We start from the raw sequence: 56,475 nt of genomic DNA on the forward strand, positions 1-56,475 counted from the left end.
TCACGGCGAGGGCGAGCAGGACGTCGAGCCGGGAGGGCCGCCAGCGGTGGGCAGGCTCCCTCAGCACGGCCGGGGCCGCTGTCCCGGCCGCACGACGCCGGTCTGGTATGCGAACGCGACCGCGTGGACGCGGTCGCGCAGGCCGAGCTTGTGCAGGATGCGTGCGACGTCAGTGATGACCGTCGCCTCGCCGATGCGCAGTTCCCGCGCGATCTCGACGTTCGACAGCCCGTAGGCCAGCATCCGCAGCACCTGGAGCTCACGCTCGGTAAGCGTGGCCAGTTCGCCGGACGGCGCGGACTCGGGCAGGTCGGCGAACGCGGTGATCAATCGGGGGGCGGCGGGGTCGATCAGCGCCTCTCCGGCCGCCGCCGCCCGCGCCGCCTTGACCAGATGCTCCGGAGGAGAGGTCTTGAGCAGGAAGCCGTGCACCCGGGTCCGCAGCGAGGCGTGCAGGTCCTCGTCGGTGTTGAAGGTCGTCATCATGATGATCTTCGGTGGCTGCGGATCGTCGAGAAGCAGCCTGGCCGCGCCGATCCCGTCGAGACCGGGCATCGCGATGTCCATCAGCAGGACGTCCGGCCGCAGCCGCCGGGCCGCCGCCACTGCATCGGAACCGTCCGCCGCCTCCGCGACGACCTCGATCCCCGGCTCGGACTCGGCGACCAGCCGCAGCCCGGCCCTGATCATGGCCTGGTCGTCGGCGACCAGGGTGATGGTCACCGGGGGCTCCCGTCGTCGGTGGTAGGGCCGCAGCGTAGCCATACCGCGAGCGGGCGGGCGTCCCCCGGCGACGCGACACGGCGCCCAGGGCGGTCCCCCACGTGGCGGATCGGCCATCCCCCCGCCGGATGACCCGCCCCCCGGACCTCGGTCGCGCGGGCAGGTCAGGCCCGCGACTCGTGGGCGACCAGCCACTCCTTGACCGGCGTGCCGTAGTAGTAGCTGCCGTAGCCGCCGGTCGACGGCAGCACGCGGTGGCACGGCACGAACGGCGCGATCAGGTTCTGCGCGCAGGCCGACCCGGCGGCCCGTGCGGCCGTCCTGGGCAGCCCCGCCTTCTCCGCGAGCTGCGCGTACGACACGGTGGTCCCGGCGGGCACGGAGCGCAGTGCCTCGTACAGGCGCTGCCTCGTGGGGGTGCCGGGCTGCTCGACCGGGATCCGGTCGAGCGCGTCGATCTTCCCGTCGAGGTACTCCCGCACGGCCTCGGCCGCGTCGCCGAGGTCGCCCTCCCGCAGGGGAAGCGCCCGCAGGGACGGCGCGAGCCGGGCGAACATCTCGCGGGGGTCGGCGGTGAAACCGGCCGCGACGAGCACGCCGTCGCGGGCGAGCAGAGCGAGGGGGCCCACCGGGGTGGGCACGGTCTGCGTGATGATCATCTGTCGCGTCCTTGTGATGTGGTGTCTGACGTGTCGGAGGCGTGGCTCCACAGGTGGAGCGCGGCGTACGCGCGCCAGGGCCGCCACCGCTCGGCCTCGCCCGCGGCGATGCCGAGCCGTTCCATCGTCCTGCGCAGCACGAGGTCTCCCTCGGGCCACGCGTCCGGGTCGCGCAGCGCGCGCAGCGCGATGTAGCCGGCTGTCCACGGGCCGATGCCGGGGATCTCCAGCAGCCTGGCGGTGGTGTCGGCGGGGTCGCCCGCGCCGTCGAGGTCGATCGCGCCGGAGGCCACCGCCTCGGCCAGCGCCCTGATCGTGGCGACCCTGCGGGTGGTGAGCCCGAGGCCGTCCAGGTCGGCCGCGGCGAGCCGGTCGGCCGTGGGGAACAGCAACGGCACCTGGCCGGTCGGGGCCGCGTCGGGGTCCCCGCTCCCGTCGGAATGGTCGGGGACGGCGGGCAGGCCGGCCCGGGCGGCGATGCGGCCGAGCAGGGTGCGGGCCCCGGCCACCGAGATCTGCTGCCCGACGACCGCCCGGACCGCCAGTTCGAACCCGTCGTACGCTCCCGGCACGCGCAGCCCGGGACGGGCCGCGACCAGCGGCGCGAGCGACGTCCCCCCGAGGATCTCCCGCACCGCCCCGGGGTCGGCGTCGAGGTCGAGCAGGCGGCGGCAGCGTGCCACCAACCGGGAGAGCCGGTGCGTCTCGGTGGTCCGCACCGTGAGCCGGACGTGGCCCGCGGCGGGCCGCAACGTGATCGAGCCGCCCGGCACGGCCCGCGTGTAGGCCGTCACGTCGTCCCCCGACCGGCAGACCGCCTCCACCGAGGGGATCGCCCGGGCGGCGAGGAAACGCAGCACCGACTGCGCGTCGTACGGTTCCCGGTGGCCGAGCCGCAGGGTCAGCCCGGTCGTGAGGGCGACCGGAGCCCCCTTCTCGTGCATCGGCCCGTTGGTCTTGCGCAGCTCACCCGGCGCGAAGCCGTACGACTCCTTCATGGCCGCGTTGAACTGCCGCACGCTGCCGAACCCGGAGGCGAACGCGACATCGATGATCGGCAGGGTGGTCTCGGTGAGCAGTTGCTTGGCGAGCAGCAGCCGCCGGGTGCGGGCGACGGCGAGCGGCCCGGTGCCGAGTTCGGTGGCGAACAGGCGGTGCAGGTGCCGCTCGGTCACGTGCAGGCGGCGGGCCAGCCCGGCGACGCCGGACTCGTCGGCCACCCCGTCGTCGATCAGCCGCAGCGCGCGTCCGACCAGGTCGGCGCGGACGTCCCAGCCGGGGTCGCCGGGGCTGAGCTCCGGACGGCAGCGCCGGCAGGGCCGGAACCCGGCGGCCTCGGCCGCGGCGGCGTGCCGGTAGAAGCGGACGTTGGACCGGGCGGGGGTGCGGGCGGGGCAGATCGGGCGGCAGTAGATGCCGGTGCTGGTGACAGCCGTGTAGAAACGCCCGTCGAAGCGGGAATCCCGCGCGGAGACGGCGAGGTAGCACGCGTCGAAGTCGAGCTGTCGTGTGGTCACGTAGACGACGTTATGCGCTGGCCATCGATGCGGGCTGGCGGAAATCGGACGCGGCCGTCAGGATGGCCTCGACAGGGCGGAGGGGTCTCGCGCGAGACCGGGCACTGTGTCGACGGTGCTTCCGCTGCGCCTGGAGTGCTCCCGCGCGAGCTGGGACGCTGGATCAGAACGCCGGCGTCACTTGCTGGAGATGCCGACCCCGAGGTCGAACTCGCGATAGACCCGGGCCCAGAAACCGTCGCGCAGCCACACGCGCGCCTCCGGGTAGGGCCGAAGGGAGTGGCCGAGCTCCTTCTCGGCCTCGATGAGCAGTTCGGTGTCGATCACCGTGGGCAGCAGCGGGCCCGGCAGCAGGTCGCGGATGTTGTCGCGGCCTCGGGTCAGTATCCATTTCTGCGCCACGTGCTCGCCGACCTCCTCCACGCGGGGCCGGCCCGGGCCCAGCTTGCCGACCTGGCCGACGGGCGCCTTCGGCGGCATCGGCTTGACCGTACGGCCCGCGAAGACCTGGGCGGGCGACGGCGTGGGCGGCACGGGTACGGGCACCGGGGCGCGGGTGAAGAACGGACGCAGGAAGTCGGCGCTCAGGATCTCGACGGTGTCCGACTCCCAGACGAGCCGCTCGGCCTGGTTGGTGCCGAACGGCGGCTCGACCCCCCACAGGTGGATGCGCACGCCGTACGCCTGCGCGGCCTCCACGGCGGGCACCATGTCCTCGTCGCCGGCGATCAGCACGGTGTCGCTCACGGCGTGGTGGCGGGCGAGAGCCTCGAGGTCGCTGCGGATCTGCGCGTCCACCCCTTTCTGCTGGCCACGGGCGTTCAGGTTGCCCAGCCTGACCTTGACCCAGGGCAGCTGGGCGATCACACGCTGGTCCACCGTGGGCACGCGGTCGCGGGCGGCGTCGTACCAGTAGACGCGCAGCAGCTCACCCGGGATGCGTTCGAGCGCGTGCTTCTGGAGCGCCTGGATCAGCTCGTCCGCGGCGACGCGGTACTCCTTACGCTCCTTCGCGCCTAAGAGAACTTCACCGGCGGCCGCGTAAAGGTAACCGACGTCCACGAGAACGGCATACTTTGCGGCAATGCCATGTGCGCTGAAGTCCGGGATGGCCATGGTGTCCTCCTGGACTCGTCACTAGTTGATCGGCTGACTATATTCCCCCGCTTTCTAGATAGTCCCAACTCTTGAGCCAGTTGACACCCTGTTCCGGCGATGTAATCGGTCCGTAGTCGTCGCGGATGGCGTCGGAAGACGTCGCGTCATCCGCCGGGGAAGAAGGCCCCGCGCCAGGCTCCCGGGCCGTGCGGGAGTCCCACGCGCAGCCGATGTGCCGGGTTCCTCCAGTTTCCCCGCTTCGTCTTCGGTGCCGCCGGACGGTCGGCGCGCGCCGCCGCCCGCGCCGCCAGCGCGGCGACGAGGGCGGCGGTCTCCTCGGGGGTGGCGTCCCCCCGGACGATGCTGAGGTACGGCTCGCGGCTGCTCATAGAGGGATGTTCCCGTGCTTCTTCGGGGGCAGGGTGGCCCGCTTGTTGCGGAGGGCGCGCAGTGCGCGGACGATCTGGACCCGGGTGTCCGAGGGCCGGATGACCGCGTCCACGTAGCCGCGCTCGGCCGCGAGATACGGGTTGGCCAGCGTGTCCTCGTACTCGCTGATGAAACGGGCCCGCGCCGCGTCCGGGTCGTCGGCGGCGGCCAGTTCGCGCCGGTAGAGGATGTTGACCGCGCCCTGCGCGCCCATCACGGCGATCTGGGCGGTGGGCCAGGCCAGGTTGACGTCCGCGCCGAGGTGCTTGGACCCCATGACGTCGTACGCCCCGCCGTACGCCTTGCGGGTGATGACGGTGACCAGCGGCACGGTCGCCTCGGCGTAGGCGTAGAGCAGCTTGGCGCCGCGCCGGATGATGCCGTTCCACTCCTGGTCGGTGCCCGGGAGGAAACCCGGCACGTCGACGAAGGTCAGCACCGGGATGTTGAAGGCGTCGCAGGTGCGCACGAACCGGGCGGCCTTCTCGGAGGCGGCGATGTCGAGCGTCCCGGCGAAGCTCATCGGCTGGTTGGCGACGACGCCCACCGAACGCCCCTCGACCCGGCCGAAGCCGACGACGATGTTCGGCGCGAAGCCCGCGTGGATCTCCAGGAACTCGCCGTCGTCGAGGACGTGCTCGATGACCGTGTGCATGTCGTACGGCTGGTTGGCCGAGTCGGGGATCAGCGTGTCGAGCTCGCGGTCCTCGTCGGTCGTCTCCAGGTCCGCCTCGACGTCGAAGGCGGGCGGATCGTCCATGTTGTTGGACGGCAGATACGACAGCAGCGCCCTGGCGAAGTCGAGGCAGTCCTGCTCGTCGGACGCCTCGTAGTGGGCGACGCCGGAGCGCGAGTTGTGCGTGTGCGCGCCGCCCAGCTCCTCGAACGTCACCTCCTCGCCGGTCACGGTCTTGATGACGTCCGGCCCGGTGATGAACATGTGCGACTTCTCCTGCACCATCAGGACGAAGTCGGTCAGCGCGGGGGAGTACACGGCGCCGCCCGCGCACGGGCCCATGATCAGCGAGATCTGCGGGACCACGCCGGAGGCGTGCACGTTGCGCTTGAAGATCTCGGCGTACAGGCCGAGGGAGACGACGCCCTCCTGGATGCGCGCGCCGCCAGAGTCGTTGATGCCGATCACCGGGCAGCCGGTCTTCAGCGCGTGGTCCATCACCTTGACGATCTTCTCGCCGAAGACCTCGCCCAGCGAGCCGCCGAACACCGTGAAGTCCTGCGCGAACACCGCGACCGGCCGGCCGTCCACCGTGCCGTATCCGGTCACGACACCGTCGCCGTACGGGCGCTCGCGGTCGAGGCCGAAGGCGGTCGCCCGGTGCCTGGCCAGCTCGTCGAACTCCACGAAGGAGCCCTCGTCCAGGAAGGCGGCCAGCCGCTCGCGGGCCGTCATCTTGCCCTTGGCGTGCTGTTTCTCCACCGCTCGCGCGGAGCCGGCGTGGGCCGCCTCGCTCCGGCGGCGCTCCAGGTCGGCGATCTTGCCGGCGGTGGTGTGGATGTCGATCTCGGGGGCGCGTTCGGCGCTCATCGCCCGCTCACCGTTCCTCGTATGCTCAGCGGCCCTCGGGTCCCGAACGCCGCTCCGGGTCGCGTCGAATCCATGGCGGACAGGTTAACCAGGCCGGCGCCGTTCGGTCGCGCCGGGTCGCGCTCACCGGGATCGCGGTTGCCCGGCCGGGTACTCCCCACAGGAACGCGGTCCCTGTGCCGTTCGTTCGGCTTTACGACGGCTTTATACAAATGGGGGCTCCATGGTGGACGCCGTACGCACGCAGGGGTTGTACAAGCGCTTCGGGCAGCAGGTGGCGGTCGGCGGCGTCGACCTGGTCGTGCCGAGAGGGAGCTTCGCCGGACTGGTCGGTCCCAACGGCGCGGGCAAGACGACGACGCTGAGCATGATCACCGGCCTGCTGCGCCCGGACGGCGGGCGCATCGAGATCGACGGCCACGACGTGTGGGCCGATCCCGTCGGCGTCAAGGCGCACATCGGCGTGCTGCCCGAGGGCCTGCGGCTGTTCGAACGGCTGTCCGGCCGCGAACTGCTCATGTACGGCGGCCAGTTGCGCGGCATCCCCCTGGACGAGGTCGGCAGGCGCGCCGACGAACTGCTCAAGGTCATGGACCTGGTCGAGGCGCAGGACAAGCTGGTGGTCGACTACTCCACCGGCATGCGCAAGAAGATCGGTCTCGCGGCGGCGCTGCTGCACAACCCGCGCGTGCTGTTCCTCGACGAGCCGTTCGAGGGCGTCGATCCCGTCTCCGCCAACACGTTGATCGAGGTGCTGCGCAGATACACCGCCTCGGGCTCCACCGTCGTCTTCTCCAGCCATGTGATGGACCTGGTCGAGCGGCTGTGCGACTGGGTGTCGGTGATGAACCGGGGCCTCGTCGTCGCCCAGGGCCCGCTCGACGACGTACGGCGGGGCCGCACGCTCAACGAGGCGTTCCTCGACCTCGTCGGCGTGCGGGGCAACGGGGAGGAGGGCCTGTCGTGGCTCGGGTCGCCGGCATGACCTGGCTGTTCGTCCGGCTGAAGCTCAGCCTGGTGCGCGGGGGCCTGCGCGGCGAGGTCGGCAAGCAGATCGGTTTCGCCTTCTCGCTGGGCGCCGCGCTCCTCGCCGCCGTCGCGGGGTTCGGGCTGCTGTCCCTCATCCGGTTCGCGCCGTCCGACGTCGCCCTCGACCTCGTGTCGGCGGCGTTCGCGATGTTCGCCGTCGGGTGGATCGTCGTGCCGCTGATGGCCTTCGGCCTGGACGAGACGCTCGACCCGGCCCGGCTGGCCCTGTTCCCGCTGACCACCCGGCAGCTCGCGACCGGCATGCTGGCCGCGTCGGCGACCGGGCCGTGGCCGATCGCCTCGCTGGTCGCGTTGTTCGGCGGCGTGGTCGCGCTCGCCCACGGGCCGGGCGGGGTGCTGCTCGGGGTGCCCGCGGTGGTCCTCCAGTTCGCCTTCTGCCTCACGGCCTCCCGCCTCGTGACCACCGCGCTGTCCGGCGTGCTGCGCACCCGCAGGGGACGCGACCTGCTCGCGGTCGCCGCCGTCTTCGGCGTGCTGCTCTTCCAGCTGCCCAACCTGCTGATCAACCGGGGGTTTTCCGGCGACCCCACGCGGATCCTGGCGTCGGCGGGGGACGTCCTGCGGTGGACGCCGCCGGGGCTGGCCGCGCACGCGATCGCCGACGGCGGGCTCATCGGCGTCGCCGAGCTGATCGTCGTCGCGATGGCGGTCGTCGTGCTGGGGTGGCTGTGGATCGCCGCGCTGCGGCACGCGCTGGTGCGTCCCGGCGCCTCCAGCCAGGGCGGCGGCTCCGTCCGGCGGTCCGGTCGGGTCCCGTTCGGCCGGTTCCTGCCTGACGGCATGCTCGGCGCGGTCGTCGCCAAGGAGCTGAAGTACGCCGCAAGGGAGCCTCGGGGCCGGGTGAACTGGATCGTCGCGCTCTTCGTGAGCGTGGTCATCATGTTCTCCATGCGGGGACCGGACGGCTTGGCCGGGCCGGGGTTCGTGGTCGGGCCGGCCTGCCTGGCGGCCGTCGTGATCGGGCTGCAGGCGGCCAACTCCTTCGGCATCGACGGCAGGTCGCTGTGGATGAACGCGGTGGTGTTCTCCACCCCGCGCGACCTGCGTACCGACCTGGCCGGCCGGCACCTGGCCATGGCGGTCATCGGGGTGCCGCTGCTGACCCTGGTTTCGGTGATCGCCGCCCTGGTGGCGGGCGACGCCGCCTGGGCCCTCGCCGCGGCGCCGGTCGCCTGGGGCGTGCTCGGCGTCGCCATGGGCGTCGGGGCGCTCACCAGCGTGACCGCGCCGTACACCTACCCCGACCGCCTGAACGCCTTCAGCGGCGCCGCTCCAGGGCAGGGCGGACAGGCGTTCGCGGCCTCCTTCGCCACGATGATCGTCACCGGCGTGCTCGCGCTGCCGGTCGTGCTGCCGGTCCTGCTCGGCCTGACCTGGTGGGCCGTGTTCGCCGTGCCGTACGGCGTGGCCGTCGCCTGGGCGGGCCGCCGGATCGCCGCCGGCATCGGCTTCGCCCGCCTCCCCGAACTCCTCACCGCCGTCTCCCGCCCCACCTGACCGGTCGTGTGCCGTTCAGAGGTCCGATCGCCGCCGGTGGAGACCTCTCCCTGCCGGAGATGCTGGCGCCATGAGCACAACGAATGCGGCAAGGGCCGGCGGACCGCGAGGGGATGAGGAGCCGCCCGTCGACGCCTGGACGGTGATGGAGAGGTTCTACGCGGCCGAGGCCGCGTACGTGGCCGCGGGCGGGTTCGGCAAGGCGAGCTATGACCGGGTCGCCGCCTACCTCGATCCGGAGGTGACCTTGCATCAGGCTCCCGGGCTGCCCTTCACCGGCACGGGAACCTGGCGCGGTCACGACGGCATGGAGCGGTTCCTGGTTCGCTTCAGCGAGGTCTGGGAGTCGATGGAGTTCCTGGAGCAGGAGCACTGGGGAGACGAGGACACCGTGGTCGTGCGCAACCGGGTGCGCTTTCGCGCCCGTGCCACCGGCCGGGAGGTCGACACCCTGATCGTGCAGCTGATCACCGTCAGGAACGGGCGCATGCTCGAATGCCGCCCGTTCTATTGGGACCCCGAAGCCGTCGCCGACGCCTGCCGGCCGCGTGAGGCTGCTCACTGACCCTCGCCCGGTAACAGAGCGGTCGCGAAGTCCTTGCGGTGATTGCGGGGGATTCGGCCCGCCCCTATAACCGTTTGGACCGTTCTAGGGGAGAAGTGATGCGCGGAAACAGGCCGCTGGGCCGTGTGATCTGGGCGCCGGTGGGCGCGGCGGTGCTGAGCGGACTGGTGATCGGAGTGCTGGCGCGCCTCCTGATGCGGGGCATCGCGCTGGCCGTCGGCGGATCGACCGGCCTGTCCCTGGTGGGCACGGTCGCGATCCTCGTCGCCTTCGTCGTGCTGGCCCTGCCGGCCGCGGTGACCGCGACCGCTCGTCCGGCGATCATGCACGCCGGTCGCTGGGCGACCGCCGCGCTCACGGGGCTGATGGCCGCGAGGACGGGGCTCGGCGACGCGAAGACCATCGTCCTGGCCGACGACGGCCAGTTGACGCCGATCACCGTGCTGATCGTCGCCTTCGCCGCGATCGTGGTGGCGCACGGGCAGCTCGCCCAGCGCCTCACCCGCCGCCTCAGGGCGCTCCAGGAAGCCCCGGCCGAGGCACTCCGCACCCCGGACGCGCGACCGGTCTGACCTGCCCGTTTCAATGGTCTAGTCCAATTGGTGAGACCGCCCTCGGGCTCCCGAGCGCGATTCGCTAGCCTTCCAAACATGGCCGCCATCGCTCCTGCCGAACGACACAACGCCGTAGCGGAGATGCCGGACGAACTCCGCGCTGACGTGCGCCTATTGGGTGGACTACTGGGTCAGGTGATCGCCGAACACGGCGGCCCCGACCTCCTCGCCGACGTGGAACGGCTCCGGAAGGCGGTGATCGCCGCCCGGCGTCGGGAGACGACGGCCGACGAGGTCGCGGCCCTGGTGGCCGAATGGCCCGTGGACCGCGCCGTGCAGATCGCCCGGGCCTTCACCTGCTACTTCCATCTCGCCAACCTCGCCGAGGAGCACTACCGCATCCGCACCCTGCGGCAGCGCGACAAGGACGACGTGCCGCTGCGCGAGTCCCTCGCGGAGGCCGTGCAGCGGCTGCGCGGGGACGACCGGCTCCAGGACCTGATCGACGAGCTGGAGTTCCGGCCCGTGCTGACCGCTCACCCCACGGAGGCGCGGCGGCGGGCGATCGTCACCGCGATCCAGCGGATCAGCGCCCAGCTCGACGCCTACAACACCCCGGGACGGGGCGCCGCCGAGCGGGAGGAGGCCCACCGGCGGCTGCTCGAGGAGATCGACATCCTGTGGCGGAGCGCCCAGCTCCGCCACACCAAGCTCGACCCGCTGGACGAGGTCCGTACGGCGATGGCGGCGTTCGACGAGACGCTGTTCCGGACGGTTCCGCTGATCTACCGCTCGCTCGACGCGGCGCTCGGGCCGGGCACCGGGACGCGGGAGCCGCTGGCCAAGGCGTACATCCGCTACGGAAGCTGGATCGGCGGCGACCGCGACGGCAACCCCAACGTCACCGCCAAGGTGACCAGGGAGGCCATCCAGATCCAGGCCGAGCACGTGCTGATCGCGCTGGAGAACGCCACCACCCGGATCGGCAGGTCCCTCACCCTCGCCAGTGTCTTCACGCCGCCGTCCGCCGAGCTGCGGGCCGCGCTGGCGCAGGCCGAGGACGACCACCCCGACCTGGTGTCGGAGATGGCCACCCGGTCGCCGCGGGAGCCGCACCGCCAGTGGCTGATGTTCGTCGCGGCCAGGATCGCCGCGACCCGCCGCCGCGACCTCGACCTCGCCTACCGCGCGCCCGCGGAGCTGCTGGCCGACCTGCGGCTCACGCAGGACTCCCTGCGCGGCGCCGGCGCCGTACGGCAGGCGTACGGCGAGCTGCAGCACCTGATCTGGCAGGTCGAGACGTTCGGCTTCCACCTGGCGGAGCTGGAGGTGCGCCAGCATTCTGCGGTGCACGCGGCGGCGCTCAAGGAGATCGCCTCCGGCACGCCGTCGGAGCGCACCGAGGAGGTCCTGGCCACGATCCGGGTGATCGGGTGGATCCAGGAGCGCTTCGGCGTGACCGCCTGCTCCCGCTACGTCGTCTCGTTCACCCGCTCCGCCGACGACATCGCGGCGGTGTACGAGCTGGCCAGGCACGCCCTGGGCGACCGCGCCCCGGTGCTCGACGTGGTCCCGCTGTTCGAGTCGGGCGAGGACCTGGACAACTCCACCGCCGTGCTGGAGGGCATGGTCGCGCTGGAGCCCATGCGCCGGCGGCTCGCCGAGAACGGGCGGCGCATGGAGGTCATGCTCGGCTACTCCGACTCGGCCAAGGAACTCGGCCCGGCGGCGGCCACCCTGCGCCTGTACGACGCGCAGGCGGCGCTGACCGCCTGGGCCGCGGCCAACGACATCAAGCTCAGGCTCTTCCACGGCCGCGGCGGCGCGCTCGGCCGGGGCGGCGGCCCCGCCAACCGCGCGGTGCTCGCCCAGGCCCCCGGCTCGGTCGCCGGACGATTCAAGGTCACCGAGCAGGGCGAGGTCATCTTCGCGCGGTACGGCCACTCGGCGATCGCCAAGCGGCACATCGAGCAGGTCACCAACGCCGTGCTGCTCGCGTCCACCTCCGCGGTGGAGTCGAGCACGGCCGCCGCGGCGGCGAAGTTCCGCCGGCTGGCCGACACCGTGGCCGCGGCCTCCGAGCGCGCCTACCGGGCGCTGACCGAGGCCCCGGGCTTCCCCGAGTGGTTCGCGCTGGTCAGCCCGCTCGAGGAGATCGGCTCGCTGCGGCTCGGCTCCCGGCCCGCGCGGCGCGGCCTCGGCGCGCCCCGCTCGCTCGACGACCTGCGGGCCATCCCGTGGGTGTTCGCGTGGGCCCAGACGCGGGTCAACCTCCCCGGCTGGTACGGACTGGGCAGCGGCCTGGCCGCCGTGGTCACCGACGGCGGCATGGCCGAACTGCGCTCGGCCTACCAGGAGTGGCCGCTGTTCGCCGCGATGCTGGACAACGCGGAGATGTCGCTGGCCAAGACCGACCGCTCGATCGCGTCCCGCTACCTGGCCCTGGGCGGCCGGAGCGACTTCGCCGAGCAGGTCCTGGAGGAGTACGACCTGACGAGGCGGCTGGTGCTGGAGGTGACCGGCCACGCCCGTCTGCTGGAGAACCGGCGGGTGCTGTCGCGGGCCGTGCAGCTGCGCGACCCCTACGTGGACGCGCTCAGCCACCTCCAGTTGCGGGCGCTGTCGGCGCTGCGGGCGGCGGGCGACCTGTCGGAGGAGGAGCGCGAGCGCCTGTCCACGCTGCTGCTGCTCAGCGTGAACGGCGTCGCGGCCGGCCTGCAGAACACCGGCTGACGTACGGACCGGCCGGGCGCCCGGAATCCGGGCGCCCGGCCGGATCACGGCGTCTCGGCCGCCTGCTCGACCTCGATCCGCTCCGGGCAGGCGTAGATGTTGAAGCGCTCCTCGCGCAGGAACCCCACGAGCGTGATGCCGAACTCGCGCGCCAGGTCGACGGCGAGCGAGGAGGGCGCGGACACGGCGCACACGATCTGGATCCCGGCGCTCGCGGCCTTCTGCATGATCTCGTAGCCGACCCGGCCGCTGACCATCAGCACGTGCCGGTCGAGGGGGATCCGGCCGCCGAGCAGCGCCCAGCCGACCAGCTTGTCCACGGCGTTGTGCCGCCCCACGTCCTCCCGCACCGCGATCGGCGTGCCTTCGGGCGTGAACAGCCCGGCGGCGTGCAGCCCGCCCGTCCTGCCGAACACCCCCTGGGCCTCCCGCAGCCGGTCCGGCAGGCCGTACAGGGTCGTGGCGGACACGGCGACCGGCGGGCGCGTGGCCGGCACGGCGCAGCGGTCGCGCAGGGCGTCGAGGCTCGCCGTGCCGCAGACGCCGCACGCGCTCGACGTCAGGAAGTTCCGCGCCGCGGCGCCGAGGTCGGGCAGCCGGGAGGCGGTGAGCCGCACGGTCACGGTGTTGTAGCGCGCCTCGGGGTCCAGGTCCTCGTCGGTGCAGTAGCCGATGGCGGCGATGTCGCCGGGGCCGGCGATCCCCTCACCGTGCAGGAACCCCGCCGCGAGTTCGAAGTCCGCGCCCGGCGTCCGCATCGTGATCGCCACCGTACGGCTCTCGCCCCCGGCCAGGAGCCGGATCTCCAGCGGCTCCTCGGTGGCGAGGTCGTCACGCCGGTCGCGTACGGCCGATCCTGACACCCTCCGGACGCGTGACCGCGTGACGGGCCCCGGACGGGCAGTGGGCCGCGCCGCGCCGTCCCGTTCCATCTGTTGGTTCCTCCTTGGCGGCATGGCTGCCGTTCTATCCCGTACGCAGCCTGCCACGCCACGGTCCACGGGTCAGCACGGGTCAGCACGGGTCAGCGGTCGTCCGCCGGGTGGCGTGCGGGGGAAGCGGCCTACAGGCGGGTCACGGCGCGCACGACGGACGCCACGGGGATGTCGGCCATGCAGGCGGGGCCCGCAGGGGACAGCGGGCATTCGGCCGTCCACCAGCACGGCTGCTCGGTGATGGCCGTGGCCCTGCGGTGCGGGCAGCCCGGCAGTCCCTGCAGGTCGGCGCAGCCCACCCCATCGCGGGAGCCGAGGCCGTACCGGCCGGCCCAGGTGGGCCCGAACAGCCCGACGGTGGCCGCTCCGGCCGCGGCGGCCAGCCGCAGCGGCCCGGTGTCGCCGCCCACGACCACCCCGCCGCGACGCGCCACCGCGGCGAAGCACGCGGCGAGCCCCCGCAGGCCGCACCGGGGCAGCGCGGCCACCTCCGGGCCGAACACCGCGTCCACCGCGCCGCCGCGCTTGGGCGGCGCGTCGGGCGTGAGCAGGGGATGTCCACGCCGGGCCAGCGACGTGGCGAGTTCCCGCCAGCGCCCGGCCGGCCACCGCTTCACGTCCATGCCCGCGTCCGTGATCAGCACGACCGGAGGCCCCGTCCCGGAGGCAGGGAGGCGGCGCGCGAGCGTGCTCTCGCCGTACGCGATCTCGGCCGGCGTCAGGCGCACGGCCGGACGGGCGAGGGCGTCCTCGGGCCGCAGCAGCCCCTCGGCGAGCAGGATGCGCAGGTAGCGCTCGCCGACCGGCTCGTCCGGAGGCGGGCGGCGCCACAGGTCGGTGACACAGCGGGCGCCCGAGGCGGCGAGGAGATCCGGAATGCCGTCGTAGCGGGTGGTGGTGACCGCGAGATCCGGACGCCGCACGGCCAGCGCCTCGGCCACCGCCTCCCGCTCCGCGCCCGCGCCGCCGTGGCGGGGGGTGAGCACCCGCGTGACGGCGGGGTCACCGCGCAGGAGGGCGGCGCCCGGCTCGTGGGTGAGCACGCGCAGCGAACCGCCGGGGTTGCGGCGGGCCAGGCCGTGCACGACGGGCAGGAGCATGATCAGGTCGCCGATCCCGCCGAGCAGGTCGACGACCAGGATCTCCCGGTACGGCTCACGCATCCGGGCGGCCGAGCGGGCGGCGCGGGCCGGCCAGGGTCTCGTACAGCGCGCGGTGGGCGGCGGCGACTCGGGACCAGGAATGGCGGGCGGCGAGCCGCCGGGCCGCCCTGCCCATGTGCCGCCGCGCTCCGGGGTCGCCGAGCAGCGGCGCGACGGCCGCCGCGATGGCGGCGGCGTCGCGGCGAGCCCTGATCACGGCGACGGCCTCCCCGAGAGGGAGGGTGGGATCGGGCTCGTCCGGCACGGTGACCGCGGTCGGCAGCCCGTGCGCCAGCATCGTGAGCAGCGCGCCGCTCTTGGTCGTCACCCCGGCGGTGAAGGGCAGGACACCGGCGTCCGCCGCGTGCAGGAGTTCCGACACCCGGGCGGCGGGCAGATGCCCGGTGAACGTCACCGCGTCAGCCACGCCGTGCCGCGCGGCCAGCGCCTCCAGTTCCGCGCGGAAGGCCCGGGCCTCGGCCTCCGGCAGCGCCTGGGAGGTGAAGCCGCCCACGACCAGCAGGCGCAGGCGGGGGCGGGCCGCGCGCAGCGCGGGCAGGGCCTCGACGAGCTGCCGCACGCCCTTCACGGGGTGCACGAACCCGAAGAAGGCGAGCAGCGGATCGTCCCGCCCCATGCCGAGCCGGTCCCTCACCCGCACGCGCGCCTGCCGTCCGCCGCCGTGATCCACGACGTTCGGCGCCAGCGGCACCTCCACGGCGGCCGTTCCGGCGCGCCGCCTGACCTGGCCGGCATGGGAGGCGTTCGTCACCACCACGAGGGCGCTGGCGGGCACCAGCCGCCCGGTCTCCCGGTCCCACAGGCGGGCGCGTTCCAGGGGCCGCCAAACGGGGCCCGGCACCCATCCGGGGGTCGCCCACCAGCCGTACTCGTGCAGGGTGGTCACCAGCGGCGCGCCGGGCGGCAGCAGGGGCGGCAGCAGTCCGGGCAGCCCGGAGAACCGGTAGGCCGAAGGGGCGAACTGCACGTGGACCACGTCCGGGCGCAGCCGCCGCACCCGCCGGGCGGCGTCGAGCGTGGCCGGCAGCCAGTGCCAGGGGGAGCGGGCACCCGGCGATCCCACGGGCACCCCCACCGCCTCGACTCCGGCGTCGCCGAGCGCGCCGACGAGCCGTTCGACGTAGTCGCCGACGCCGTCGCGGTCGGCGGGCCCGGGACCATGGACCATGGCCACGCGGATCCGGCCATCCCCCGTCACGGTCACCGTCCCCTCCTCGGCGTCGCTGCCGGGGAGGTGCCCGAGGGACTTACGGGGCAAACCATGCGTTTATGAGGCTTTATGTCCGATTTTTGAGGGGTAGGCGCAAGGGATGGAGCATCCCGCGGCGCTCGCCGGCCCGCCGGTCCCGTGGCGGAGGCTCGCCCGCGTGCTCGTGATCCGCCCCGACAACCTCGGCGACGTCGTGATGGCGGGCCCGGCGCTGCGGGCGCTGCGGCGGGCCGCCCCCCGCGCCCGGCTCGATCTGCTGGCCGCCCCCGCGGGCGCCGCCGCGGCCGGGCTGCTCCCCGAGGTGGACGGTGTGCTCACGGCCTCGGTCTCGTGGCAGAAGACGGGCGGGGAGGACGTCCCGGTCACCGACGACCTGGATCTCGTCGAGCGGATCGGGTGGGGCGGCTACGAGGCGGCGGTGATCCTGACCTCGTTCTCCCAGGCCCCCTGGCCGGCCGCGTACCTCTGCCGGCTCGCCGGGGTGCCCGTACGGGTCGGCATGTCCAAGGAGTTTGGCGGGGTGGGGCTGACCCACTGGGTGCCCTCGCCGCCCGACGAGACCCACCAGGTGGACCGCGCGCTGCGCATGCTCGAACGGGTGGGCGTCCCTCCGGTCGAGGGCAGGCTGCGCGTGCGCGTGCCCGCCGAGGCGGCCCGTACGGCCCGCCGCCTGCTCGACGCCAGGTCCGGAGGAGACGGCCACGGGGACGGTCGCGGGAGGCGGCCGTGCGCGCTCATCCTCCCCGGGGCCTCCTGCTCCGCGCGGCGCTACCCCGTCGACCGGTTCGCCCGGGTGGCCGGGCTGCTCACGGCCGCCGGGCTGCGGGTCCTCGTGGCGGGCACGGCCAGGGAGGCGCCGCTCGTCGAGGCGACCGGCGCCGGCGTGCCCGGTGCGGTCCTGCTGCCGGGCCGGTTCGACGTACCGGTCCTGGCGGCGCTCGTCGGCGCCGTCGACGTGGTCGTGTGCAACAACAGCGGCGGGGCGCACCTGGCCAGCGCGCTCGGCACGCCCGTGGTCGTGCTGTTCGCCGGCACCGAGCAGGTGGAGCAGTATCGGCCGCGGTTCGGACCGGCGTCGATCCTCACGGTGCCCACCGCGTGCTCGCCCTGCCGCCAGTTCGCCTGCCCCTTCGCCCTCGACTGCCTCGACATCCCGCCCGAGCAGGTCGCCGCCGAGGCCCTGCGCCTGGCCGACGAGCGCGGCGGCCCCTGGTGGCGGACCCCGGCGGGCACGCGGGACGCCCGATGACGACAGCCCCCGGCAGCGGTGCGCTGATCGCGGCGCCGGACAGCGTGCGAACCAGGACGCCGCGTCTGTCGTTCCTCGTGGTCGGCACACCGAGGTCGGGCACCACCGTGACCCAGCGGCTGTGCTGCGAGCTGCCGGACGTGGTGATGCCGCCCGAGACCCACTTCCTGCACCTGTTCGCACCCGGCCTGCTCGCCAGGCGGCGCTTCCCCCTCACCTGGCCGGAGGTGTGCGACGAACTGAGCCGGTTCGAGGCGCTGCCCACCTCGGCGGGCCTGCGCCTCGATCGCGCCCGGGTGTTCGAGCTGCTGGGCCCGCGCTGCGACCGTCTGATCGACCTGTTCTCCGCGCTGGTTGTCGCGCTGTGTTCACCGCCGTGTTCGCTCACCGCGCGGTACGGCGAGAAGACGCCGGAACACCTGCTGTGGTGGCGGGCGATGACGTCGGCCGACCCCGCTCTGAGGATCGTCGGGGTGGTGCGGGATCCGCGTGCCGTGGCCGCCTCGCACCGGGCCGTTCCCTGGGGGATCCGCGATCCGGGCGAGCTCGCCGAGGAATGGGCCTTCGACCAGCGGTCGCTGCGCGCCGCCCGCCACCTGCTCGGGCCGCGGCGGTGCCTGGTGGTGCGCTACGAGGATCTGGTCGCCGGCCCGGCCGCCTGCCGGGCCCGGCTCGCGGACTTCCTCGGCGTGCCTCCGGCGTCCGCGTCCGCACCGGCGGGGAAACGGCCGCTGCCGCCCATCGTGCACTCCTGGGAGTGGTGGAAGGCCCGCGCGCTCGAACCGGTGACGACGGAGCGGCGCGACCTGTGGCGCACGGTGCTCACCCCGGCCGAGGCGGCCCTCGTCACCCAGGTCGCCGCCCCGGAGATGGCCGCCTTCGGCTACCTGTCGCCGGACGACGCCGGCCGGTGCCACCCCGGCGGGCGGCCGGAGCGCTGCGGGCCCCGGCTCGCCGCCCGGCTCCGGCGGATGCGCGCCCTGGAGTCCGTGATCGCGAACCGGCCCGGCCGATGAGAGCGGTGCCGCGGCGCCGGTAGGCGGACGGCGCGGCGGCGCGGGCGGCCCCGGGGCCGATAGCCTGGGTGCGTGCCCGACTCGCCGTACACCGATCTCGACCGGCCCCCGCTTTCCGAGACCGCGCTGACCAGGGCGCTGGTGCGCCCCGGCTCGCTGTGGTCGTCCGTACGCGTCGTCGAGCGGACCGGGTCCACCAACGCCGACCTGGCCAGGACCGTGCGCGAGAGCCCGGCAGAAGGCGCCGTGCTGGTGGCGGAGTCGCAGTTCGCCGGCCGGGGCAGGCTCGGGCGCCCGTGGACCGCGCCGCCGCGCTCAGGGCTGACGTTCTCGATGCTGCTGCGGCCCGAGGTGCCGCTCGCCCGGCAGGGCTGGCTGGCGCTGCTGGTCGGCCTCGCCGCCGCCTCGGCCGTACGGCGGATCGCGGAGGTCGACGTGCGGCTCAAGTGGCCCAACGACCTCATGGTGGGGGAGCGAAAGCTCGCCGGGATCCTGGCCGAGCGGGTGGACCGCATGGTGGTCGTCGGCATGGGGCTCAACGTCTCGCTGCGGCCGGAGGAACTGCCCGTGGACCGGGCAACGTCCCTCGCCGTCGAGAACGCCGCCTGCACCGACCGCGACCCGCTGCTGCGCGCGATCCTGCGGGAGGTCGAGTCGCACTATCGCGACTGGACGGCAGCCGGCGGCGACGCGGACGCCTCGGGCCTGCGTGCCGCCTACCTCGCGTGGTCGTCCACGGTGGGCCAGGAGGTCAGGGTCGAACTGCCCGGCGAGCGGGTGCTGACGGGCCTGGCGACCGGCGTGGACGCGTCCGGCCACCTGCTCGTACGCGCCGAGGACGGAGAGCACACGCTCAGCGCGGGCGACGTCGTCCACGTCCGCCGTGACACGTCCCGGGAGAACGGCGCCGCAGGCTGACCTAGGTCGTGCCTGACAAATCAAGCCCTGCTACGCGTGGCCCAGGCGGCGCCTCGCTGCGTTCTCGCCCCACCCACGAAAATCCCTCGCAGGCTCGGGCGCTATGGGCTCCTCCTCGGCCTTGCGATGCATCCACCCGGATCCACGCTCGCGACGGGCAGCATTTGTCAGACACTCCCAACGCATGCAATCCACCGGCGATCGTGTCACGATTTGCGCCATGGGTCTCCCCGATCAATACCTGGCCGACGGCGAGCGGGTCGTTCTATCGTTCCATCCGCACTGGAAGCGGCTGATCCTGCCGATCCTCGCCCTCATCGTCGTGCTGGCCGCCGCCGTCGCGGCCTTCGTCCTCATCCCCGGCGACTACGAGTACGCGGGATACGCCCGCGGCGCGGTGGCCGTGGTCGCCTTCGTCGCGCTGGTCCTGTGGACGATCGTCCCCTATCTGCGCTGGGTGACGACGTCCTACACGCTGACCTCGCACCGCTTCGCGATCAGCACCGGGGTGCTGAACAAGTCGGAGGACGACATCCCGCTGGCCAAGGTGAGCAGCGTGAGCTCCGACCAGCGGCTCGTGGAGCGCATCCTGGGATGCGGCACGCTCCGGGTCGAGTCGGCCTCGGAGAAGGGCGACATCGACTACCGCGACATCCCCCAGATCCAGCGCGTACGGCACGAGCTGTTCCGGCTGGTGGAGGACGCCGCGGACGGGAACATCGACGGGGAGTGAACGCGGCGCGGCCTGCGCGCCGCGCGGGGGAGGGGGACGTGGACACAAGCGGGCGGCCCGGTGCCGACGACATGCGGCGGCTGTTCCTGGGACCGGCGCCGGCCTACACCCGGAGGCAGGTCGCCGAGGCGGCCGGCATCCCGCAGGACCTGGCGGCGCGGATCTGGCGGGCCCTCGGTTTCGCCACGTTCGCCGACGACGCCGTGGCGTTCACCGAGGCCGACCTGGAGGCCCTGCACCGCATCCGCGACCTGCTCGACGCGGAGATGCTCGACGAGCGGACCGTCATCCGCATGGCCAGGGCCCTCGGCCGTACGACCGCGCGGCTCGCCCAGTGGCAGGCCGAGATCATGGTCGACGCGCTGATCGAGCCCGGCGCGCGGGCGGGGGAGGACGCGCTGCGGCAGGTGATGGACACGGTCAGCCGCCTGCTGCCGGACTTCGAGCAGACGCTGGTGCACGTCTGGCGCTCCCAGCTCGCCGCGACCGCGAGCCGGCTGGTCTCCCTCGCCGAGCCCGGCGAGGACGTCTCGCCGACCCGGCCGAGGCTCGCGGTCGGGTTCGCCGACCTCGTCGCCTTCACCCGGGTGTCCCGGGAGCTGGACGAGCTGGCGCTGGCCGACCTGGTCGAGGGGTTCGAGTCGCGGGCCTCCGACGTGATCGCCGCGCACGACGGGCGGCTGGTCAAGACGCTCGGCGACGAGGTGCTCTTCACCGCGGCCGGCCCGAGGACCGCGGCCCTCATCGCGCTCGACCTGCTCGACGAGCTCAAGCGGGACGCCGAAGGACCCGACGTGCGGGTCGGGCTGGCGTACGGCCCGGTGCTCCCGGCGATGGGCGACGTCTTCGGCACGACCGTCAACCTGGCGGCCCGGCTGACGGCGATCGCCAGGCCCGGCACGATCCTGGCCGACAGCGAACTGGCCGCGGGCCTCGCCGGAGCGTCCGGCGTCGACCTGGTCAAACTCCGCCGCCGTCCCGCGCGCGGGCTCGGCGTGGTGGAGCCGTATGTTCTGAGGAGATCCAGCCGAGAAAGTTGAGGTGCAGGACATGCCGTACGAAGTCCAGGGCGTGGTGGCGCGCGGCAAGGGAGAGGCGGTGACGCTGGAGACCGTCGTCGTGCCGGACCCCGGGCCGGGCGAGGCGGTCGTGAACGTGCAGGCCTGCGGGGTCTGCCACACCGACCTCCACTATCGCGAGGGCGGCATCAACGACGAGTTCCCGTTCCTGCTGGGACACGAGGCCGCGGGCGTCGTCGAGGCGGTCGGCGAGGGCGTGACCGAGGTCGAGCCCGGCGACTACGTGATCCTCAACTGGCGGGCGGTGTGCGGGCAGTGCCGCGCGTGCCTGCGGGGCCGCCCGTGGTACTGCTTCAACACCCACAACGCGACTCAGAAGATGACCCTGGCCGACGGCACCGTGCTCAGCCCGGCGCTCGGCATCGGGGCCTTCCTGGAGAAGACCCTGGTGGCGGCCGGGCAGTGCACGAAGGTCAACCCGGCGGCCCAGCCGGCCGTCGCCGGGCTGCTCGGCTGCGGCGTGATGGCCGGCCTCGGGGCCGCGATCAACACCGGCGGCGTGACCAGGGGCGACACGGTCGCGGTGATCGGCTGCGGCGGCGTGGGCGACGCGGCCATCGCGGGCGCGCACCTCGCCGGAGCCCGGACGATCATCGCGGTGGACGTGGACGACCGCAAGCTCGACTGGGCCCGCGGCTTCGGTGCCACGCACACCGTCAACTCCCGCGAGACCGACGCGGTGGAGGCGATCCGCGAGCTGACCGGCGGGTTCGGCGCCGACGTCGTGATCGAGGCGGTGGGCCGTCCCGAGACGTACAAGCAGGCGTTCTACGCCCGCGACCTGGCCGGGACCGTCGTGCTCGTCGGCGTGCCGACGCCGGAGATGCAGCTCGAACTGCCGCTGCTCGACGTCTTCGGCCGCGGCGGCGCGCTCAAGTCCTCCTGGTACGGCGACTGCCTGCCCAGCCGTGACTTCCCCATGCTGATCGACCTCTACCTGCAGGGACGGCTCGATCTCGACGGGTTCGTCTCGGAGACCATCGGCCTCGACCAGGTCGAGGAGGCGTTCGGCAAGATGCACCGCGGGGAGGTGCTGCGGTCGGTCGTGGTGCTCTGACGCTCCCGGGAGGGGCGGCGCTTCCATTGCGGAGTGCCGCCCTTTTCTGTGCCCTGGATCACGTAGGCAAGCCTTACCAAAGTGAGTTACCTTAGGTATGCCTAACCTTCCTGATGATCCCTGAGAGGCGACCCATGTACGTCTGCATCTGCCGCGCCGTCACCGAGAGCGAGGTGCACGACTGCATCGTCGAGGGGGCGAGGACGGCTCGCCAGGTGCGGGACGCCACCGGTGCAGGGGGGGACTGCGCGTCTTGTGTCCGGAAGATCTGTGCGATCCTGAAACGGTCAGAGGACCTGGTCACCAGCGCATAGATCGAGGAAGCTTATGCAGGGCGACAAAGAGATCATCGCGCTGCTCAACGAGCAGCTCACCTCCGAGCTGACCGCCATCAACCAGTACTTCCTGCACGCCAAGCTGCAGGAGAACTGGGGATATACGAAGCTCGCCGCGATCACGCGGGCGGAGTCGATCGACGAGATGCGGCACGCGGAGGAACTCACCGACCGGATCCTGTTCCTTGAGGGTCTGCCGAACTATCAGAAGCTGAACACCCTGCACATCGGCCAGACCGTCAGGGAGCAGCTTCAGGCCGACCTGGAGCTGGAGCTGGGCGTGGTCAAGCGGCTGCGGCCCGGGATCGCCCTCATGCGGGAGCGGGGGGACATCACCTCGGCCACGCTCTTCGAGCGCATCCTGGCCGACGAGGAGCACCACATCGACTACCTGGAGACCGAGCTGGGCCTCCTGGAGAGCCTGGGCGAGCAACTGTACCTCCAGCGGTACGCGGAGCCGCCGTCGTCCTCCTGAGCCGCGCTCTCCTGATCCGGCGCTCTCCCGTCCGTCGCTTCCGGACGCGCGGGAAATCAGATGGACAACGCCCGTCGTCATCGTTTCGGCGGGCGTTTTTCATGCCATTATCCGCTTTCCAGCGACGAAGTTCGGAATGGCGGAGAATGGGGCAGAAGATCGCGTCGGTTGCGTGCTGACTATCCCGGATTTATCAGTGTTTGCCCAGGTCAATTGATGGGTCAACGACAAGTCAAAAGGCGCGCTGTAGCCGGGAAACGATCGCACAAGGTCCTACGATCGCACCATGACCTGCGTACTTCTCGCCGAGGATGACACCTCGATATCCGAGCCGCTGGCGCGCGCCCTGCGCCGGGAGGGCTATCAGGTGGAGGTGAGCCCCGATGGCCCGCAGGCCCTGGAGAGGGCCTTGTCGGGGGGCGTCGACCTGATTGTTCTCGACCTCGGCCTTCCAGAGATGGACGGGCTGGAGGTCGCGCGCCGCATTCGCGCGGAGGGGCACGGGACTCCGGTCCTGATCCTCACCGCCCGCGTCGACGAAGTCGACACCGTCGTCGGTCTCGACGCCGGAGCCGACGACTATGTGACCAAGCCGTTCCGCCTGGCAGAACTGCTCGCCCGCGTGCGGGCCCTGCTCCGGCGCGGAACATCGGAGACCCCGGTGGTGCAAGGCGTCCGCATCGACGCCGACTCCCGCCGGGCCTGGATGGGAGACAAGGAACTGCACCTGACCACCAAGGAGTTCGATTTGCTGCGCGTGCTCGTACGGGACGCGGGCAAGGTCGTCACCCGCGAGCAGATCATGCGCGAGGTGTGGGACACGAACTGGTGGGGGTCGACGAAGACACTGGACATGCACATCTCGTGGCTGCGCCGGAAGCTGGGCGACGACGCGGCCAAGCCGCGCTACATCACGACCGTCCGAGGGGTCGGCTTCCGTTTCGAGCGCGAGTAGCCGCCGTGGGGCGGTTCAGGGGGAGGGGCTAGCACGTGCGCCGGCGCCTGCTTTCCTCCATGCTGCTCGTCGCGGTCATCGCGGTACTGCTGTTAGGCGTGCCCCTGGGTGTGGTCGTCGTGCGCTTGATCAGCGACGAGGTCGCCCAGGAGCTCAGAACGGACGCGAGCCGACTGCTGCTCGGAGTGGAGTACTCCCTCAGCCAGGGGCAGGGGATCAGTCCGGACCAGCTCGCCCGGAACTACCCGGACCGATACCTCCAGGTGTTCGTCCGCGGGAAACCGCCGATCGTCGTGGGCTCGCCTCCACCGGCGGGCCGTGATCTGACCGAGGAGGCGCGCTCCGAGAACGGTTACGTACGCGTCAGCCGCGACGCGGCCCAGATCCAACAGGACACCCAGGCGCGGCTGGTGCTCATCATCGCGCTCGCGGTCGTGGCCCTCGGGGCCGCGATCGGGCTGGCCACCGTCACCTCGCGTCGCCTGAGCCTGCCGCTCCAAGATCTCACCAGGATCGCGGAGCGGCTGGGCTCGGGCGACGCGAGGCCGAGCAGGCACCGCTACGGGATCCCCGAGCTGGATCTCGTGGCCGAGGTGCTGGACCGCAGCGCGCTGCGGATCTCCGACCTGCTCGCGCGGGAACGCGAGTTCGCGACCGACGCCTCCCACCAGCTGCGCACGCCGCTCACCGGGCTGAGCATGCGCCTGGAGGAGATCGTCGCGGCGGCCGACCAGCCCGAGGTTGTCCGCGAGGAGGGTGAGGCCGCGGTGGTGCAGGTCGAGCGGCTGACCGCCGTGATCGACGAACTGCTGGCCGCCGCCCGCCGCCAGCGTCACGCCCAGGCGGAGCCGATCGACGTGGACGACGTGGTGGGGCAGCAGATCACCGAATGGGAGCCGGCGTTCCGCCGTGCCCACCGGTCGCTGGTGCTCGCGGGCGACCGGGGCCTCAGCGCCCTCGGCACGACCGGTGGGCTCAGCCAGGTGCTGTCCACCTTGCTGGAGAACTCCCTCAAGCACGGCGACGGCGTGCTGACGATCAACACATCGAGTACGGGCAGGTCTGTGGTGATCGAGGTGGCCGACGAGGGCCCGGGCATTCCGGAGGCCCTCGGCCACCGGGTGTTCGAGCGGAGCGTGAGCGGGGGAGGCGGCACGGGCCTGGGGCTCACCCTCGCCCGTGCCCTGGTCGCGGCCGACGGCGGGCGGCTGGAGCTGGTCAAGCGCCGCCCGGCGACCTTCGCCATCTTCTTACGCCACACCCGCGACAGCGGCCGTCACCGCGTGGTGAGCGGCCCCGCCTGACGGACGGGTTCAGCTGAGGGTTCAGCGGGTGGTGAGGGGGTCGGCCTGTGCCTTCACGTCGGGGTGGGGCCGCACGTCGGCCCTCTCGACGGCCCCCTCGGCAGTCTCCCCGGCAGGCTCCTCGGCCAGGCTCGGGGCCGCCAGGAACACCCACTTCTTGTACGACCAGAGGCGGAACAGCGTGCCCAGCCCGACGCCGACGAACTGGGCGATGTTGTAGCTCAGTCCGTCCTGCAGGCCGAGCGTGTAGTGCGTGAACCCGATGGTGATCATCGGAGGGATCAGGCCGATGCCGTTCAGCAGGAAGAACAGGACGTACTCCCGCGCCAGGCCGCTCTGCTTGCGGTGCCGATACGTCCAGAAACGGTTCCCCACGTACGCGAACGTCGCGGCGACGATCGTGGACAGGACCTTCGACTTGATCGGACCCAGGCCGACGCCGAACGCCAGAAGGTAAGCACCGCCGAAGTCGATGACGAACGCGATCGCGCCCACGGCGCCGAACTTGAGCAACTCGTGGATGAGCGCGGCGAACCGCTCGTAGGCACGCTGTAGAAACTGCACGTCCCGCACGGTCCTTCCTGATCGGCGGCCATGGTCGGCGGCGAGGTCTACTCAGGCTACCGGTAGCAAGCACAAATCGGGGTCTTGCCGCAACCTTCGCCCGTTTCCTCCCAGGTCATCAAAGAACATTTCAAGAAAAATCCTGCTATGTGGGATGAGCGGGCGCTCTTCGCACTACGCTCTCGCCCGACCAGGATCACTTCCGTTCGGGGGCGCACGCGTTCTGGAGGGGTGGCCTTTCTCGTGTTGCGCAGACTCACGGCCCTCGGTCTCGGCCTCGTCCTGCTCGCGGGGTGTGGGACCGAGGGCGTACGCGAGACCCCGGCCGAGCCGGGCGCCACGTCCCCGGCGACGGTCCGGATCACCACGGCCGACGCCCGGGCGGCGTTCGACGGCCTCGGCGACCTGTCCGGCGCCTGGAAGGACGAGGACTGCGCCGCGATCAAACAGCTCACGACCGGTGTGGAGAGCACCGTCGGGAGCCGCCTCTGCGCGGCCGCCCGCGAGGGCCTCGCCGCGCCCGCCTTCCGGGTCTACCGGGATCCGGAGTTCCTGCTGCCCGACCGGCAGGACGGTGAGGATGGCGCCTGGTTCGCCGTGCTGGCCCGCAAGCCCGAGCCGGCCTACTTCGTCTTCGTACGAGCGGACGGCCGATGGCGGCTCGGCGCCGGGCCGATCCCGCTCCTCGGCAAGGCGCCCGAGGTGGAGGGCGGCGTGGACGGCGAGGTGACCGACGCCGCGGCCGACCCGGCCGCGGCCGTCGGGGCGCGGCTCGCGCCCACCCGGCACGTCGCGTTCCTGACCGATCCCACCGGAGTGGACGGGAAGGGGGTCAGCGGGGTGCGCTTCGCCTCCGGCGACCCCATGCGCCGCCTTCTCACGGAACTGGTCCGCGCCCCCGGCAGGGTCCGTCCCGATCGCCTGTCCACCGACGTGCGCATCGAGGGACCGGCCCGCGCGCTCGCGCTGCCCGGCGGGGGGTCGCTGGTGTTCCACGCGCTGCGCGTCGTCTTCACCCAGAAGCCGGGCTCGGGCCGTCACTCCCTCGCCCACCCCCGCTACCGGGCCGCCGACGTACGCGCCTTCACGGGCGGCGCGCCCACGACCGTCACCGGCGGCGAGATTTTGGTGCTGGCCACCAGGGTGGCGAAGGACAACACGATGACGACGATCGGCGTGCGCCGGGTCCTCGCCGACATCTCCGAGGGCTCCGAGCAGGGATCCGGCTGACGGGGTTTTGCCGCGTAATAGGTAGGCTAACGTGTCGTGAACAGCCCGAACGTTCCCCCTTCCGCACCCGTGACCGCGCCCGTGGTGGGCATGGTCGGCGCGGGCCAGCTGGCGAGGATGACGCAGCAGGCCGCGATCGCGCTCGGCATCGACCTGCGCGTGCTCGCGAACACCCGTGACGAGAGCGCCGCCAAGGTGATCGTGGACACCCGGCTGGGCGACTACCGCGACCTCGCCGATCTGCGGGAGTTCGCGAAGGGATGCGACGCCGTCACCTTCGACCACGAGCACGTGCCGACCGAGCACATCCGGGCCCTGGCCGCCGACGGCCACGCCGTACACCCCGGGGCGGACGCCCTGGTCCACGCGCAGGACAAGGCGGTCATGCGGGAGCGGCTCACCGCGATCGGCGCGCCCTGCCCGGCCTGGGCCCGCGTCGAGGACCTGACCGGTGTGGAGGCGTTCGCCGAGGAACACGGCTGGCCGGTCGTGCTGAAGGCGGTGCGCGGCGGCTACGACGGCCGGGGCGTGTGGGTCTGCGAGACCCCCGACGAGGCGCGCGAGGTGCTCGGCACCGGTGTGGCCCTGCTGGCCGAGGCGTTCGTCCCGTTCGAGCGGGAGGTCGCCGTGCTGGTCGCCCGGTCCCCGCACGGCCAGGGCGTCAGCTATCCCGTGGTCGAGACCGTGCAGCAGGACGGCATCTGCGTCGAGGTCATCGCGCCCGCGCCCGGCCTGGGCGAGGAGGAGGCGGCGGACGCCCAGCGTGTCGCGCTCACGATCGCCCGCGACCTCGGCGTGACCGGGCTCCTCGCGGTCGAGATGTTCGTCACGAAGTCCGGGCTCGTGGTCAACGAGCTGGCCATGCGCCCGCACAACAGCGGCCACTGGACGATCGAGGGCGCCCGCACCTCGCAGTTCGAGCAGCACCTGCGGGCCGTGCTGAACCTGCCGCTCGGGTCGCCGTCGATGACCGCGCCGGTCGTCGTCATGGCCAACCTGCTCGGCGGGCCCGACCCGGACGTGTACTCCCGGTATGAGCACGTGATGGCCAACGACCCGGGCATCAAGATCCACTTCTACGGCAAGGACGTCCGGCCCGGCCGCAAGATCGGGCACGTCACCGCCCTCGGGACCGACCTCGACGAGGTGCGGGCCCGCGCTCACCACGCCGTCACCTGTCTGAGAGGACCTGTGGATGCCTGACGTCGGGATCGTCATGGGGAGCGACTCGGACTGGCCGGTGATGCGGCAGGCCGCCGAGGCGGTCGCGGAGTTCGGCGTGTCCTTCGAGGCCGACGTGGTGTCGGCGCACCGCATGCCCGCGGAGATGATCGAGTACGGCTCCCGCGCCGCTGGGCGCGGGCTCAAAGTGATCATCGCGGGTGCGGGCGGCGCCGCCCACCTGCCGGGCATGCTGGCCTCGGTCACCCCGCTGCCCGTGATCGGCGTCCCGGTGCCGCTCAAGTATCTGGACGGCATGGACTCGCTGCTGTCGATCGTCCAGATGCCGGCCGGGGTGCCCGTGGCGACCGTGGCCGTCGGCGGGGCCCGCAACGCGGGGCTGCTCGCCGTACGGATCCTGGCGGCGTCGGACGAGGGGCTGCGGCGGCGGATGGAGGAGTTCCAGGTCACGCTGCGGGACCAGGCGCACGCCAAGGGCGAGCGGCTGCGCGCCGAGGCGGCCCAGCTCGGTCAGTAGGCCCAGCCCGGAAAGTAGGCCCGGCGCGGTCAGCGACCCGTCGCGCGGCGGGCGAGCCGTGAGGGCAGCCACGCCGCCACGGCAAGCGCGAGCACGGTGAAGCCGATGGACCACCAGAACGTGTGGCCGAAGGCCGCCGCGGCGTCCGACGGCCCGCCGGGATGACGGGCGAGTTCGCTGTCGAGGACCACGGCCGGCACGGCGGTGCCGAACGAGCCGCCGAGCTGCTGGAGGGTCCTCGTGATCACGCTGGCATGCGGCACCCGGTCGCGAGCGAGTCCCTCGTACGCGCTGGTCATGACGGGAATCGTCACGGCCCCGAGGCCGATGCCGCGCACGACCAGCGCGGCGATGAGCCACCACGTCTCGGTGCCCGGTCCGGCCCAGGCGAACGGCAGCGTCCCCAGCGCCGTGACCGCCAGGCCAACCGCGGTGACCGGGCGCGCGCCCAGGCGGTCGGTGAGCGTGCCGGCCGGTCCCCTGCTCAGCAGCACGCCGATGCCCTGCGGGGCGAGCAGGAGGCCGGCCGTGAGCGCGTCCCGGCCGCCCACCTGCTGGAAGTAGAGCGGGATCAGCAGCATCGCGCCGTACAGGACGAAGCCCGACAGGAACATCAGCGCGCTCGCCGCACCGAACGAGGAGTTCCGCAGCAGTCGCACGTCGACGAGCGGTGTGCCGTCCGTCCTGAGCGCTCGTACGGCGAAGCAGGCGACGAGCGTGGCGCCCGCGACGAGCGGCAGGAGCACCTCGGCGTGGCCGAAGCCGCCGTCCGCGCCGACCCGGGAGAGCCCGAAGACGATCGCGGCGATGCCGGGGCACAGCAGGGCCAGACCGGTCCAGTCGAGCGCGGCGTCGCGGTCGCGTTCCCCAGGGGGCATGAAGCGCCAGGCCAGCGCGAGCCCGGCCAGGCAGAACGGCACGTTGACCCAGAAGATCCAGCGCCAGCTGAGGTGCTGGACGATCAGGCCGCCGACGACCGGGCCGAGCACCGGGCCCAACAGGGCGGGCAGTGCGATGACCGCCGTGGCGCGGCCGAGTGAACGCCCGTTCGCGGCCTGGACCAGGAGCGTCTGCATGACGGGCAGCATGAGACCGCCGCCCGCGCCCTGCACCACCCGGCAGACGATCAGCGCCGGCGCGTCCGGGGCGAGGCTCGCACCCACGGATCCGGCCAGGAAGAGCGCCAGCGCGGCCAGCCAGACGTTCTTGCCGCCGAAACGGCCGGTCAGCCAGTTCGTCGTCGGCACCGCCATGCCGAGAGCGAGCAGGTAGCCCGTGGTGATCCACTGGACGGTCGAGACCGGCACGCGCAGTTGCCGTCCCAAGGTCTCCAGTGCGATGTTGACGATCGTCGTGTCGAAGACGACGGCGAGGGCGCCGGTCAGCATGACGAGCGAAAGCCGGACGAATCCCGGATCGAGTCGTTCCGGGGCGGCGGATGGCCGCACGGTGCTCACGGTGACCTCCGGAGAGAGATTAGATACACTCGCGTATCTAATCTCCCGGACGTCGCGTCGTCAATAAGATGCACTTGTGTATCTTGAGGGGGAGTCGTGCCAGAGAAGACCGCAAGCCGGCGGCGCGGGGCCGAGCTGGAGGAGGCGTTGCTGGACGCCGCCTGGGACGAACTGGTCAGCGTCGGCTACGGCGGCTTCACGTTCGAGGGGGTGGCCGCACGGGCCCAGACCAGCCGGCCGGTCGTCCATCGCCGTTGGACGAGCCGGGCAGACCTGGCGATAGCCGCGATCACTCACTACGGCCGGAAGAACCAGTTCGTGGTGCCCGACACCGGATCTCTCCGCGACGACCTCATGACCCTGCTGCGGTGGTTGTCGGAGCGGCGCAGCGAGTTGGCGGTGGTGATGAGCATGCAGATGAGCGAGTATTTCGCGGAGACCGACTCCACGATGGCCGACCTGAGGGAGCGGCTCCTGGCGGAACGCGGGGGACCCCGACTGATGGAGCAGGTCCTCGACCGCGCCGCCGCGCGCGGAGAGATCGACCCTCGGCGCATCACTGCGCGGCTGGCGGACCTCCCGGTCGACCTGATCCGTCACGAACTCCTGATGACCGGACGGCCGGTCTCCGAGGATGCCATCGCCGAGATCGTCGACGACGTCTTCCTGCCCCTCGTCCGCCTCAGCGCGGGGTGACGGCGCTCCGCACCTGGGCGAGAACGGCCGGCGGGATCGGCGGGATCGGCGGGGAGATCAGGGGCGGCCGAGGGCGCGGTAGTCCCAACCGGCGTCGCGCCAGGTGTCCGCGTCGAGCGCGTTGCGGCCGTCGACGATCCTGCGGGCGGCGACGGCCGTGCCCAGCTCCTCGGGGTCGAGGGCGACGAACTCCTGCCACTCGGTGAGCAGCAGCACGACCTCGGCCCCCTGGGCGGCCTCCAGGGCCGACCCGGCGTATCCGAGGTGGGGGTGGGCCGCCCGCGCGTTGGACAGGGCGACCGGGTCGTAGACCGTGACCTGCCCGCCCTGCTCGGCGATCTTCACAGCGACGTCGAGCGCCGGCGAGTCGCGGATGTCGTCGGAGTTGGGTTTGAACGCCGCTCCCAGCACCGCCACCCTGCGGCCGTCGAACGCCCCGCCCAGGATGTCGCGGGCGAGGTCGACCGTCCGGGTGCGGCGGCGCATGTTGATCTCGTCGACCTCGCGGAGGAAGGCGAGCGCCTGGGGGGCGCCGAGCTCGTCGGCCCTGGCCGTGAACGCCCTGATGTCCTTCGGCAGGCAGCCGCCGCCGAAGCCGAGGCCGGGGTTGAGGTATCTGCCCCCGATCCGCTCGTCGTACGACAGGGCCTGCGACAGCTGGGTGACGTCGCCGCCGGCGGCCTCGCAGACCTCGGCCATGGCGTTGATGAACGAGATCTTCGTGGCCAGGAACGCGTTCGCGGCCGACTTCACCAGCTCGGCTGTGGGGAAGTCGGTCACCACGATGGGGACCTCGCCCAGGGGCGCGTAGACGTCCCGCAGCACCTTCTCGGCCCGCTCGGAGGCGACCCCGAGCACGATGCGGTCGGGGCGGAGCGTGTCCTGCACGGCGAAGCCCTCACGCAGGAACTCGGGGTTCCAGGCCAGCTCGACCTGCATCCCGGCGGGCGAGAGCCGTACGAGCTTGTCCGCGAGGCGCTCGGCGGTGCCGACCGGCACCGTGGACTTGCCCACGACCAGGCACTCGCGGTCGAGGTGGGGAGCCAGCGACTCGACGACCGCGTCGAGATAGGAGACGTCGGCGGCGTACTCGCCCTTCTTCTGGGGTGTGCCGACGCAGATGAAGTGGACGTCGCCGAACTTCGCCACCTCCTCGTAGGAGGTGGTGAAGCGCAGCCTGCCCGAGTCGAGGTTGCGGCGGAGGAGTTCCTGCAGACCGGGCTCGTGAATCGGCAGTTCTCCGCGCTGCAGCCGTTCGATCTTGCTCTGGTCCACGTCCAGACCGAGCACTTCGAAGCCCAGTTCGGCCATGCACGCCGCGTGCGTAGCACCCAGGTATCCGGTCCCCAGCACAGTGAGGCGGTACGGCACGGCATGCTCCCCTCTTACCGACTCTTTGTGATCTGGCATGGTACCGGCCCAGTCAACTGCCCTGTGAGCCACCTGGGCAAACCAGGGCCTTGGCCCCCACGGTACGGCTCCGGACGTGCCCGGTCGACGCCAGGTCAGCACTTCCTCGCCCCTGTCAGGGCGTTCTGTCAAGGAGGAGGCCGTACTGACTGGTAACTTTCTAGTCGGACGTCCTAGTATCGGCGCTATGAGCTTCCCTCTCTACGCCCCCGCTGAGGAGCACGAGATGCTCCGCGAGACGGTCCGGGCCCTCGCCGACGAGAAGATCGCCCCGCGTGCCGCGGCGGCCGACGAGAACGAGGAGTTCCCCTGGGAGGTCTACAAGGACCTCGTCGCGGCCGACCTGCACGCCGTCCACATCCCCGAGGCGTACGGCGGGGCGGGCGCCGACGCGCTCGCGACCGTGATCGTCATCGAGGAGGTCGCCCGCGCGTGCGCCTCGTCCTCGCTGATCCCCGCCGTCAACAAGCTGGGCACCGTGCCGCTGCTGCTGTCGGCGTCCGAGGAGCTCAAGCAGCGCTACCTGACGCCGGTCGCGCGCGGGGAGGCCATGTTCTCCTACGCCCTGAGCGAGCCGGAGGCCGGCTCCGACGCCGCCTCGATGAAGACCAGGGCCGAGCGCGACGGCGACCACTACGTGCTCAACGGCACCAAGATGTGGATCACCAACGCGGGCGTGTCGGAGTACTACACAGTCATGGCCGTGACCGACCCGTCGGCAGGCGCCCGGGGCATCTCGGCGTTCGTGGTGGAGAAGGACGACGAGGGCGTCTCGTTCGGGCCCAAGGAGAAGAAGCTCGGCATCAAGGGCTCCCCGACCCGCCAGGTCATCCTGGAGAACGTCCGCATCCCGGCCTCGCGGATGATCGGCGAGCCGGGCACCGGGTTCAAGACCGCCCTGGCCACGCTCGACCACACCCGCATCACGATCGCCGCACAGGCGCTCGGCATCGCCCAGGGCGCGCTCGACTACGCGCTCGGATACGTCAAGGAGCGCAAGCAGTTCGGCAAGCCGATCGCCGACTTCCAGGGCCTGCAGTTCATGCTCGCCGACATGGCGATGAAGCTGGAGGCCGCCCGCCAGCTCACCTACGCCGCCGCCGCCAAGTCGGAGCTGGCGATGCACGGCACCCCGGTCAAGGACCTCACGTTCTTCTCCAGCGCCGCCAAGTGCGCCGCCTCGGACGCCGCCATGGAGATCACCGTCGACGCGGTCCAGTTGCTGGGCGGGTACGGCTACACGCGCGAGTTCCCGGTCGAGCGCATGATGCGCGACGCCAAGATCACCCAGATCTACGAGGGCACCAACCAGATCCAGCGCATGGTCATGGCCCGCCAGCTCCTCAAGTAGCCGCTGAGCGGCGAAAACCCCGCCTCCCGTACTGGCCCGGGCAGGCGGGGTTCGCTGTATTCGGACGAGCCCTGTGAACGATCAGTGTTCCGTCCCTGTTCCCTGGGAGACGCAGGCGTCCGAAACTGCTATGGCTACGCCTGCCCGGCGAGGAGATGACCTTCGGCCAACTGCTTGATCATTGCGTCATCCAGTCAGGTGGTCTGGTAGACGTGGCACTCCGCCATGCATCGGCGGTTTGTGAAGGGTTGTCTCGGTAGGCGTCTTTGAGCAGGGATGCCGCCACCTGTACGAGATTTTCTAAATCTCGTTCGAGAGCGATTGCGAGTGCTTCCATGATCAGCGTCACGGCGTCTGCGGAGGGGATGGGCCTGATCAGTATTTGGCCGTTCACCAGGCAGCTCGTGGCGAGGTCCGGCAAGTAAACATCGGGGTTGGCGTCAGCAAGGGCGCGCCTGATCCTTACGGCTTTGCGGATTGGGGCCAGGCCCTCCTCGTGCCGGCCGAGCGCACCCAGTTGGACGGACAGGTTGTGCAACGAGTTGGCGAGGTTGGGGAGGTAGGCGTCGGGGTTGGCGGCGGCGAGCCGCTCGTAGGCCTCGACGGCGCGTTGGATGGCGGCCAGGCCCTCCTCCCACCGGCCCAGCGCACCCAGATCGAGCGCCAGGTTGGTCAACGCCATGGCGAGGACGGGGAGGTAGCCGTCGGGGTTGACGGCGGCGAGCCGTTCGTAGGTCTCGACGGCGCGTTGGATGGCGGCCAGGCCCTCCTCCCGGCGGCTCAGCTCACCCAGCCACACGGACAGGTTGTTCAACGAGTGGGCGAGGTCGGGGAGGTAGGCGTCGGGATTGGCGGCGGCGAGCTGTTCGCTGATGTCGACGGCGCGTTGGATGGCGGTCAGGCCCTCCTCCCGGCGGCCCAGCGCACCCAGCCGGTTGGACAGGTTGTTCAACGAGGAGGCGAGGTTGGGGAGGTAGGCGTCGGGGTTGGCGGCGGCGAGCCGCTCGTAGGCCTCGACGGCGCGTTGGCTGGCGGCCAGGCCCTCCTCCCGGCGGCCCAGCTCACTTAGGCGGGTGGAGAGGTTGGTCAACGAGTGGGCGAGGTTGGGGAGGTAGGCGTCGGGGTTGGCGGCGGCGAGCTGCTCGTAGGCCTCGACGGCGCGTTGGCCGGCCGCCAGGCCCTCCTCCCACCGGTCCAGCGCACCCAGCTGGCCCGACAGGTTGGTCAACGAGCCGGCGAGGATGGGGAAATAGGCGTCGGGGTTGGCGGCGGCGAGCTGTTCGCTGATGTCGACGGAGCGTTGGCTGGCGGCCAGGGCCGCCTGTCGGCGGTCCAGCGCACGCAGCCGCTTGGACAGGTTGTTCAAGGAGGAGGCGAGGTCGGGCAGATGGGTGCCGGGATCCTGGCGGGCCATCCGCTCATACGCCTCGGTAATCTTCCCTTCGAGGTCGGCCGCGAAGCGCGCGAGTGCCTGGGTCCGGTGCGGGACCGCGTCGGCGATCACCATCAGCTGCTCCACTGAAAGATGATCGCCTCCGATCAAGGCCGTCAAGGCGGTCAGCAACGCCGCGGGGTGCTCGCTTTGGGTGACGACGCGCACCGCCGCAGGTGCCAGGCCCGGCAAGCCGGTCAGCAGATCCACCAGGACTGGGACAAGGCCGGCATGAGTCACCGATGCCCGCGACAGCACGGTCAGCGCCTGATGGTCTTGATCAGCCGATGTTGCGGTCAGCAGGTCAGTCAGCAGAGCGGGTCGTTCGGTGACCACACGCGCGATGAGATGCTCGGCCAGCCGATCAGGCTGCAACGATCCCCAGTACGAGCCGCCCGATGCAGGCACCGCCTGCTGCGGGCCGGTCGAGGGCGGGGGGTACAAGTCCCGCACCCACCGCGCCACGCGCAGCCGCATGTCCTCGCTCTGGTCACCAAGGCCCGGCACCTGCGCCAGCACGGCAGACCCGTCATCTTCCTCATGGGCGCCGCACAACGCGGCCACTGCCACGGCACGTTCCAGGGTCACATCGGCGAGATCGACACGATGATCCTTGGCGGTTCGCCTCCAGTACCGGCGCTCATGTGCCAGGACGATCTCTTCAACCGGCCGGTCTGGTCCTGGGGTGTCTCCGAACAGTTCGGCCAGCGCGGTCATCTGCAAGGTCAGCGCCGCGCCCGCACCGCCGAACCGGGCCCCCCGCAAATCCGGCTGGCGGACGGTTGCGACGGGGACGTGTGGCCAGCCCATGCCCTCCAGGGCAGCGGCGAGATCGGCCAGTGCATCGGTGAATGCCGCCTGCCGCCCGGCCAGGCTGTCTTCCAGAGGGGCCAGGTCCTCGGCCAGTGCCCCGTGCAGGGCCATCTCCACCTGGGCATCCTGCTCGCGGAGCCGTCTCCACCAGTCTCCGGCGCTGCGGGCCAGCAGAACCACCCGCACCGGTGCGGTCGTGCCACGTGCCAACGCGGCCAGGACTACGTTCCGCACCGTCTCGGGTCGGGTTTCGGCGTAGTCGATCACCACCAACATCGGCCGGGTGAGCTCCCCTAGGGGGGCAGGGCTGGTGCTGTCCTGCCACCATGTGACCACCCACCCCCGCCCATCGGCTTCCAGCCGCCGGCCCAGTTCCCGGGCGAGCCGGGTCTTGCCCTGCCCACCAGGACCTGTCAGCAGCCGCACCGCCGTACCGGTCCCCGCACACCAGGCCGCCAGGCGAGCCAGTTCCTCGGTGCGGGAGCGGAAGCGGACCGCCTCCACATCCGCCCGCAGCAGGTACGCCGGCGAGGGCACCGGCACCGCAGGGCGGTGCCTGGCCAGCCCGACCGCCTCCAGCACCGCGTCCGGCCCGACCAGGTCGCGGAAGGCGGGATCGGCCAGCAGGCGGGTCACCGGCTCGGCGGTCAGGCGACGGGACTCAAACAGCGGGGGGTCTTCCACGATCAGGCCGGTCAACAGCGGCCCGCAGAACAGGCCCGCCCCGGACATGCCGACCCAGGTCCCCTGTGTGGGTGCGGCGGAGGTGGCGGTGATGTGCAGGCGCCCGCCCAGCAGGCCGGCCCCGGGGTTGATCGTCCCGGTCAGATGCTCGGTGTCGCGTACCCCGCTGGGCTGTTGCATCGCGAGGGGAAACCCGACCGCCTGGCAGGCAACCTCGGGCGTGGCGGCTGCCATCTGCCCCCACCGCACCGGCTCGCATGATGGAGCCCCGGCATCGGTGATCAGCAGCAGGGCCGCGTCCAGGCCTGCCGGCCCGGCCCACGCCAGTCGGCAGGCGAGCGGCCTGCCGTCGGCGACGAACCGCACGATTAGGCCGTCGAAGGGGGTGCCGGCGTCGTCGGCCACGACATGCCGGGCGGTCAGCACCAGGTTCGGCGCGATCAGATACCCCGACCCGAACGACCATCCCCCGCCGGGGGTGTGCCCGTAGACATCGACGACCCGTGCCGTGTCCACCCGGCCTCCCGCCCACTAGCGGCCGGACGACGGCAGGCCGGGACGGGGAGGAGGGCCATCAACATGGTCATGCACACGGGGGAAGTGCCCGGTCGCCATGTCCACCGGGTTCAACACGACCTTCAGGGTGTGGGTGGTGCCGCGGGAGAGCGTGCCGGAGGCGCCGGCCTCCACCACCCAGACCTTCACGCCCGCCTTGGCCTCGGCATCCCGTCGAAGCTCCACCACGAACTCCAGCTCCACCGGGCCGACATCGAACCGCAGCCGCTCGCCCTCACCGGCCGCCATCGCCTCGGCCAGCTCCGCGCGAACGCCCTTGACCGCCTCGGCCAGCCCGACCCACGACTCCTCGCCCGCCATTTCGCCCCTTCCGCCGATCTGACCGCCACCCTACCTACCGCAATCACCCCGAAATAGGGACTCAAGTAAGCGATCCCGTGTGTTGATGAGACGGATGGAAGCTGCCTCGCCGTGACGGTGAAAGGAGAGGTCTCGGAATTCCATGGCGAATATGAGAAAAAGCGATTTATAGGATAAAAGGGATGCAAGTTGCCGACGTACTGCAAGCCATGGAGATTCTTGAGCGCCACCGCTGATGTGACGACAACGCTGACGACAACGTCGGCCACCATGAGCGCGCATCGACATCCGAGCAGCACCACCTGAAAAGCGGAAGGTCACCTTCCCTGCCGCTTCTTGTGTTCGAACCTGCGGCCCTGCGGTCTGGGACTGTGGCACCGGGCAGCGAGAGCGGCTCGTCGGCAACGGCTGGCAAGCCGTCCTTGGACCCAGCGCTCGGGATCGGCTGGAGCGCCGAGAGCTGTGGTCTGGTCTTTGACGCCGTCCTCCGGCAGTGAACAGGGGCACCACGTGACCGGTGATCATCTGGGACAGCCTGCCGAAGTGCGTTCCTGTTCAAGGGTCGCGTCCTCGTAGCCTGGCGCTGTCTCTGGTGGTTCCTTCACGGTGCTCCGTACGTCATTGCCGCGCTCCCTGCTCGTCCGCGACCTGAATGATCGTCTTTCCGGGCGTGCGGCGGTGGCCGGCGAACGCGGAGGCCGTTTCGGAGAGCGGTCGCACGGCGCCGATGATGGGGGTGAGCCGTCCGTCCCGGAGGCGCTGGGCGAGGTCGGTCAGCCGGGCGCGGTCGGGTTCGACGACGAAGAAGACGGCTCGCCCCTCCTTGGGCTGCACGGTAGGTGGCATGGCGATGGTGACGAGGGTGCCGCCCGGGCGTACCAGTTCCGCGGATCGATCGAGGATGTCGCCGCCGATCACGTCGAACACCACGTCCACCTCGCCGGCGCGCTGCAGATCCTCGGCGTCCAGGTCGAGGAACGTCTGCGCGCCGAGGCCGAGCGCGACATCGCGGTCGTCGGCTCGGCCAGTGCCGATCACGCGGGCGCCCATCTCTCGCGCGAGTTGGACGGCGATCGAGCCGACGCCGCCCGCGGCGCCGTGGATGAGGACGGTCTGGCCGGTCGTGAGGTGGGCGTGGTCGAACAGTCCCTGCCATGCGGTCAGTCCGGAAATGGGCAGCGCGGCGGCCACGGTGTGGTCGATGTCGGCCGCGAGGGGGGCGAGGTTGCGAGCCTCCACCGCGGTGTATTCGGCCAGGGATCCGTCGCGGGTCCAGTCGGTCGGCCCGAACACGCGCTGGCCCACGGTGAGGCCGGTGGTTCCGTAGCCCAGCTCGACCACGACTCCGGACAGCTCGTGCCCGGGGATGCTGGGTGTCCGGTCGCGGCCGGCGCGATCGGACCACGTTGCCGGCCAGTCGAGCTCTCCGGGGGTGAAGCCCGCGGCGTGGACGCGCACGATGACGTCGTTCTCCGCGGCGTGGGGGTAAGGCACGTGGGTCAGGGTCAGGCCGCCGACACCCGCGTCACGATCTCGTACGGTGATCGCTCGCATGCTCGAATCCTTTCAAGAACGTTCGTGGATCGGGACGGCACGCTCGCGGTCGCCGTTCATCGCGTCACCTCGTGATGTCGGGTCAACTCGGCCAGGGCGAGCCGACGATGCGCTCGACCGTCGTCATGCGCTGGAAGCCGGGGATGAAGTGCTCGAGCACGTCGGAGTTCACGGTGCCGTTCGTGGTTTCGGGGCGGTTCTTGAGCCCGTCGACGTAGGCTCGCAGGAACTCGTTCTTGAAGTCCCCGCGAGGGTGGACGGCGAGGATTTCGCCCAGTTGATCGCGATCCAGTCCGTCCAGGCCGAAGCCGATCACGTCGGTCAAGACGCCGAGGTACGTGCTCGCGATTTCGGGGGCCATCCTGTCGGGGATGCCCGGCGTCGTGTGCAGCGCGATCGCCGTCCAGACGATCTCGGCGGCGGCCGTCGAGAAACCCCGGTCCAGAAGGAACTTGCGCGCGTGGTCGGCGCTGTCTACTTCGAAGCGCTGCTCGACGTCGGAGAAGGGAGTCAGGAGGCCGGTGTCGTGGAACATGGCCGCCACGTAGAGCAGCTCAGGGTCCGGTTCCACACCGAGCTCGTAAGCGTGAATCAGGCCGAAGAAGAAGACCCGCCGGGAGTGGTGGTAGATGAGAGGGCTGGTCGTCTCCTGGACGAGGCTGGTCGCTTCGGCGACCGCCGCTGTCTCAGGAATCTCCAACCCCGCGATGACCTCTGGCATGACCTCTGGCCTTCCGGGAATTATGTCGGGCTATGGACCGTGTGTCCGACTTCCATGCTCCCCGTCGATCGGCGTGCGGCGCCGCCTTCGTCCGGCCAGGAATCACCTATATCCGGACCAGGCGAAATCGCAGCCAGGTGCTTCACGATGCAGTGCGCACGAGTGGACGGTTCCTGCTGCGGGCACTCCGGACCGCTGCGCTGACTCCCGTGACGTCCCGCACTCCGCTTCGGCGCCCGCTGCCGGTTGAGCAATCCCGCCCCCGAGGGTCCCCGTGATCTCTGGTAACGATGTGCTACCAATGAACGGTGTCAATGCCTCCTGCGTCGCCGGCCCGACAGCGGTCAGTGCCTGTGGGGTACGGCCGTCCACCGCGCGGATCCGGCTCCGGTGAGGCCGGAGTGGCGGATGCTGCCCCCCATCGCGTCGCGATCCTCGTCTACGACGGGGTGACGTTGCTGGACGTCGCCGGTCCCGCCGAGGTGTTCAAGGAGGCGAACCGGTTCGGTGCCGAGTATCGGATCGTGCTGCTGTCGCCGACCGGTGCGGACGTCACGTCGAACCTCGGGGTCCGGATCGCGGTAGACGGCGCCGTCTCCTCAGAGACGGCTTTCGACACCTTGCTGGTGGCCGGGTCCGATCTCTATCCGCGTGCTCGTGTCCCCGGGGACCTGGCGGACGCCGCGCGGATACCGGCGGCTGTGGCCGGCCGGGTCGCGTCGATCTGCACCGGGGCGTTCGTCCTCGCCGCCGCGGGCCTCCTCGACGGCAAGCGAGCGACCACGCATTGGAAGGTCGCGCGTGAGCTCGCCGCCCTGTGCCCGACATGCCGCGTCGAGCCCGACGCGATCTATGTTCGTGACGGCACCACGTACACGTCGGCAGGGGTGACGGCCGGCATCGATCTGGCGCTCGCCCTCGTCGAAGAGGACCACGGGCCCGACCTCACGCGCGACGTCGCCCGCGCCTTGGTGGTGTACATGCAGCGTGCGGGTGGCCAGTCCCAGTTCTCGGCACCGTTGCAAGGACCGCCGCCCCGCTCGTCCGCTCTCCGAACAATCACCGACTTGGTGACGGCGAACCCCCGCGGGAACCACTCTCTCGGCGAGCTCGCGAAGCACCTCAACGTGAGCACCCGGCACCTCACCCGACTCTTTCACGACGAGCTGTCCACCACACCGGCCCGCTACGTGGAAAACATCCGATTCGACATGGCCAGGGCACTGCTCGACCAAGGACACACCGCGACGCAGGCCGCGTCCCTCGCCGGGTTCCCCAGTTACGAGAGCATGCGACGGGTTTTCGCCAGGAAGTTGTCGATCAGCCCCGCCGCCTACCAACGCCGGTTCAGCACGGCCCGCCGCGTCAACGCGGGCGCGAGGTGACGGCAACAGGGCGATCGGCACGCCTGAAAGGTCTGGCCTTCGCTGAATGGGTCGAAGCAGAAGAATTCGGGGCAAATGTGATCCCAATGTCATAAAGATCCGCGATCGTGGAGGAGTGCGAACGTGGCTCGGTGATCAGGTGAGGAAACGGCTGGGCACGTTTGGCCTGATCGGGCCCTCTATCGCGCAGTGTGCCGTGGGCGCCGCGCTGGCCTGGATCGTCGCGGTTCATCTGCTCGGCCACGCCCACCCTCTCTTCGCGCCCATCTCTGTGATGATCTGCGTGGGCGTCGGGCTGGGGCAGCGGCTGCGCAGGGTGGCCGAGCTGGTGATCGGTGTCAGTCTGGGCGTGGGCATCGGCGACCTGCTCGTGTCCTGGATCGGCTCGGGTCCCTGGCAGCTGGCGCTCGTGATCGCGCTGGCGATGACCATCGCGTGGCTGTTGAACAGCGGCGAGCTGTTCGTGTCGCAGGCCGGCTCGTCCGCGGTGCTGGTCGCCATGCTGGTGCCGGGCGAGGATGGCGGCGGGCTGGACCGGATGGCCGATGCGCTCACCGGTGGCATCGTCGGCATCGTCGCGGTCGCACTGCTGCCCGCCAGCCCGCTCGTCATCGCGGGCAAACATCTGTCCGGCGTGCTCGACGCCTTCTCCACCGTGCTGGAACAGGCGGCGGAGGCGATCGAGAAGGGAGATATGGACCTGGCCGCCGAGGCACTGGAGTGCGGACGCAGGACCCAGACCGCGGTCGAGGATTTCGCGGCGGCGCTGGAGAACAGCAAGGAGATCATCAGGATCTCGCCGCTGCGCTGGCATCACCGGGCCAGACTGGCCAGGTACACGACCGCCGCCATGCCGGTGGATCTGGCGTTGCGCAACGCACGCGTTCTGGTCCGCCGCACACTCGCGGCGATGGGGGAGGCGAGCCCGCCGCCGGTAGCGTTGGCTGAGTTGCTGCGCGAAGTCTCGGAGGCGGCGCTGCTGCTCCAGCTCGAACTGGCGGCTGGGCGCGAACCGATGTTGGCCAGGCAGGCGTTGCTCGCCGTCGCCGCACGGGAGCGGCCCAAGACCCTGGGCTTCTCGGCGAACGTCATCATCGCGCAACTGCGCTCCATCGCCGTCGACCTGCTCGAGGCGACCGGCATGGATCACGACGCTGCCTCGGCCACGCTGACCCCGCTGGACGAGCTGAGCGACGAGAGCACGCGAGGCTGAGGTCGAACGCCCTCGGGCTCCTCGACGTGGCCGAAATGTCCGCTGTGCTCCAGGTGGCACGGGCAGCCAGGGCCGGACGAGCCGGTACCGCCGATGCTCTGTCAGAGTGGTCCACATCGACGACGGTGAAGGCCGCGGAAGAAGTCCCCGCACGCGGGGAATGGCCTGCATGTCTGGAGACGATCCGCGGCCACGTGCTCGCCCGTCCCTGCCCTGCGTCATCCGGTCTGTGGTCGTGCGCGCTCCACGGCGTCAGACGTTCAGGTCGGGACGTTGGCGCATGCGTCCGTCCGTGCCGAGTTCGAGGACCGTGTCGATCCCGATCCGTTCGAGGAACGCGAAGTCGTGGCTGACGACGAGGAGGGCTCCGCGGTAGGCGTCGAGTGCCTCTGCGAGTTGCTCGACGCTGGCGATGTCGAGGTTGTTGGTGGGTTCGTCGAGGATCAACAGCTGGGCGGGCGGCTCGGCGAGAAGGAGCTTCGCGAGCGAGACCCGGAAGCGTTCGCCGCCCGAGAGGGTGCTGACGGGACGGTCGGCGCTGTCCCCGCGAAGGAGCAGACGGGCGAGCTGGTTGCGGATCGTCCCGGCCGGTGTGCCGGGAGCGACCGACTGCACGTTCGCCATGGCGCTCGCGTCTTCATCGAGTCCGTCGAGGCGCTGGGGCAGGTAGCCGAAGAGATCGGTCAGGAGTCTCCCGTGTGCTCGGCCGGGAGCCGGCGTTCCGCCCTGGACGAGCTGTTCGACCAATGTCGACTTCCCGGCCCCGTTCGGCCCGACGAGGGCGACTCGCTCCGGTCCCTGGATGACCACGGTGCGGTCTTCGTCGTGGAGCTCGGCCAGGCGGCGGCCACGCGGTACATCGGGGTCGGGAAGCGTGAGGTTGATGTGCTCGTCCTCGCGGACGCGTGCGTCGGCGGCGTTCACGGCGGCCTGGGCGGCCTGGACCTTGTCGTCGAGGGTGGAGCGCAGCGATCCGGCGGATGCCTGCGCCTTGCTGGCCCGGTTGCCGGCCAGGATCTTCGGGATGCCTCCGTCCTTCTGCGTCTTCTTGGCGGTGCGCTCCCTGCGGGCGAGCTTGGTCTCGGCCTCGACCCGCTGGCGTTTCTCGACCTTGAGCGCCTGCTGGGCCGAACGAGCGGCCTGAACGGCGGCGGCCTGCTCTTGTTCCAGGTGCTCCTTCCAGGCGCTGTAGGGGCCACCGAAGGTGTCGAGGTTCCCGGCGTAGAGTTCGGCGGTGTTCTCCATGTGCTCCAGTAGTTCGAGGTCGTGGCTGACGACGACGAGGGTCCCGGGCCATTCGTCCACGAACTCGGCGAGCCTGGCTCGGGTGGGCCGGTCGAGGTTGTTGGTCGGCTCGTCGAGCAGAGTGATCGCAGTGCGGCGGATGCGCAGGCCGGTGATGGCGATGAGCATCGCTTCCCCGCCGGAGACCTCGGCGATCCGCCGGTCCAGATCCTTGGCGGTGAAGCCGATCTGGTGCAGCGCCTCGTCGGCTCGCGCCTCGATGTCCCAGTCGTCGCCGATGATGTCGAAGTGCCGCTGATCGACGTCGCCGGCCTCGATCGCTCTCATCGCTGCGAGGACGCCGTCGATGCCGAGGAGCCCGGCGATGGTCGTCTCATGGTGGAGGGTGAGCGTCTGCGGCAGGTAGCCGACCTCGCCGATCGTGTCGATCTGTCCGGCTGTCGGGGTCAGGATTCCGGCGATCAGCCGCAGCAGGGTCGACTTCCCGGCGCCGTTGCGGCCGATGAGGCCGGTGCGGCCGGTCGTGAACGTGCCGTTGACGCCAGAGAGCGCGACACCGCCGTCGGGCCATTCGAACGTCAGGTCGCGGAGGGTGATGGCGGATTTGGTGGACATCGCTGGTGGTTCTCTTCTTTCTGCCCGTCACCGCGGGACGGATGTGATGGGGGATCAGTGCTCACGACGAGGTGATTGGCTGCCGAGACCGGAATGCGAGGGTCGGCACGCTTGTCTTCCACCGCGCGCGACGACGGGTACGGGTGGCCGGGTGCCGGTGCGGCAACGGAGTCGATCCCGGCAACGGGAGTCCGCCGACATGTGACAACGGGTGGGTCCGCTGTCGGAGCGAAGAGAAGTCGGAGGGACGACGAGATCGACATCAGGTGCGTTCGCAAGCGCGGACTCGTATCCGAGGTCGGTGCGGTGCGAACGTGCCGGTGAGGTTCATGCAGGAAGGTCAACGCCGTGAATAGGCGGACCGACGGCCCTGCGGGGAGAAAATAGTCATCACCGTCAAGGGAGCGATGCTCCCCACAGGTGAAAGCCACCGGCAGTTCGGTGGCTAGATTCTGTCGACCTCAATCTCCATGGCCCGGATCCTACCAGTTGTGAGGGTCCTCTCGTTTCCCGCCGCGACAGGAGGCGGCTGAGGCTCTTCGGCGGGGACGGCGGCGGTCAGTTCGGGCAGGCGTCGCGGCAGCCGCCGAAGCGTTCGGCCTCCGGTCGGACGAAGCGGGTCTCCGGCGTTCCGCGCAGCGCCTCGGTCATCGCCTTCTTCCAGATCAGGCCGGGCACCGACGTGCCGTCCACGTGTGCGTAGCGGCGGCCGCCGATGGTGACGTCCACCATCGGGTGCCGCACCGGGTCACGAGAGTCGCCGAGGCTGACGGCCGAGGCCAGGCCGGGGGTGTAACCGGCGTACCAGGCGGTGCGGAAGCCGTCGCCCTCGCCGGGCATGCCCGCCGCCTCGCGGCCGACGCCCTTGAGTGAGCTCTTCGCCAGCACGTCGGCCAGCACTCCGGTGACCGCGTCGGCGACCGCCGGGTCCAGGACCTGCACGCAGTGCGCGGGAAAGGAGCGCCCGGCGCCTGCGCCGTCGCGGATCTCGGTGATCACCCTCGGCTCGCAGAAGCGGCCGCGGGCGGCGAGGCTCGCGTAAGAATTGGCCACCGAGACGGGGTCGGCCTCGGTGAGGCCCAGCGTGAACGTCTCAAACTCCTGCAGCGGTGACCCGTCGGCGCTCCTGAGCCCGAGCCGCAGGGCCATCTTGACGGTCTCGCACAGGCCGACCTTCTCCTGTAATCGCATGGAGAAGGTGTTCACCGCGTCCTGGGTGCCCGATCGCAGAGTGAGGAACCGGTCTCCGCCCTTGTCGCGGTTCACGATCGCGTGGGCCGGATCGCCGACGGCCTGGCCCGCGCAGTTCCTGAACGTCGCGAAGCCCTGGGGGCGGTACTTGTCCGAGACGACGAAGCCGTCGTCATACCGGAGACCGGCGGCGAGCGCGGCGGCCAGGGCGTAGGGCATCGCCGTCGTGCCCTGCTGGAGGCCCGGCGCGTCGGCAGGATCACGGCTGGTGACCATGGCCGTGACGGTCCCTTCGCCGGGAGTGATCATGACCTGCGTGGCGAGCTGCGGGTCGTCGCGGTGGACGTAGGCGTCGACGGCCCGTTGCGCCGCCCGCTGGAGTCGCTGGTCGATCGTCGTCTGGATCGTCAGGCCGTCACGGGTGAGCAGTTGCGGATCCTCCGCGAGAAGTTGCTCCCTGACCCGACGACAGAGGTAGGGATACCCGCTGCCCGCGCAGTCGCCGGAGAACTCCTCGATGACGGCGCCCTCGGCATCCAGCAGCACGCTTTTCCGGGCCGCGGGGGAAGCGGAGGCCGCGGCGGTGGAAACCGAGGCCACGGGCTTCTCATCGACATCGCCGCCCGCCGGGTTCAGCAATAGCAGGAGAGCCGCGATCACCGCACCCAGCGTGGCGACGCCCAGGAAAACCAGAAATGCCTTCATCGTTGCCCTTCGGTCGCCCAAGGCCGCGTTTCCGCCACGCTCCGATTGCCTCGCCGGCCCGAAACGTCCATCTATGATGCAGTCCCTGTACCACACCGGCAAAATTCGCGCAGGCACCGCGGTGCTCCATTCCTTTGGCGGGGTGATTCCGCCGATGACGGCCGCAGGCGGCGCGTCATTGCCGAGGGACATGCCGTTATTCAGTTTTCAGCTCCGCCGATGAACGATTCAATGGCCATCGGAAGCGTTTGCCGCGTCGCGGACACCGCCCTGTCACCGATCGGATGAACCATGACCTTGCTCGTGCACCTCACTCCGGCGAAGAACATCCGGTCGATCCGGCGGGCGGGAATTCGCGCCACCAGCCTCGGGCGGAACAATGTGACAGGCGTCTACTGCCTGCCGGTGCTGCCCTCCTACCAGATCACGTATCAGTGGGGCCGGGAGTTACGGCGCAGTGGTCAGCGCACTCTTGTGGCCGTTCACTTCCGCATCCCCGATGATGAACCGGTGTGGGCGGGCCACTACAACGCTCCGCCGGTCCAACTCGGTAGCGCAGCAGCCGCCGCCCTGATCGCCGAGCAACAGGACGCCCGCGGATACGAACTACTGCTCCCGCGCCCGATCCAGGCCGGTGAGATCCACCGCATCAGGGGCGTGAACCAGGTGACCGGGTGGCGCTACATGCCCGACGCCCACGGCAGGCCGCCCTGCGGATGCCCGATCTGCACCCCTCGAGGAGGGTATGGCGCGGCCAAGATCCGCAAGGCGTACATGGATGAATGAGCCCATCTCGGTCGCTCGCACAGCGGCCGAGGATGAAACGCCGCGATGGAACGGCTCACCGCGTGCCCGGGCCGTAGCGGGAATCGTCAGGCGGGCGGGGCGTTCGTCCCCGATACATCGGAGCGTGTAGCCGTCGTATATCCCGCGTCCCGCGGCGGTTCCTAGCGTGAGGGGCGACCCGCCCGCCCGACCCGGGGATGAGGACGCCCGTGGCCTGTCTCTTCGCCTTCTGCCGGCTGCTCACGGGGATCGTCTTCCTCACGTCCGCCGTGAGCAAGCTGCGCGGGCGGGCGGCGTACGAGGAGTTCACGGTGGCCACGCGCGCCCTCGCGCGGCTGCCGGCCAGGCCGGTCGCGGCGCTCGTCGTCGCCGCCGAGATCGCCGTCGCGCCGCTGCTGGCCTGGCCGCCCACCGTGCTCGCCGGCTTCTGCGTCGCGCTCGGGCTGCTCCTGGCCTTCACCGTGGCCATCGTCGTCGCCCTGCGGCGCGGCAGGCGGGTCCCCTGCCGCTGTTTCGGCGCCTCCGCCGTTCCGGTGGGCCCCGGTCATCTCGCCCGCAACGCCGTGCTCATCGTCGCGGCGGCGGCCGGCGCGATCCAGGCCGCAACCGCAGCGATCCAGGGCGGGGCCGGAGCCGTTCCCGGGAACCTCGGGGCGGCCGGGCTCGCCGCGGTGGCCTTGGCCGCCGGCGCCGCGGCGGTCCTGCTGTCCGCGATCGGCGAGATCGCCGGTCTCTTCACCAGTTCACCCTGACGGAGGTAGTCCCTCATGCCGTTCCTGACAGCGCTCGTCCTGGGCGTTGGCGTCCTGTGCCTGATCGACCTGGTGCTGACGGTCGGGGTGATCCGGCGGTTGCGGGCGCACGAGGAGATGCTGTCGGCGAGGCCGGTGGGGTCCCCGCCGATCGTGCTCCCGCCCGGGGCGATGATCGGCGGCTTCTCCGCCGTGAGCACCGACGGCGTCCACGTCTCCGGCGAGACGCTGACCGAGCCGGTCCTCGTCGGCGTCTTCTCGCCCGACTGCTCGGCCTGCCACGATCGCCTGCCGCAGTTCGCCGAGCGCGCGCGATCCTTCCCCGGAGGACGCGGCAACGTGCTGGCCGTGCTCGTCGGTACGGAGGAGGAGGTGGCGGACGAGCGGCGGGTGCTGGAGCCGGTCGCCCTGGTGCTGATCGAGGAGTACGGCACCGGCCTGACGAAGGCGCTGCAGGTGAACGGCTTCCCGTCCCTCGCCCTGGTCGACGTGCGCGGGAGGGTCGTCGCCAGCGGGACCACGCTCGAGGACCTCGACAAGATCCCCGTACACGCGTGACGGCGCGGGTGCGGGGCCTCGCCGGAGCGCGGGCGGTGGTCACCGCTCTCGGCATGGCCTGGCGGGCGAGCAGGGGGTTGACCACCGCCTTCGCCGTCCTCAGCACGCTCATGGCCGCCCTGCCGGTGACGATCGCCTGGTGCACCAAGCTGGTCCTCGACGAGATCGCCGGCGGACAGCCCAGGACCGGTGTGGCGGCGGCTCTGGGCGCCGCGCTCGCCGGGTGCGGGGTGCTGACGGCGCTCGGGCCGCAGATCGTCCAGTACGTCAAGGACGAGAGCGGGCGCAGGATCGGCCTCGTCGCGCAGGACGGCCTCTTCCGGGCCACCGAGCGGTTCGTCGGCCTCGCCAGGTTCGAGAACCCCGCGTTCCTCGACCGGATCAGAATGGCCCGGCAGTACGGCGGGGCGACCCCCGGCATGGTGGTCTCCGCCGCCCTGGGCATCGCCAGGACGGCGATGACCGGAGCCGGATTCCTCGTCTCCCTTGTGACGATAAGCCCGTGGATGGCCGTCCTCGTGGTCGGCGCCGCGGCGCCGTCTCTGGCCGCGGAGCTCTGGCTGTCGCGGCGGCGCGCCGCGATGCTGTGGGGCATCGGCCCGGTCGAGCGCCGCGAGTTCTTCTTCGGTGAGCTTCTCGTCAACGTCCGGGCGGCCAAGGAGCTGAGGCTCTTCGGCATCGGAGCACATCTGCGCGGGATGATGAACGCCCAGCGGCGGGCCGCGAACGCCGAGCGGAGCCGCACCGACCGGCGCGAGCTGGGCGTCCAGGCCCTCACCGGGACCACGGCGGCGCTGGCGGCCGGGGGCGGCCTGCTATGGGTTCTCGTCTCCGCGGCCAACGGCACGGGCGGGATCGGCGACGTGGCGCTGTTCGTGGCCGCCGTCGCCGGAGTCCAGGCGGCGGCCGGCGGCCTCGTCCTCGAACTCGTCACCGCGCATCAGCAGGTGCTGCTGTTCGGGCACTACCTCGCCGTCCTGGACGCCGAGCCGGACCTGCCGGTCCCCGCCCGGCCCCGGCGGGCCGGCCCGCTGCGCCGGGGGATCGAGCTGAACGACGTGTGGTTCCGCTACTCGCCCGGCCACCCCTGGGCCCTGCGCGGCGTCAGCCTGACCATCCCGTACGGCACCGCGGTGGCGCTCGCCGGGAGGAACGGTGCGGGCAAGAGCACGGTGGTCAAGCTCCTGTGCCGGATGTACGACCCGGAACGCGGCTCGGTCCTCTGGGACGGGATCGATCTCAGGGAACTGGACCCGGCGGAGCTTCGCGCCCGGATCGGGGCGGTGTTCCAGGACTACATGGAGTACGACATGACCGCGGCGGACAACATCGGCCTGGGCGACCTCGCCGCGATGGACGACCGGGGGAGGATCGAGGCGGCGGCGCGGCGGGCGGGCGTGCACGGCGTCGTGAGCGGCCTGCCCCGGGGGTACGACACCATGCTGTCCCGTATCTTCGCCGGCCCCACGGAGGACGGTCTCACGGCGGACGGTCTCACGGCGGACGGCGGCGCAGCGGCGGACCGTGGCCTCGCGGCGGGCGTCCACCTGTCGGGCGGGCAGTGGCAGCGGCTCGCCCTCGCCCGCGCCTACCTGCGGGGCGAGCGGGACCTGCTGATCCTGGACGAGCCCAGCTCGGGGCTCGACGCCGAGGCGGAGCACGAGATCCACCAGGGCCTGCGGGAGCACCGCCGCGGCCGTACGAGCCTGCTGATCAGCCATCGGCTCGGCGCCGTGCGCGACGCGGACAACATCGTGGTCCTCGACGGCGGACAGGTCGCCGAGCAGGGCACGCACGCCGGGCTGCTCGCGCGCGGCGGGATCTACGCCCACCTGTTCGCCCTCCAGGCGCAGGGATACCGGCAGCGGGAGGACCGGGACGCGGACACCCCGCGCGACCGGCTCTCGGGGGCGCGATGACACCCGTCCTGCTCGTCCTGCTCGTCCTGCTCGCGACGGCGCTCGGGAGCGGCGTCGTGACGGCGGCCAGGCGGACCCTGCGCGTCGTCGAGGTGCACGGGGAGAGCATGAAGCCCGGTCTGTGGCCCGGTGACCGGGTCCTCGTACGGACGCTGCGGCCCGGCCGCCCTGGTCGGTCTGGCCGGCGCGTCCGGCCCGGGGACATCGTGGTCATCTCCCGCGTGGGCCCGGGAGAGGGCTTCGCGCTCGACGGCGGCACGAACCTGGTGATCAAGCGGGCCGCGGCCGTGGCCGGGGACCCGATCCCTCCGGGATTCGAGGCGTTGAAGGAGACCCGCGTGCCGCCGGGGCGGCTGCTCGTCCTCGGGGACAACCCGTCGCGCAGCACCGACTCGCGGCAGTGGGGGCTCCTCCCGGAAAGCAGGATCACGGGTGTCGTGCTCCGGCGGCTGAATATGTAGATCGTGAAAATGTGCCCGATACAAACGTCCGTGTATCGCAGCGGTATCTCCGTGATCGAAGCCGCTCCTAATGTCGGACAAGGAAAAAGGAGTCCTTCCCGAAGGAGGAACTGAATGACCCGGACCATTCAGCGGCTGGCGGACCGGATGGTCGCCCGGCTGGTCCCGGCCACCCGCGCGGAAGCGATCAACTGCTGGTACGAGGGCTCGACCTGCGTCCAGCGCTACTGCTGCAGCGGGTCGGAGATCCCCGGCGGCCGCTACTGCACGTCGTGGCGGTACCTCTGCTAGACGAGCACGGCGGAGCGCCCTGTTGAACAGCGCCCTTCGACAAAGGGCGCTCCGCTCTCGATTCGCGCCCTAGATGAATGCCGCCGAATTCTCGCTCTCGTGTTTTCCGGCGGTTCGGGCGATCTCCATGGCGTACAGGCGGGTGAGATCGTTCATCCGGTAATGGTCGGGAGCAATCGACTTCATCAGGCGGAGATCGGCCAGCCTGCCGAGCGCCGCCCAGGCGGTGCGCCGGTCGCATCCGAGGAGCCCCGCCGCGGTCGCGGACCCGCAGTCGGCCATGCCGCGCTCGCCGAGGCGGTGGAACAGGGCGAGCGCGCTGCCGTCCGCCAGTCCCCCGCACTGCCGCAGGGCCTGGTAGTCGAGGTCGAGGGCGCTCCGTACGGAAAGGTCACCGCAGGTCAGCAGGTCGAGCCGGTGCTCCTCGTCGGCCAGCATGTCGGCGAACGCCGCCAGCGTCCACTCCCGCCTGACGGCCAGCCGCTTGCCCGCGATCCGCAGCGCGAGCGGCAGGTTGTCGCAGAGCCGGGCCACCCTCCTCACCTGCTCGGGGTCGACCCGGTCCCGGCGGCAGAGCCGGACCAGCAGCTCGTACGCCGCGTCGTCCGTCAGGGGAGCGAGCGGCAGATGGTCGACATCGTCGAGCGCCGCGAGCACCATCCTGCTGGTGATGACGAACAGGCAGTCGGGACAGGCGCCAATCAGAGGGCGCACTTGCCCCTCGTCGGTCACGTTGTCGAGGAGGACGAGCACGCGCCTCTCGGCCGTGGCGGTCCCGAACTGGAGCACCGCGTCGTCGAGGTCCGCGGCGATCTGGCCGTCCGCCAGTCCCAGCAGGCCCAGCAGCCGGGTCAGCGTCTCGTACGCACCGGGCCGGGGAAGGGCCCGCAGATCGACGTGGAACACGCCGCCGGGGAAGGCCGGCGCCGCCGTCCGGACGGCATGCAGGGCCAGGGCCGACTTGCCCACCCCGGCCGGGCCGTGTACGGCGACGGGCCGCGGGGGAGAGGCCGCGATCGCGGCCAGGAGCTCGTTCAGCTCCGGATCCCGGCCCACGAGACTCGTGGAACCTCTGGGGCCCGCGACCGGCGCCGACGCCGCCTTCGGCCCCGCTTTCTGCCCCGCTTCCGGCGGGGGCGCCGGGTGAGACGGGTCGGGGACGGGGAACAGGGGAACCGCCTGGAGCGCGGGGTCACGGTTGAGTACGCTCCGGTGCAGCTCGGCCAGCTCAGGCCCGGGCTCGACGCCCAGCTCCTCCGCCAGGAAGGTTCGCGCCTGCCCATAGGCGGACAGCGCGGCCGCGGAGTCGCCGGTGCGATACAACGCGAGCATGAGGCTGCCCCACAGTCGCTCCCTGGTGGGATGGGCGGCCACCGTCTCACGGAGCTCCGGCACCGCCTCGGCGTGCTCGCCCAGCATGAGGCGGGCCTCGGCCTGCGCCTCCAGGGCCAGGCAGCGCTGTTCGGCGAGCGCGTCCAGGCGCGGGCCGAGCGCCGCCGACCTGGGCACGTCCTCGGCCGGTGCGCCCCGCCACCGCGCGAGAGCCGCCGACAGGTGGCGCAGCGCCGCCTCCGGCCGCCCGGCGGACAGCGCCTGCCTGCCCTGCCGCAGGGCGTCGGCGAACTCGGTCACGTCGAGCTCGCCGGAGTGCACGGTGAGGACGTAGCCGGGCGTCCGGGCCGTCAGCCGGTCGCCTTCGCCGAGTGTGTCCCGCAGCCGGTTGACGTAGGTGCGCAGGTTGGCGACGGCGGAGCGTGGCGGCTCCTCGTCCCACACGGCCATGACCAGCCTGTCGATCGACACGACCCGGTTGGGCTCGAGCAGCAGCGTGGTCAGCAGGGCGCGCTGCTTGGGTGAGCCGAGCGGGACCGGCCTGCCGTTCCGCCTGACCTGAACCGGGCCCAGCAACTCGAACCGGAGGTTCAATCCGCCCTCCGGAAGCCCGAGGGGGCGGACGTTCGCTTCCAACCGTGTGTTCGGTGCACGAGGGAACCTCCATAGGCGTCGGGAACGCCACGAAGATCCCTGCCCCTCGCGAACCCCCACAAGGTCGGCGAGCGTCCGGAACAGTTCCGGATCGCGCCTACCGGGGCAAGTGCGTGATTAGGGGGGATCCAGGCGGGAACCGACTACCGCATGACGGGTACGGGCGACGGGGGCCTGTCCGACCGAGTTCTCCAGGTGGCGACCCGCCTGTTCGCCGGGCTGGGCTACGACGGCACGGACATGCGGCAGATCGCCGACGCCGCGGGCACGGACGTGGCGTTCGTCAGGCGGCAGTTCGGCGACAAGCGGGAGATCTATCTCGAGGTCATGGACCGCATGAACAGCGCCCACAACGCCGTCCTCGAAAAGGGGATCAAGGACATCCTCAGCGCATCGCCGGAACAGAAGATCGTCGCCATGCACGGGCTCCTCGACCGATACGTCGACTTCTGCTGCCGCCAGCCGGAGTATCCGGCGCTCTACACCCACAGGTGGCTCGCGGACGCCAGTGACATCCCCGAGCTCGAGCCGATGTACGCCGCGCCGGCGGCGCAGTTCGTGATCGACACCATCGCTCCCCTGGTGACCGCCCCGGACGTGGACGTGGACTACACCATCAACTCGGTGATCTGGTGTGTCCACAGCTTCGTGCAGAGCGGCGTGTACGACCGGTCGGGCCAGCGCTACGACCACGACCATCCCGGGGCGCTGTGGCGCTTCCGCAGATATCTGCATCAGATGGTCCACCGCACGCTCCGCCTGCCGGGGGAGCCCCCACCGCTGGAGCGTCCCTTCCGCAGGTGAGACGCCCGCCTGGTCCCATCTTCTGGCCTGGTCGTCGACGCTCATGGGCCGGGCCGGGGCTCGAGGCCGTGCATCCGTGCGGTCAGGACGTCCGTCCCAGGACCGGACAGGCCGGCCAGACCGGCCGGACGCCCCGTCGCGACCAGGAGCAGGTCGGCGGCCGCGCCGCTGATCTCCTGCCCGCTGCCGGACGTCCAGTCCACGTCGGTGGCGACGAGGTGAAGGTCTGCGAGACGCGCGGACGCACCGTAGAAGCGGTTGCCGGCGACGTAGGTCAGGGCCGCGACCGCGGAGGCCGCCGGGAGTGGCCGGTCACGGTGCAGCGGGCGGGCGATGTCCTGCCCGTGCACCAGCAGGTCCACCAGTGGGTCCAGCGGTCCGCTGCCGGGCATGCGGCGCGGCGACATCGCGCTCTGGCGCAGCTGCGCGATGAGGTCGGCCGGAGTGAACCTCTGCGCGCGTCTGCGGGCACGCCTGTCGGTCATGCGGTGGAAGTCGCCGCGGGCGCGGGCCATGCCGGCAACCATGTCCAGCGCCGTGGTGCGGGTGGTGGTCGTCAGGTGGGCCACCACGTCCTTCACCGTCCAGCCCGCGCACAGCGAGGGGGTTGCCCACTCGGCGTCGTCCAGCTGTTCCAGCAGGTCGCACAGGCTCATCCGCTCACTCGTGATCGCGTCGCGCACGGCGTCGGCGTCCATTCGCGGCTCCTTCCGTCCCGTCTCGACGGGCTGCTGGCACTGACCCGTCAACCATGTCTACACTGTGAACATTGCGTGATGTGGACACTGTAGACATCATGGAGGCGTCAGGCAAGCATGAAGAGAACCTCGCCGGGCTACCACCACGGCAACCTGCGTTCGGCCCTGATCGAGGCCGCTCTCGACCTCGCCAGAGACAAGGGTGTCGGTGCTCTGGGCCTACGCGAGGTGACCCGAGCGGTCGGGGTGAGCCCCAACGCCGCCTACCGGCACTTCGCCGACCTGAGGGCGCTCGTCCTCACCGTCGCCCTGGAGGCCCGGCACCGCCTCGCACGCGCCATACTCGACCGGCTCGACACGATCACGCCCGGCCTCGACCCCGCGCGGCGATCTACCGAACGGCTGCGCGCCTTCGGGCTGGCGTATGTGGAGTACGCCCAATCCACTCCCGGCTGGTACGAGCTCGCGCGCGCCTCGCAGGAGGCGCCGCCGGACGGAGCGGAGGAGGGTGGCCCGCCCCCGCCCCACCTCATCCTGCTCGGCATCCTCGATGAGATGACGTGGGCAGGGGTCATGTCACCGGCTCGCCGTACCGATGCCGAGTGGTCGTGCTGGTCCACCGTTCACGGCCTCGCCGAGTTGCGCGTCCACGGGCCGCTCCAGGCGCTGTCCCGAGAGGAGGCCGTCCGGCTGGCCCGCCTCGCGCTGGACACCCTCATCCTGGGCCTGACCGCGAAATCATGACTCCTGACCTCCACCCGCCCCCGAGCCCCCCGAACGGCTGCCGTGAGCCCGAAACGCGGCGCTGGGCCGCCGCGATCAGCAGGTGGCCGCGGCGATGGGCGGCGCGGTCAGCGCCGGAGCCGCGAACGCCGTCGGCTTTCCGGGCTGTTGACGATGTACCGTCTCTTGGCCTAACTTCGTCTCTGTAAGAGACGAAGTTAGCGCATCGTCGGTGCGGGGCGTCGTCGTGGGCGTGGTAGTAATGAGATCCGCGGAGGAGGCCGTACAGACAGAGTTGGTGCACCATGACCGAGCGGTACCTCGGCGTCGTCGGTGTCGGCGAGGCGCTGGGCGTGAGCCGGCACGCGGTGCACAAGTGGCGCTCCCGCTATCCCGGCGATTCGGAGCACCCGTTCCCCGAGCCCGATGTCGAGGTCGACGGCACGCCCGGCTGGCGGCCTGACCGGCTGGCGGAAATCACCGAATGGCGCAACGGCCTGCCGGGCCGTGGCGCCGGCGGCGGACGTCCTACCGCCGCACGACAGGAATACCTGAAAGAAGCGGCGGCGCGAGGCATGGACCGGGACGAAGCGCTGCGCGCGCTCGTCACGTTGTCCGAAGAGTTTCCCGAGATGACCGAGCCGGAAATCTGCGCCTGGCTCATCGGACACTGGCGGAGATAGCACTTCCCCGATCAGTTCCATGACGAAGGCGATGACGCATGCCCGAAATCGGCGGCGAGACCGCACCCGGATTCGAAGCGGTACGTGAGGCGTTCGCGGCCAATCTGGCCGGCGGGCAGGAAGTGGGCGCCGCGGTCGCCGTCTACCTGCACGGCCGTAAGGTCGTCGACCTGTGGGGCGGGATCGCCGACCCAGGGTCCGGCCGCCGCTGGGAGCGCGACACCCTGCAGGTCGTTTTCTCCACCACCAAGGGCGTCACCGCCGCCTGCGCGCACCTGCTGGCCGAGCGGGGCGAACTGGACCTGGACGCCCCCGTCGCCGACTACTGGCCGGAGTTCGCGGCATGCGGGAAAGACCGGATCCCGGTCCGCTGGCTGCTCACCCACCAGGCCGGACTGCCCGCGCTCGACCACCCGATCACTCCGGCGGAGGCGATCGCCTGGCATCCGATGGTGAGCGCGCTGGCCGCCCAGCGGCCGTTCTGGGAGCCGGGCGCCGATCACGGCTACCACGCCCACACGTACGGCTTTCTGATCGGCGAGGTGGTCCGCCGGGTGACCGGCCGCAGCCTCGGCACGTTCCTCGCCGAGGAGATCGCCGCGCCGCTCGGCCTGGACCTGTGGATCGGGTTACCGGAATCCGAGCAGCACCGGGTCAGCCGGATCGTCGCCGCCCCGATCGACCCCGGCGCCTTGGCCGCGATCGACCTGGACGGCCTGCCCGAGCCCGCGCGCGAGGTGATGAGGGCCTACGCCGACCCCACGTCGCTGACGATGCGGGCGATGACCGTCGTCACGCCGCTGCTGAACCACGACGACCCCGCCGAGCAGTTCGCCGAGATGCCCTCGACCAACGGCATCTGCACGGCCCGCGCGCTGGCCCGCTTCTACGCCGCGCTCATCGGCGAGGTCGACAGGCATCGCGTCCTCTCACCCGGCGCTCTGGCGGCGGCGACCGCCGAACAGGTCAGCGGCGTGGACCGCGTCCTGCGCGTGCCCGTCCGGATCGCCACCGGTTTCGGCCTGCCGACACCCGGCGCCTTCTGGTACAGCCCGACCGCCTTCGGGTTCCCCGGCTACGGCGGGTCGCTCGGCTTCGCCGACCCGGCGACCGGCCTGGCCTTCGGCTACGTCATGAACCACATCCAGGAGGGCGTGCCGGACCGGAGGGCCG

53 protein-coding genes (2 of these 53 running past the window's edge) are annotated in these 56,475 nt (G+C 71.3%); 32 read left to right on the forward strand and 21 right to left on the reverse strand.

Annotation, left to right across the window (positions count from 1 at the left end):
* From IL992_RS06605 to IL992_RS06635, 7 genes are all read right to left on the reverse strand, one after another.
* Positions 1-67, reverse strand: partial view of a sensor histidine kinase gene (locus tag IL992_RS06605; protein ID WP_193202422.1) — the beginning only. The gene continues 1,130 nt to the left of window position 1, outside the view; the window shows 67 of its 1,197 coding nt (coding positions 1-67); the start codon lies at positions 65-67; its stop codon lies off the left edge, out of view.
* Entirely contained in the window at positions 61-723 is a 663-nt protein-coding gene (locus IL992_RS06610; RefSeq protein ID WP_193202423.1) for a response regulator, read from the reverse strand. Before IL992_RS06610 ends, IL992_RS06605 begins: the two co-directional genes overlap by 7 nt.
* A gap of 164 nt (positions 724-887) precedes the next feature.
* Positions 888-1,382 carry a methylated-DNA--[protein]-cysteine S-methyltransferase gene (locus tag IL992_RS06615; protein ID WP_193202424.1) on the reverse strand — a complete coding sequence of 165 codons (495 nt, stop codon included), beginning with the start codon at positions 1,380-1,382 and terminating at the stop codon, positions 888-890.
* A complete protein-coding gene (locus IL992_RS06620) occupies positions 1,379-2,899 on the reverse strand; it encodes a DNA-3-methyladenine glycosylase 2 family protein (protein WP_193202425.1) in 1,521 nt (506 codons plus the stop codon). The genes IL992_RS06615 and IL992_RS06620 overlap by 4 nt, the downstream gene beginning before the upstream one ends.
* 177 nt (positions 2,900-3,076) lie before the next feature.
* Positions 3,077-3,961, reverse strand: a complete 885-nt coding sequence (locus tag IL992_RS06625; protein WP_319018384.1) for an NYN domain-containing protein — start codon at positions 3,959-3,961, stop codon at positions 3,077-3,079.
* Between the two features lie 200 nt (positions 3,962-4,161).
* Complete coding sequence (locus tag IL992_RS06630; RefSeq protein ID WP_193202427.1) at positions 4,162-4,386, reverse strand: acyl-CoA carboxylase epsilon subunit; 225 nt, start codon at positions 4,384-4,386, stop codon at positions 4,162-4,164.
* Entirely contained in the window at positions 4,383-5,972 is a 1,590-nt protein-coding gene (locus IL992_RS06635) for an acyl-CoA carboxylase subunit beta (RefSeq protein WP_193202428.1), read from the reverse strand. Before IL992_RS06635 ends, IL992_RS06630 begins: the two co-directional genes overlap by 4 nt.
* Before the next feature lie 223 nt (positions 5,973-6,195).
* Between IL992_RS06635 and IL992_RS06640 the strand changes: the two genes are divergently transcribed.
* From IL992_RS06640 to IL992_RS06660, 5 genes are all read left to right on the forward strand, one after another.
* A complete protein-coding gene (locus IL992_RS06640) occupies positions 6,196-6,957 on the forward strand; it encodes an ABC transporter ATP-binding protein (protein ID WP_193202429.1) in 762 nt (253 codons plus the stop codon).
* Entirely contained in the window at positions 6,936-8,519 is a 1,584-nt protein-coding gene (locus IL992_RS06645) for a hypothetical protein (protein WP_319018385.1), read from the forward strand. Before IL992_RS06640 ends, IL992_RS06645 begins: the two co-directional genes overlap by 22 nt.
* A 70-nt stretch (positions 8,520-8,589) precedes the next feature.
* Complete coding sequence (locus IL992_RS06650; RefSeq protein ID WP_193202430.1) at positions 8,590-9,084, forward strand: nuclear transport factor 2 family protein; 495 nt, start codon at positions 8,590-8,592, stop codon at positions 9,082-9,084.
* Positions 9,085-9,182: 98 nt separating this feature from the next.
* A complete protein-coding gene (locus tag IL992_RS06655; protein ID WP_193202431.1) occupies positions 9,183-9,656 on the forward strand; it encodes a hypothetical protein in 474 nt (157 codons plus the stop codon).
* A gap of 78 nt (positions 9,657-9,734) precedes the next feature.
* The gene (locus IL992_RS06660; RefSeq protein ID WP_193202432.1) at positions 9,735-12,371 is read left to right on the forward strand and encodes a phosphoenolpyruvate carboxylase; all 2,637 of its coding nucleotides are present in this window, start codon (positions 9,735-9,737) and stop codon (positions 12,369-12,371) included.
* A 44-nt stretch (positions 12,372-12,415) separates the two neighbouring features.
* On the opposite strand, the gene fdhD is transcribed toward IL992_RS06660, so the two are convergent.
* From fdhD to IL992_RS06675, 3 genes are all read right to left on the reverse strand, one after another.
* Positions 12,416-13,303: a formate dehydrogenase accessory sulfurtransferase FdhD gene (gene fdhD / locus IL992_RS06665; RefSeq protein WP_193202433.1), complete on the reverse strand. Its 888-nt coding sequence runs from the start codon at positions 13,301-13,303 to the stop codon at positions 12,416-12,418.
* Between the two features lie 131 nt (positions 13,304-13,434).
* Complete coding sequence (locus tag IL992_RS06670; protein WP_193202434.1) at positions 13,435-14,469, reverse strand: glycosyltransferase family 9 protein; 1,035 nt, start codon at positions 14,467-14,469, stop codon at positions 13,435-13,437.
* Complete coding sequence (locus IL992_RS06675) at positions 14,462-15,673, reverse strand: glycosyltransferase family 4 protein (RefSeq protein ID WP_193202435.1); 1,212 nt, start codon at positions 15,671-15,673, stop codon at positions 14,462-14,464. Before IL992_RS06675 ends, IL992_RS06670 begins: the two co-directional genes overlap by 8 nt.
* A gap of 106 nt (positions 15,674-15,779) precedes the next feature.
* Between IL992_RS06675 and IL992_RS06680 the strand changes: the two genes are divergently transcribed.
* From IL992_RS06680 to IL992_RS06725, 10 genes are all read left to right on the forward strand, one after another.
* Positions 15,780-16,928 carry a glycosyltransferase family 9 protein gene (locus IL992_RS06680; protein ID WP_193202436.1) on the forward strand — a complete coding sequence of 383 codons (1,149 nt, stop codon included), beginning with the start codon at positions 15,780-15,782 and terminating at the stop codon, positions 16,926-16,928.
* Complete coding sequence (locus IL992_RS06685) at positions 16,925-17,944, forward strand: sulfotransferase family protein (RefSeq protein ID WP_193202437.1); 1,020 nt, start codon at positions 16,925-16,927, stop codon at positions 17,942-17,944. The genes IL992_RS06680 and IL992_RS06685 overlap by 4 nt, the downstream gene beginning before the upstream one ends.
* A gap of 72 nt (positions 17,945-18,016) precedes the next feature.
* Entirely contained in the window at positions 18,017-18,862 is an 846-nt protein-coding gene (locus tag IL992_RS06690) for a biotin--[acetyl-CoA-carboxylase] ligase (protein WP_193202438.1), read from the forward strand.
* Positions 18,863-19,082: 220 nt separating this feature from the next.
* Positions 19,083-19,595 (forward strand): PH domain-containing protein, encoded by a 513-nt coding sequence (locus tag IL992_RS06695; protein WP_193202439.1) that lies wholly within the window; start codon positions 19,083-19,085, stop codon positions 19,593-19,595.
* Positions 19,596-19,633: 38 nt separating this feature from the next.
* Positions 19,634-20,635, forward strand: coding sequence for an adenylate/guanylate cyclase domain-containing protein (locus IL992_RS06700; protein ID WP_319018386.1), 1,002 nt, complete (start codon positions 19,634-19,636; stop codon positions 20,633-20,635).
* Positions 20,636-20,645: 10 nt separating this feature from the next.
* Entirely contained in the window at positions 20,646-21,731 is a 1,086-nt protein-coding gene (locus IL992_RS06705; protein WP_193202440.1) for an S-(hydroxymethyl)mycothiol dehydrogenase, read from the forward strand.
* Between the two features lie 134 nt (positions 21,732-21,865).
* Entirely contained in the window at positions 21,866-22,045 is a 180-nt protein-coding gene (locus IL992_RS06710) for a (2Fe-2S)-binding protein (RefSeq protein WP_193202441.1), read from the forward strand.
* A gap of 13 nt (positions 22,046-22,058) precedes the next feature.
* Positions 22,059-22,541, forward strand: coding sequence for a bacterioferritin (bfr, locus tag IL992_RS06715; RefSeq protein WP_030509436.1), 483 nt, complete (start codon positions 22,059-22,061; stop codon positions 22,539-22,541).
* 286 nt (positions 22,542-22,827) lie between these two features.
* Positions 22,828-23,496, forward strand: coding sequence for a response regulator transcription factor (locus IL992_RS06720; RefSeq protein ID WP_030451323.1), 669 nt, complete (start codon positions 22,828-22,830; stop codon positions 23,494-23,496).
* A gap of 35 nt (positions 23,497-23,531) precedes the next feature.
* Entirely contained in the window at positions 23,532-24,800 is a 1,269-nt protein-coding gene (locus IL992_RS06725) for an ATP-binding protein (RefSeq protein ID WP_193202442.1), read from the forward strand.
* Positions 24,801-24,821: 21 nt separating this feature from the next.
* Here the strand turns inward: IL992_RS06725 and IL992_RS06730 are convergent, their stop codons facing one another.
* Positions 24,822-25,364: a GtrA family protein gene (locus IL992_RS06730; protein ID WP_193202443.1), complete on the reverse strand. Its 543-nt coding sequence runs from the start codon at positions 25,362-25,364 to the stop codon at positions 24,822-24,824.
* Positions 25,365-25,607: 243 nt separating this feature from the next.
* On the opposite strand from IL992_RS06730, the gene IL992_RS06735 reads away from it, so the two are divergent.
* From IL992_RS06735 to purE, 3 genes are read left to right on the forward strand one after another with little or no spacing between them, the layout of a single operon-like run.
* Entirely contained in the window at positions 25,608-26,594 is a 987-nt protein-coding gene (locus tag IL992_RS06735; protein ID WP_193202444.1) for a hypothetical protein, read from the forward strand.
* Between the two features lie 36 nt (positions 26,595-26,630).
* Complete coding sequence (locus IL992_RS06740) at positions 26,631-27,797, forward strand: 5-(carboxyamino)imidazole ribonucleotide synthase (RefSeq protein ID WP_193202445.1); 1,167 nt, start codon at positions 26,631-26,633, stop codon at positions 27,795-27,797.
* A complete protein-coding gene (gene purE / locus IL992_RS06745; protein ID WP_142561615.1) occupies positions 27,790-28,293 on the forward strand; it encodes a 5-(carboxyamino)imidazole ribonucleotide mutase in 504 nt (167 codons plus the stop codon). The genes IL992_RS06740 and purE overlap by 8 nt, the downstream gene beginning before the upstream one ends.
* Positions 28,294-28,322: 29 nt before the next feature.
* Here the strand turns inward: purE and IL992_RS06750 are convergent, their stop codons facing one another.
* Entirely contained in the window at positions 28,323-29,750 is a 1,428-nt protein-coding gene (locus IL992_RS06750; RefSeq protein WP_319018387.1) for an MDR family MFS transporter, read from the reverse strand.
* A 96-nt stretch (positions 29,751-29,846) separates the two neighbouring features.
* Here IL992_RS06750 and IL992_RS06755 point away from each other — a divergent pair, with 96 nt between their 5' ends.
* Positions 29,847-30,446: a TetR/AcrR family transcriptional regulator gene (locus tag IL992_RS06755; protein ID WP_193202446.1), complete on the forward strand. Its 600-nt coding sequence runs from the start codon at positions 29,847-29,849 to the stop codon at positions 30,444-30,446.
* Positions 30,447-30,503: 57 nt separating this feature from the next.
* Here IL992_RS06755 and IL992_RS06760 read toward each other — a convergent pair whose 3' ends face one another.
* The gene (locus IL992_RS06760; protein WP_193202447.1) at positions 30,504-31,817 is read right to left on the reverse strand and encodes a UDP-glucose dehydrogenase family protein; all 1,314 of its coding nucleotides are present in this window, start codon (positions 31,815-31,817) and stop codon (positions 30,504-30,506) included.
* Between the two features lie 226 nt (positions 31,818-32,043).
* Here IL992_RS06760 and IL992_RS06765 point away from each other — a divergent pair, with 226 nt between their 5' ends.
* Positions 32,044-33,207, forward strand: a complete 1,164-nt coding sequence (locus IL992_RS06765) for an acyl-CoA dehydrogenase family protein (RefSeq protein WP_193202448.1) — start codon at positions 32,044-32,046, stop codon at positions 33,205-33,207.
* Between the two features lie 178 nt (positions 33,208-33,385).
* On the opposite strand, the gene IL992_RS06770 is transcribed toward IL992_RS06765, so the two are convergent.
* The 4 genes from IL992_RS06770 to IL992_RS06785 all read right to left on the reverse strand — a co-directional run bounded on the left by IL992_RS06770 (position 33,386) and on the right by IL992_RS06785 (position 39,287).
* Positions 33,386-36,652: a tetratricopeptide repeat protein gene (locus tag IL992_RS06770; RefSeq protein WP_193202449.1), complete on the reverse strand. Its 3,267-nt coding sequence runs from the start codon at positions 36,650-36,652 to the stop codon at positions 33,386-33,388.
* A gap of 15 nt (positions 36,653-36,667) precedes the next feature.
* Positions 36,668-37,012 (reverse strand): trypco2 family protein, encoded by a 345-nt coding sequence (locus tag IL992_RS06775; protein WP_193202450.1) that lies wholly within the window; start codon positions 37,010-37,012, stop codon positions 36,668-36,670.
* Positions 37,013-37,630: 618 nt separating this feature from the next.
* Positions 37,631-38,566 carry an NADP-dependent oxidoreductase gene (locus tag IL992_RS06780; protein WP_193202451.1) on the reverse strand — a complete coding sequence of 312 codons (936 nt, stop codon included), beginning with the start codon at positions 38,564-38,566 and terminating at the stop codon, positions 37,631-37,633.
* Positions 38,567-38,648: 82 nt separating this feature from the next.
* Complete coding sequence (locus tag IL992_RS06785; RefSeq protein WP_193202452.1) at positions 38,649-39,287, reverse strand: HD domain-containing protein; 639 nt, start codon at positions 39,285-39,287, stop codon at positions 38,649-38,651.
* A gap of 401 nt (positions 39,288-39,688) precedes the next feature.
* On the opposite strand from IL992_RS06785, the gene IL992_RS06790 reads away from it, so the two are divergent.
* Together IL992_RS06790 and IL992_RS06795 are read left to right on the forward strand one after the other, a co-directional pair.
* Entirely contained in the window at positions 39,689-40,672 is a 984-nt protein-coding gene (locus tag IL992_RS06790) for a GlxA family transcriptional regulator (protein WP_193202453.1), read from the forward strand.
* 139 nt (positions 40,673-40,811) lie between these two features.
* Complete coding sequence (locus IL992_RS06795; protein ID WP_319018388.1) at positions 40,812-41,885, forward strand: FUSC family protein; 1,074 nt, start codon at positions 40,812-40,814, stop codon at positions 41,883-41,885.
* 252 nt (positions 41,886-42,137) lie between these two features.
* On the opposite strand, the gene IL992_RS06800 is transcribed toward IL992_RS06795, so the two are convergent.
* Entirely contained in the window at positions 42,138-43,745 is a 1,608-nt protein-coding gene (locus IL992_RS06800) for an ABC-F family ATP-binding cassette domain-containing protein (RefSeq protein WP_193202455.1), read from the reverse strand.
* 558 nt (positions 43,746-44,303) lie between these two features.
* Positions 44,304-45,641, reverse strand: a complete 1,338-nt coding sequence (locus tag IL992_RS06805; protein WP_193202456.1) for a hypothetical protein — start codon at positions 45,639-45,641, stop codon at positions 44,304-44,306.
* 291 nt (positions 45,642-45,932) lie between these two features.
* On the opposite strand from IL992_RS06805, the gene IL992_RS06810 reads away from it, so the two are divergent.
* The 6 genes from IL992_RS06810 (at position 45,933) to IL992_RS06835 (ending at position 50,408) form a co-directional block, all read left to right on the forward strand.
* Positions 45,933-46,427 carry a hypothetical protein gene (locus IL992_RS06810; RefSeq protein ID WP_193202457.1) on the forward strand — a complete coding sequence of 165 codons (495 nt, stop codon included), beginning with the start codon at positions 45,933-45,935 and terminating at the stop codon, positions 46,425-46,427.
* Between the two features lie 209 nt (positions 46,428-46,636).
* Positions 46,637-47,179: a MauE/DoxX family redox-associated membrane protein gene (locus tag IL992_RS06815; RefSeq protein ID WP_193202458.1), complete on the forward strand. Its 543-nt coding sequence runs from the start codon at positions 46,637-46,639 to the stop codon at positions 47,177-47,179.
* A 15-nt stretch (positions 47,180-47,194) separates the two neighbouring features.
* The gene (locus IL992_RS06820) at positions 47,195-47,737 is read left to right on the forward strand and encodes a thioredoxin domain-containing protein (RefSeq protein ID WP_193202459.1); all 543 of its coding nucleotides are present in this window, start codon (positions 47,195-47,197) and stop codon (positions 47,735-47,737) included.
* The gene (locus IL992_RS06825) at positions 47,734-49,656 is read left to right on the forward strand and encodes an ABC transporter ATP-binding protein (RefSeq protein WP_319018389.1); all 1,923 of its coding nucleotides are present in this window, start codon (positions 47,734-47,736) and stop codon (positions 49,654-49,656) included. The genes IL992_RS06820 and IL992_RS06825 overlap by 4 nt, the downstream gene beginning before the upstream one ends.
* Complete coding sequence (locus tag IL992_RS06830) at positions 49,653-50,117, forward strand: S26 family signal peptidase (RefSeq protein ID WP_193202460.1); 465 nt, start codon at positions 49,653-49,655, stop codon at positions 50,115-50,117. The genes IL992_RS06825 and IL992_RS06830 overlap by 4 nt, the downstream gene beginning before the upstream one ends.
* 114 nt (positions 50,118-50,231) lie before the next feature.
* Entirely contained in the window at positions 50,232-50,408 is a 177-nt protein-coding gene (locus tag IL992_RS06835; RefSeq protein ID WP_193202461.1) for a hypothetical protein, read from the forward strand.
* A gap of 69 nt (positions 50,409-50,477) precedes the next feature.
* Here the strand turns inward: IL992_RS06835 and IL992_RS06840 are convergent, their stop codons facing one another.
* Positions 50,478-52,334: an AfsR/SARP family transcriptional regulator gene (locus tag IL992_RS06840; RefSeq protein ID WP_193202462.1), complete on the reverse strand. Its 1,857-nt coding sequence runs from the start codon at positions 52,332-52,334 to the stop codon at positions 50,478-50,480.
* Between the two features lie 210 nt (positions 52,335-52,544).
* On the opposite strand from IL992_RS06840, the gene IL992_RS06845 reads away from it, so the two are divergent.
* Positions 52,545-53,198: a TetR/AcrR family transcriptional regulator gene (locus IL992_RS06845; RefSeq protein ID WP_193202463.1), complete on the forward strand. Its 654-nt coding sequence runs from the start codon at positions 52,545-52,547 to the stop codon at positions 53,196-53,198.
* 41 nt (positions 53,199-53,239) lie between these two features.
* On the opposite strand, the gene IL992_RS06850 is transcribed toward IL992_RS06845, so the two are convergent.
* Complete coding sequence (locus IL992_RS06850; RefSeq protein ID WP_193202464.1) at positions 53,240-53,896, reverse strand: maleylpyruvate isomerase family mycothiol-dependent enzyme; 657 nt, start codon at positions 53,894-53,896, stop codon at positions 53,240-53,242.
* Between the two features lie 117 nt (positions 53,897-54,013).
* On the opposite strand from IL992_RS06850, the gene IL992_RS06855 reads away from it, so the two are divergent.
* From IL992_RS06855 to IL992_RS06865, 3 genes are all read left to right on the forward strand, one after another.
* A complete protein-coding gene (locus IL992_RS06855; RefSeq protein WP_193202465.1) occupies positions 54,014-54,640 on the forward strand; it encodes a TetR/AcrR family transcriptional regulator in 627 nt (208 codons plus the stop codon).
* Positions 54,641-54,924: 284 nt separating this feature from the next.
* Positions 54,925-55,302 carry a hypothetical protein gene (locus IL992_RS06860; protein ID WP_193202466.1) on the forward strand — a complete coding sequence of 126 codons (378 nt, stop codon included), beginning with the start codon at positions 54,925-54,927 and terminating at the stop codon, positions 55,300-55,302.
* Between the two features lie 38 nt (positions 55,303-55,340).
* Positions 55,341-56,475, forward strand: the 5' portion of a protein-coding gene (locus tag IL992_RS06865) for a serine hydrolase domain-containing protein (RefSeq protein ID WP_193202467.1). The gene runs 50 nt beyond the window's last position; 1,135 of the gene's 1,185 nt are visible here — the first part of the coding sequence; its start codon is at positions 55,341-55,343; its stop codon lies off the right edge, out of view.

The organism is Microbispora sitophila, assembly GCF_014892245.1.
GTDB classification, from domain to species: Bacteria; Actinomycetota; Actinomycetes; order Streptosporangiales; family Streptosporangiaceae; genus Microbispora; species Microbispora siamensis.

What these genes read in the sequence shown, in the direction of transcription:
- IL992_RS06615 (WP_193202424.1), bottom strand. Translation starts at nt 1,382, where the DNA reads ATGATCATCACGCAGACCGTGCCCACCCCGGTGGGCCCCCTCGCTCTG.
- IL992_RS06630 (WP_193202427.1), bottom strand. Translation starts at nt 4,386, where the DNA reads ATGAGCAGCCGCGAGCCGTACCTCAGCATCGTCCGGGGGGACGCCACC.
- IL992_RS06635 (WP_193202428.1), bottom strand. Translation starts at nt 5,972, where the DNA reads ATGAGCGCCGAACGCGCCCCCGAGATCGACATCCACACCACCGCCGGC.
- IL992_RS06640 (WP_193202429.1), top strand. Translation starts at nt 6,196, where the DNA reads ATGGTGGACGCCGTACGCACGCAGGGGTTGTACAAGCGCTTCGGGCAG.
- IL992_RS06650 (WP_193202430.1), top strand. Translation starts at nt 8,590, where the DNA reads ATGAGCACAACGAATGCGGCAAGGGCCGGCGGACCGCGAGGGGATGAG.
- IL992_RS06655 (WP_193202431.1), top strand. Translation starts at nt 9,183, where the DNA reads ATGCGCGGAAACAGGCCGCTGGGCCGTGTGATCTGGGCGCCGGTGGGC.
- IL992_RS06660 (WP_193202432.1), top strand. Translation starts at nt 9,735, where the DNA reads ATGGCCGCCATCGCTCCTGCCGAACGACACAACGCCGTAGCGGAGATG.
- fdhD (WP_193202433.1), bottom strand. Translation starts at nt 13,303, where the DNA reads ATGGAACGGGACGGCGCGGCGCGGCCCACTGCCCGTCCGGGGCCCGTC.
- IL992_RS06670 (WP_193202434.1), bottom strand. Translation starts at nt 14,469, where the DNA reads ATGCGTGAGCCGTACCGGGAGATCCTGGTCGTCGACCTGCTCGGCGGG.
- IL992_RS06680 (WP_193202436.1), top strand. Translation starts at nt 15,780, where the DNA reads ATGGAGCATCCCGCGGCGCTCGCCGGCCCGCCGGTCCCGTGGCGGAGG.
- IL992_RS06685 (WP_193202437.1), top strand. Translation starts at nt 16,925, where the DNA reads ATGACGACAGCCCCCGGCAGCGGTGCGCTGATCGCGGCGCCGGACAGC.
- IL992_RS06695 (WP_193202439.1), top strand. Translation starts at nt 19,083, where the DNA reads ATGGGTCTCCCCGATCAATACCTGGCCGACGGCGAGCGGGTCGTTCTA.
- IL992_RS06705 (WP_193202440.1), top strand. Translation starts at nt 20,646, where the DNA reads ATGCCGTACGAAGTCCAGGGCGTGGTGGCGCGCGGCAAGGGAGAGGCG.
- IL992_RS06710 (WP_193202441.1), top strand. Translation starts at nt 21,866, where the DNA reads ATGTACGTCTGCATCTGCCGCGCCGTCACCGAGAGCGAGGTGCACGAC.
- bfr (WP_030509436.1), top strand. Translation starts at nt 22,059, where the DNA reads ATGCAGGGCGACAAAGAGATCATCGCGCTGCTCAACGAGCAGCTCACC.
- IL992_RS06720 (WP_030451323.1), top strand. Translation starts at nt 22,828, where the DNA reads ATGACCTGCGTACTTCTCGCCGAGGATGACACCTCGATATCCGAGCCG.
- purE (WP_142561615.1), top strand. Translation starts at nt 27,790, where the DNA reads ATGCCTGACGTCGGGATCGTCATGGGGAGCGACTCGGACTGGCCGGTG.
- IL992_RS06765 (WP_193202448.1), top strand. Translation starts at nt 32,044, where the DNA reads ATGAGCTTCCCTCTCTACGCCCCCGCTGAGGAGCACGAGATGCTCCGC.
- IL992_RS06775 (WP_193202450.1), bottom strand. Translation starts at nt 37,012, where the DNA reads ATGGCGGGCGAGGAGTCGTGGGTCGGGCTGGCCGAGGCGGTCAAGGGC.
- IL992_RS06780 (WP_193202451.1), bottom strand. Translation starts at nt 38,566, where the DNA reads ATGCGAGCGATCACCGTACGAGATCGTGACGCGGGTGTCGGCGGCCTG.
- IL992_RS06785 (WP_193202452.1), bottom strand. Translation starts at nt 39,287, where the DNA reads ATGCCAGAGGTCATCGCGGGGTTGGAGATTCCTGAGACAGCGGCGGTC.
- IL992_RS06800 (WP_193202455.1), bottom strand. Translation starts at nt 43,745, where the DNA reads ATGTCCACCAAATCCGCCATCACCCTCCGCGACCTGACGTTCGAATGG.
- IL992_RS06805 (WP_193202456.1), bottom strand. Translation starts at nt 45,641, where the DNA reads ATGAAGGCATTTCTGGTTTTCCTGGGCGTCGCCACGCTGGGTGCGGTG.
- IL992_RS06810 (WP_193202457.1), top strand. Translation starts at nt 45,933, where the DNA reads ATGACCTTGCTCGTGCACCTCACTCCGGCGAAGAACATCCGGTCGATC.
- IL992_RS06820 (WP_193202459.1), top strand. Translation starts at nt 47,195, where the DNA reads ATGCCGTTCCTGACAGCGCTCGTCCTGGGCGTTGGCGTCCTGTGCCTG.
- IL992_RS06830 (WP_193202460.1), top strand. Translation starts at nt 49,653, where the DNA reads ATGACACCCGTCCTGCTCGTCCTGCTCGTCCTGCTCGCGACGGCGCTC.
- IL992_RS06835 (WP_193202461.1), top strand. Translation starts at nt 50,232, where the DNA reads ATGACCCGGACCATTCAGCGGCTGGCGGACCGGATGGTCGCCCGGCTG.
- IL992_RS06845 (WP_193202463.1), top strand. Translation starts at nt 52,545, where the DNA reads ATGACGGGTACGGGCGACGGGGGCCTGTCCGACCGAGTTCTCCAGGTG.
- IL992_RS06850 (WP_193202464.1), bottom strand. Translation starts at nt 53,896, where the DNA reads ATGGACGCCGACGCCGTGCGCGACGCGATCACGAGTGAGCGGATGAGC.
- IL992_RS06855 (WP_193202465.1), top strand. Translation starts at nt 54,014, where the DNA reads ATGAAGAGAACCTCGCCGGGCTACCACCACGGCAACCTGCGTTCGGCC.
- IL992_RS06860 (WP_193202466.1), top strand. Translation starts at nt 54,925, where the DNA reads ATGACCGAGCGGTACCTCGGCGTCGTCGGTGTCGGCGAGGCGCTGGGC.